The organism is Levilactobacillus sp. LN180102, assembly GCF_050106635.1.
Taxonomy (GTDB): domain Bacteria; phylum Bacillota; class Bacilli; order Lactobacillales; family Lactobacillaceae; genus Levilactobacillus; species Levilactobacillus brevis.
In genome coordinates this window covers 1-51,626 of the sequence record NZ_JBNIIX010000018.1, presented here as the reverse complement: position 1 = coordinate 51,626, position 51,626 = coordinate 1, and the positions used below count along the sequence as shown (strand labels likewise).

Below are 51,626 nucleotides of genomic sequence, written 5' to 3'. Positions count from 1 at the left end.
GTAGTTGGGGGATCGCCCCCTGCGAGGATAGGACGTTGCCACGCGATTATTCCGGCATAGCTCAGTTGGTAGAGCACCTGACTGTTAATCAGGTTGTCGACGGTTCGAGCCCGCCTGCCGGAGTCGGGTTAACCAGGTTAACCGGAGGGCATATGCCGGCTTAGCTCAGCTGGTAGAGCATCGGTATCGTAAACCGAGGGTCGGGGATTCGAATTCCTCAGCCGGCATCAGATAATCATCAGTCATTTGGCTGGTGATTTTTTTGTGTCTAGTTATAAAAGCGCTTTCACGAAGCTATCTAATTGGTATAGCTTGATTATAAAAAATGGTATAGTCCTTAGAATGCCTATATGGCGGCATAAAAGGCGCGTAAAATAATATTGATAAATTCAAAATTAGTATTGTGGTCTATGACTTAAAGTGCTATTCTATATCTATCGAATGAAGAACGAAAAGGGAGAAATCGATCATGAAAAATGTTCTATTACTATCTGGAAATGAAAACTCAAGTCACTTGTTTTTAGGCGAAGCTAAGCGGACTGCTGAAACTCGGCACATGCCACTTAATTTCAGTGCTGCCAGTATTCAGGATTTAACACCGGATATGTTAGCAGAGCAGGATCTTGTATTGCTAGCGCCACGAGCAGTCAACCAAGCTGAAGTGACGACGCTTAAGGCACAAGTTCCGACGATGACGATCCCTAATGATATTTACGGTTGGTTGAACGGTCAGGCATTGGTAAAGTTTGCTTGTGAGAAATTGCAATTATTACCAGTAGCAGCCGTTTAAGGGCATCTATGCAAATTTGAAAGCCGATTTGTGAGCATTCACAAATCGGCTTTTTTATTGATTTTTATTCATTAACTCGGTAACTAGCCGAATGAATAAAAAATAAGAGGATTGCATGAGATGACTAATAATTTCATCATTGTTTTTTGTTGATTTTACGGTCAATGAAGACGTTTTTATCAGGAAAACCGTTGCGTAACAGGACTTCGTGCAGTATAATAACTACTATGTTTTATTAGAGGTCTATGAGACACCGGCGCCATCGATTTTAACGATGGATGGTGCAGAAAATAAAATTATTCATTTTCAGAAATGCAATGGAGGTATTATCGTTTTGAATAACAAACCGGAAGCAACCAGCGAAGACCGAACTTTCTTCGGTCAACCGCGTGGGTTATCAACCCTGTTCTTCACAGAAATGTGGGAACGGTTCAGTTACTACGGCATGCGAGCTATCTTAATCTACTACATGTACTACTCAGTTACTAAGGGTGGTCTTGGGTTTGATCAAGGAACGGCAGCATCTGTAATGTCGATTTACGGATCTATGGTTTACCTATCCTCTGTCTTAGGTGGTTACTTGAGTGACCGTGTCTGGGGGAGTCGGCGGACTGTGTTTATTGGTGGGGTGCTCATCATGTTTGGGCATATTGCCTTGTCAGTTCCCGCTGGTAAAATGGCTTTGTTTGTCTCGATCCTATTAATTGTGTTAGGTACTGGGTTATTGAAGCCAAATGTTTCTGAAATGGTTGGTGGCCTATATAACGAAGGCGACACGCGTCGTGATTCCGGGTTTACCATCTTTGTGTTCGGGATTAATGTTGGTTCTTTAGTTGCCCCTTACTTAGTTGGCTGGTTAGGGTTAAGTTATAACTTTCACTTAGGGTTCTCCTTAGCTGCTATTGGGATGTTCTTAGGGCTAGTCCAATACTGGATTGGTGGTAAGAAGTACTTGAGCAAAGATAGCCTTTATCCAACCGATCCATTGGAACCAGGCGACATGAAGAAGTTAGTCGTTCGGAGCACAATTGGATTAGTGGCCTTTGTCTTAGTCTTGTTGTTGATGGCTCTCTTGGGTTCATTGAACTTAACCAACTTCGTGCTCTTATTGACCATCATTGCGTTGGCAACTCCCGTAATCTACTTTACAATTTTCTTAACGAGCAAAAAGGTTACGGCCACGGAACGCAAACACGTGTGGGCTTACTTGGGATTGTTTATCGCCGCAATGATTTTCTGGGCAATTGAAGAACAAGGCTCATCTGTTCTAGCCTTATTTGCTGCTAATCAAACCAATAATATGGTGTTAGGTTTCCACATTCCACCTGCATGGTATCAATCACTGAACCCACTGTTCATCTTGCTCTATACACCATTCTTTGCGATGATGTGGAACCGTTGGGGGAAGAAGCAACCAAGTTCACCAGCGAAGTTCGCTACTGGGATGTTGTTTGCCGGTGCTTCATACTTAATTATGGTGATTCCAGTCGCCTTATTCGGTTCTAGCGCTAAAGTTAGTCCTTTATGGTTAGTCGGTAGCTGGGCAGTTATTGAAATTGCCGAATTGCTGATTTCGCCAATTGGATTGTCGGTAACGACTAAGTTAGCACCAAAGGCTTTCCAATCACAAATGATGAGTATGTGGTTCTTAGCAGATTCTGCTGGGCAAGCCGTTAACGCTCAGATTGTTAAGCTATATACACCAGGAAATGAAGCTAATTACTTCTTAGGCGTCGCGATTGTTGCCATTGTCGCTGGTATTATTATGGTTGCCCTAGTTAAACCAATTAAGAATTTAATGGCTGGAATTAAATAAGTTTAATTCACTGCTAAAAGTGCTACTCTATTATCGGAGTAGCACTTTTTTAATCGAGGAGATGGGCCTATCGTTCGAGTAGCTTTAACCAGTGATCTTCACTTCGATGTGAATCAGCAAGATACCGCTAAGATCTTACCGCAGATGGCAGCTTATTTAATTGCGCAGCGGGTTGGTGTGTATTTAATCGCTGGTGATTTAACCAACCATTTTGCCCAATCGTTGGCGGCAGTCGAGCAACTGCAGCGGCTAATTGCACCAGCCCAGGTTCGATTTATTGCTGGCAACCATGATATGCTTCATGATGTCACGTATGCGGGCCTAGAATCGCCGCTAGCGCCCACTTACTTGCATCGTGGGTATTTAGATGTGGCGGGGACTAACTGGCAAATAATCGGCAATAACGGCTGGTATGACTATCAATTTGCCCACAATCTGTGGGGCCGTGATTTTGCGACGTGGAAACGGGCCTTTTGGGTGGATGGCAGTATCGATCAGCCACAGGGCGATGTTGCCCGTATGGATCGGGTATTAGCCCAAGTAACGGTACAACTCCAACAGGCGCAATTGGTTCACAAGCGGGTCTTATTCATGACACATTTTGTGCCACGGCAAGCGTATATCCGCTATACAACGGATGACCGATTTTGGAATATGGCCAATGCCATGCTGGGGAGCCCCCGCTTGGGACGCTTATTAGAAAGCTATCACGTTCCGGTGGTCCAGTTCGGTCACGTCCATCGGCATTTTAGGCCGCAGACTTTTGGCAATACCACGTATTATAATCAGTCAGTGGGTTATTATAACCGCCGCATTAATGAGTGGACCCAGACGGATTTTATGACCGAATGGCGGCAACGATTACACTTTTTGACGCTAAAATGAAAAAAGTCGCAAAAAGTGCTTGACGGTTTATGCATATTTTTGTATGATAGTGAAGTTGATTCGTTACGACGATTCATCTTTTGGTGGGGTAGCGAAGTCTGGCTAAACGCGGCGGACTGTAAATCCGCTCCTTCGGGTTCGGTGGTTCGAATCCACTCCCCACCATTTTATTATTGGGCTATAGCCAAGTGGTAAGGCAACGGGTTTTGATCCCGTGATGCGCTGGTTCGAACCCAGCTAGCCCAACTAAGAACCAGTCACGGTGTGTGACTGGTTTTTTTATGCGCTTTTTTCCACCCGCAAGCCATTAAAAATTGACAATTTCGACAATTTTCGCTAAAGTCAAACTAACAATTGCTCCAGACCATTTGTGTCTTTACTAGCGATCTCGTTAGTTTATTAGGTTCATCATTGCTAGACCAGTTATGAGGACCTTAGTTAGCGATAGAATGTTTATTGATCAAGGAGGAAGCGGCATGAAGATTGGATTTATTGGCGTTGGCGGGATGGCTCAAGCCATTATTGGTGGCTTATTGCAGGCTAAGACGTTTGCGCCAACGGAAATTGTGGTGCACAGTCATCGTAAAGAAAGCTACGAATCCTACGCCCAAGCTCATGGATTACAGACGGCGGAACAAAATAGCGATGTTGTTGGTCAAAGCGACTTAGTCGTGGTTGCAGTGACACCGAACGTTGCGGCGAGTGTGTTACAAGAAATCAAGCCGCAAGTCGCTGATGGGCAGACCACAGTGATTTCCATTGTGGCTGGATTATCTTTAGCTGAAATGGCTGACATTTTGGGAGATAACGTTCCGATTTTACGGACACTCCCAAATGTTAACGTTGAAGTGGGGGCCGGAATGACCGCTGTGGCAGCAAATGTTCGCTTGACCGGTACTGATTTAGATGCTGCTTTACGGGTGTTCAATACAATTGGGTCAACGACGACTTTGGCAGAAGACCAATTTGGTGTCTTTAGTGCCTTAGCAGGGAGTTCACCGGCATACATCGACTTCTTTATTGATAGTCTCAGCCGAGCAGGTGTCAAGCACGGTTTAAACAAGGCACAGGCTACCCAAATTGCAGCACAAGCCACTTTGGGGTCCGCCAAAATGGTTTTGGAAAGTGACAAAATTCCGTTTGCCTTGATTGATCAAGTCGCTTCACCCGGAGGCAGTACCGTTGCGGGATTGCTAGCGATGGAAGAAGCGGGGTTGATGACGGCCGTTGTTAAGGGCATTGATGCGACCATTAAGCGTGATGCCGGCGATCCAGCCTAAAAGAATAACATGAGTTGTCTTTCTGGTCTATACCGATTATAATGAGTGTATTGACCACTTCTGGTAAATATTGAGGAGGAGACTCATGAGTATTGTTTTAAAGCACGCGCAGATTTATACGGGTGAAACCGTAATTGACGATGGTTATATTCGGTTTGATCAACAGGTAGAAGCCGTTGGCCCAGTGGCTGATTTTCGGCCACTTCCTGCTGATGAGATTCACGTGGTAACCGGGCAAGTCATTGTTCCTGGCTTTATTGATGTTCATAGCCATGGGGGCTACGGGTATGATAGTATGGATGGGGACCCCGATCAAATTGATAAGATGGTTAATCTGATGTCCTTAGAGGGGATTACGTCCGTATTTCCAACGACGATGACCCAATCTAACGACGCCATTGACCATGCCATGCAGGGCATTGCTATTGCAGCTGAGCGGAATCCGTTAATTCAGGGTGTCCACCTAGAGGGACCATTTATTGCGGCTATTTTCAAGGGCGCACAACCAGAAAAGTACATTAAGGATCCAGACGTGACTTTGCTAGACCGTTGGAACAAGTTATCGGGTAATCGAGTTAAGCTCATTACTTATGCGCCAGAAGATGCTGGTGCCGAGAAATTTGAAAGCTACTGTTTAGCTAATGGAATTGTGCCCTCAGTGGGACATTCAAACGCAACGCGTGAACAATTATTAGCGAGTCGGGCGACTCATGTAACCCACCTCTATAATGCGCAACGGGGGCTGCGGCACCGTGAACCAGGGGTGACCGGCCACGCGATGCTGGAAGATAATCTATACTGCGAAATTATCTGTGACGGGTTCCATATTGTGCCAGATATGATTAAACTCGCTTATGAGCAAAAGGGTGCGCAACGCCTAGAGTTAGTGACCGATTCGATGCGAGCTAAAGGGATGCCTGAAGGGGTCAGTGAATTGGGTGGTCAAAAGGTCATTGTTAAGGATCGACAGGCCCGCCTAGAAAGTGGCAATTTAGCCGGTTCTGTTCTGCGTTATGATGAAGCCTTTCGCAATGTCATGGCCTTCACGGGCTGCTCGGTAGCGGAAGCGGTTCAAATGAGTTCCGTTAATCAGGCAGCTGAATTTGGGTTGACCCAAAAGGGCAAGTTAGTTCCTGGTCGGGATGCTGATTTGAATCTGTTAGACCGGAGCTTAAACGTCAAAACGACTTATAGTTTGGGACGTAATATGCAAAATTTAATTAAGTAATTTAAAGTGTGATTTTAGAAGGGACGTTGGTTGCTGTGAGTTCACCGATTTATATTCAAATTCATAATGACATTAAACGGGCAATTGAAGCCGGAAAGTGGGCAGTGGGCGACCGAATTCCATCTGAACGGGAGCTGTCGCGGAATTTTGATGTGAGTCGGATGACGTTACGGCAAGCCATTCAAACCTTAGTGGATGAAGGTATTTTGGAGCGCCAGGTTGGTTCTGGAACCTACGTTGCGAATCAAAAGGTTCAAGAAAAGATGTCCGGTGTGACCAGTTTTACGGATTTGATGCTGACCCAAGGGAAGCAACCAACCAGTAAGACCATTTCCTACCATGTGATGAATCCTTCGCTGAGTGAAGCGGAAAAGCTGAAACTAAATGAAGACGATCAAGTCTTGCGGATGGAACGAATTCGTTATGGTGATGATGTGCCAATCTGTTTTGAAGTGGCAACTGTGCCAGAGAAGCTAGTCGATGGGTTGAGTAAAAAAGAAGTGACGAGTTCTTTGTACCGAGCCTTGGAAGATAAAAAGCAATTGAGTCCAGGGAAGGCCCAACAAACGGTTTCAGCGATGTCTGCTTCCGAACGCATTGCGGAATACCTGAGTATTAAACGGGGCGACGCTATTTTACGGCTCCGTCAGGTCACGTACCTACAAGACGGAACGCCGTTTGAATATGTGCGGACCCAATACGTTGGCGAACGATTTGAGTTTTATTTGGAAAAATAAATAAAAGTGCCTCACAAGCGTTAAATTAACGCGATTGTGAGGCACTTTGTGTAAAAGCAGGTGAAGCGATGATCACGATCAGACCAGCGCGGGCCGATGATGATTTTTCGGCACTCGCACAACTCTATCTAACTGCGTGGCAGACGAGTTACCAAGACATGTTACCAGCAGGCTTTTTGAACCAATTAACCGTTGCTCAATGGCACCCGGAACAGCATTGGCAGCACCTGTTCGTGGCTGTGAATGAGCAGGATCAGTTTGTCGGTGTCTGTTCATACGGCCCTTCCAGGCGACAACGATTTGCGAGTTACGGCGAAATCAATTCCATTTACTTGTTGCCGACACAGCAGCGTCAGGGAATCGGGCAGCGCTTAATGCATGCAGCCTTGGGTACCTTACGTGCCAACGGTTTTAACCGAGTCGTCTTGTGGGTGTTGACGGATAATCAGGCGGCTCAACAATTTTATTGGCACGTCGGGTTTCGACCGACAACGGTGACGATGCCCCAGGGACCGCTTAACGAGACGGCTTTTGTTTGGCTTGCTGACGAACCAAGCGGAGATAATGGGGAATAACGGCGATTCGTTTGAGACGCTTGGGCTCTTTCAATGTTCGGTATAGCCACTCGATGTGATGGTCTTGCCAGAATTTTGGTGCACGCACAACGACACCAGCCAGAACATCGAAGCTACCACCGACGCCCATCCACAAACCGTGAGTCACGTGACGATGGTCGGCAATGAATTGTTCCTGTTTAGGAAAGCCTAGAGCTGCGAAGACCATGTCTGGTTGTTGCGCCTGAATATCGGCGACAATCGGTGTGGCGTCTTTAAAGTAACCGTCGTGAAGGCCCACAACCTGTAAGCCGGGGTAATCGCGGGCAAGCACTTCTTTTAATTGCGCAATTACCGTGGGCTTGGCCCCTAGAAAATAGGCGGACCGATGTTGGTCGCTGCCCCATTTCAGAAGAGCTTGTAAGGTATCAAAACCGGTAATTCGTTCTGGGAGCGGTTGGTTGAGGATTTGAGCCCCATTTAAGATACCAATGCCATCTGGGGTAATAAAATCGGCCGTGAGTAGTAATTGTTGGTAGTCGGGATGATCGTGACCGTACATCACAATTTCTGGATTGGCAGTAACGACAAAGGTGTTTTGTTGCTGGATAATCCGGTGCTGTACTTCGGTGAGAAATTCCGCCGCAGTTGTCTTCACAAAGGGAATATCTAAAACGGTGACGGTTGGAAAGGTCGATTGCATGAGGTGACTCCTTTCAAGGATTGATTCGCCAATGACCTAAGTCATCGGATCCACATTAAATTTTATGACGCTCTGTTTGTTTCATGCTAAAATAGGGCTATTAGTACGAGAACTAAAAGAGAAGAGTCCGGCTTGAAAACCAGCTAAGGGAGTAGCTTATTATGACGAATTTGTATCCTGACGACAGTTATACTCTGCATACGGATGCCTATCAGATCAACATGATTCAGACGTATTACGAACAAGGAATTGCCGACAAACACGCTGTTTTTGAAGTGTTCTTTCGCGATATGCCCTTTCAAAATGGGTACGCGGTGTTTGCTGGCTTAGAGCACATTGTTCATTATATCCAAAATCTCCATTTTTCCCAAACAGATATTGATTACTTACGGGAAGCTGAAGATTATTCAGCTGAATTTTTAGATTACTTAGCTAATTTTAAATTTCGCGGGTCCATTCGGTCTGCGGTTGAAGGCGAGTTGGTGTATGCCCATGAACCGCTGCTGCAGGTTGAAGGACCGCTGGCCGACTGCCAATTAGTCGAAACGGCTATTTTGAATATTATTAACTACCAAACTTTAATTGCCACTAAAGCCGCTCGGATTCGTTCGGTAGCCGGGGATGACGCCCTTATGGAATTTGGGACACGACGCGCCCAAGAATTTGATGCGGCTATTTGGGGCACCCGGGCCGCTTACATTGGTGGCTTTGATGCAACTTCAAATGTGCGCGCTGGAAAGATTTTTGGGATTCCGATTAGTGGCACGCATGCCCATGCGTTGGTTCAGACTTACGGCAATGATTATGATGCCTTCATGGCTTATGCGCAGACCCATCATGACTGTGTCTTTTTAGTGGATACCTATGATACATTGCGTAGCGGCGTGCCCAATGCCATCAAGGTGGCCCAAGAACTGGGTGATCGAATTAATTTCCAAGGGGTGCGGATTGATTCCGGCGATATGGCCTACTTGTCTAAACGGGTGCGTCAAAAGCTGGATGAAGCAGGCTTCCCTAATGCTAAAATTTTTGCATCTAATGATCTAGATGAAAAAACAATTCAAAGCTTGAAGATGCAGGACGCTAAGATTGACGTTTGGGGAATTGGAACCAAGTTGATCACCGCCTTTGATCAACCAGCTTTAGGTGCCGTTTATAAGATGGTGGCCATTGAAAATGATGCCGGGCAGATGCAAGGAACGATTAAGCTATCCAATAACGCTGAAAAGGTCACAACACCCGGTAAAAAACAGGTTTGGCGGATTACGAAGAAGGCCGATGGCAAGACTGAGGGGGATTATGTGGCTTTGATTGACGAAGATCCACGGAATGAAGACTCTCTCTTCATGTTCCACCCCAGCTTCACGTATATCAATAAGACCGTTAACGACTTCAACGCGCGTCCCATTTTACAACCAATTTTTGAAGATGGTGAATTGGTGTATAAGTTACCAACACTATCAGCGGTTCGGGATCGGTGTCGTGGTGCCCTAGCCAATCTATGGCCAGAATACAAGCGAGACTTGAATCCTCAAAAGTATCCGGTCGACTTGTCACAAGACTGTTGGGATCATAAAATGGCGATTATCAAAGAGATTCATAGTTACGTTCAAAAAATGCCTGAATAAATAGGTAAATGAGTGAAGGGGGTTGTCTGAAATGCGGGCAAAACAACGAGAAATTATTGATGCCTTGAAGGTTAAGCCAACGATTGATCCGGCAACGGAGATTCGCCGGAGTGTTGATTTTTTGAAGGCTTATTTGCAACGATATGACTTTATGAAAACGTTGGTGCTAGGAATTTCTGGTGGGCAAGATTCAACCTTAACCGGCCTGCTTTGCGAACAAGCTGTGACGGAATTACGCCAGGAGACCGGCGATAATGACTATCGATTTATCGCGGTTCGCTTACCCTATGGCGAACAGGCCGATGAGGATGATGCCATGATGGCGATTGACTTCATGGATGCCGATGAGGTCCAGCGAGTTAATATTAAGCCGGCGACTGACGCGATGATTCAGGCGGTTGAAGCAAGTGGTAAGCCGATTAGTGATTTTAACAAAGGCAATGTTAAAGCGCGTCAACGGATGATTGCCCAGTATGCCATTGCCGGTGCTCGGTCCGGTGCGGTCGTGGGTACAGACCATGCCGCGGAGGCTGTGACGGGATTTTACACCAAGTATGGCGATGGGGCGACCGATATTTGTCCGATTTGGCGGTTGGATAAGCGTCAAGGAGCTGCGATGCTGGCCCAACTAGGTGCTCCAGAGCACCTATACAAGAAGGTACCGACGGCTGATTTGGAGGATGACCGACCAGCATTACCTGACGAGGCTGCCTTGGGCGTTCGCTATGAGGATATCGACGACTATTTGGAAGGGCGGTCTGTTAGCGAGGCAGCGGCGAGTCGAATTGAAGACTGGTACGCCAAGACCGCTCATAAGCGGCATTTGCCGGTAAATGTTTATGACACGTTTTGGCAAGAATAGCAGACGGGGAATTAACTGATGCGAAAAAATGATATGAATGGTTATATTCAAGCACTATCGCGCGTTTTACAAGGCACTGAAGATGCCGCTGGCGAAATGAATACCGACTTCGAAACGATGCGTGGGGCGATTGACCACCAAACAGTTGGTGAATTATCGCAAGTTGAGCTGCAAAAGATCGTTGATAACTTCCAACGGGGGACTGATGGTTATGAAGCTAATTTAAATAAATTGGAACAGACTAGTGTGCCCGTCCGTGTATTGGGCAAGCACAAGTCCTTAGTAGCTGCTTATCGGACTTACGTGGAGGCTTGTCAGGCAATGACTGATAGCATTGATGTTGAACATCAAACAGCTGATCAAGCTGCCTTTGACGCAGCTGAAGCTACGCAAGAAAATGCGATGGAAAAGGTTACCGCGGCAACGCAACGGATTATGACCAGCCCAATGTAAGCTGTTAAAAAGCCCGAGGCTATCTCGGGCTTTTTTGGTATTAGAATTGCTGGCCTTCTGGCCGTGCTAGTTTAGTGCACCTATGTCAACTACTTTTAGGCGTGATTGCCCGCCCTCTGGTCGCGGCAAATGGGCTGGAACGTACCGGACACGATTTACGAAGAGGTTGAGCTTCGAGACTTGTGGGTTTGCAAGGTGCCCATTTGGCAACCGAAACGATAACGCCTAACGACCAAAGCGGGTTAGGTTCCCAGAACATGGTATAATGCGAGTATGAAGAAATAACGGAGGGGTTGCATGGCAACGAAACAAGAAACAGCTTTAAGTGAATTAGCTCAGCCAATTCATCAAACGTTGAGCCAATATCGTGTGCGGCAGATTCAAGCCGTCTTGACCCTATTGGATGAAGGCAATACGGTGCCATTTATCGCGCGGTACCGAAAAGAACGGACGGGATCGCTGGATGAAGTCGCCATTCGCGATATTGAAGACGAAGCCCATCGGCTGACCAAATTGAATCAACGGCGCGACGATGTGTTAAAGCTGATTGCAGAGCAAGGTAAATTAACGCCGGCACTCAAAGAAAACTTGATGCACGCAACTGTGCTACAACAGGTGGAAGATCTTTATTTGCCATACAAGCAAAAGCGGCGCACCAAAGCAACGATTGCTCGGGAAGCCGGGTTGGCACCGCTGGCTAATTGGTTATTAACGTTCCCAACGGGTGGCTTAGATGAACGGGCAGCTGCTCTAGTGGCCGCAGATAAGGGATTGCCTGATGTGGCGAGTGTCTGGGCTGGTGTCCACGAAATCTTGGCAGAAACATTTAGTGAACAGGCTGCCTTTCGTGAATGGATTCGACGTTATACGTGGCAGCATGGAGAGTTAACCAGTAAGCTTAAGCGCGGGGCCGCTACGGAGGATGAACAACAAGTTTACGCGACGTACTATGAATTTACGCAGAGCTTAAAGCAGGTGCCGCCGTATCGGGTGTTAGCGATTAATCGGGGTGAACGAGAAAAGATCCTATCTGTGGGAATTAATGTTGATGCGACGTCCATTCTGCAATATGGTCACTTTCGGTTAGTGGGTCAGCATCGTGGACCGGCTGTGGAAAAAGTCACAGCGGCATTTGCGGATGCTTATAAGCGCTTTTTAGGCCCGGCAATTGAACGGGAATTACGCCGACAATTAACGGATCAGGCCGATGAACATGCCATTCAAGTGTTTGGCAATAACCTGTATCACTTGTTGATGCAGGCACCCCTCAAAGGGAAAATTGTGATGGGGTTTGATCCGGCGTATCGAACCGGTTGTAAGCTAGCAATTATGGATGCTAATGGTCGCTTCTTAGCTAAACAAGTCATTTATCCACATAAGCCAGCCGATGCTAAGAAACGGGCGGCGGCAACACCAGCATTTAAAAAATTGCTTGAGGACTATCACGTTGAAATGATTGCCATTGGTAATGGGACTGCTAGTCGTGAATCCGAAGAATTTGTGAGTCAAATACTGAAGACATTGAACCGACCAGTGTATTATGTGTTGGTCAATGAAGCCGGTGCCTCAGTATACTCGGCTAGTGCCAATGCGCGGGCTGAATTTGCTGATTTTCACGTTGAAGAGCGGTCAGCGGTCAGTATTGGTCGACGGTTGCAAGATCCTTTAGCTGAATTAATTAAGATTGATCCGAAAGCTGTCGGGGTCGGGCAGTACCAACACGACGTTCCCAAAAAAGCGTTGGATGAACAACTTGATCGAGTCGTTGAAACGGCGGTTAACCAAGTTGGGGTTAATGTTAATACGGCAAGTCCCGAATTGCTCACCCATATTTCGGGCCTAACAACGACGACTGCTAAGAACATTGTCGCTTACCGTAACGATCATGGCGCCTTTAACAGTCGGCAGGCCCTGCAACAGGTGCCGCGTTTAGGGCCGAAAGCTTACCAACAAGCGGTGGGCTTCTTACGAATTATTGAGGGCAGTGACCCGCTGGATAACACGGATATCCATCCGGAAAGTTATTCAGCCGCCCGTCAGCTATTAACCGGGTTGAACCTCACAACCACGAGCGTTGGCACCCCGCAATTGCAACAGCAATTAGCCAAACTCAATCAGCAACAGTGGGCGAACCAGTTGGGGATTGGACCAGCAACCTTGGCGGATATTGTGACCGGGTTAAGCAAACCCGGTCGTGACTTACGGGATAGTATGCCAGCCCCGCTGTTACGGCAGGATGTGTTGACGATGGCCGACTTGCAACCGGGAATGGAATTGCAAGGCACCGTCCGGAACGTCGTTGATTTTGGTGCGTTTGTGGATATTGGGGTTAAGCAGGATGGCTTGGTCCACATTTCCCAGTTAGCTGATCACTACGTCAGTGATCCTAGCACGGTAGTCACAATTGGTGATGTGGTGACAGTTTGGGTGTTGAGTGTTGATGAGAATCGCCAACGCATTCAGTTGACGATGAAGCAGGCTGCTCGTGACTGATGCAGAACTTCAGCGGCTGGTCGAGCACATTTCTCAAGTCAGCTTTGGTCGTCCGTTTCGCCACCAAGCCACGTTTAACGCACGACTGCGGACGACGGGTGGGCGATACCGACTGACCGATCACAACATTGAATTGAATCCCAAAATGTTAACTGAGCATGATTTAGCTACGCTAATTGGCGTGATTAAGCATGAATTGTGTCACTACCATTTACATTTAGCCGGGCAGTCGGGACAACATCGCACGGCGGCCTTCAAACAGCTATTAAAGCAAGTCGGCGGTTTACGATTTGCACCAGCACCGGCCCCGGTCATCAAGCCCCGCCATTGGCAAATGTATCAGTGTACCCGGTGTCAGCAGGTCTATTACCGGGCGCGAAAAATTAATGTGAATAAGCTCGTGTGTGGTCGGTGTCGGGGACGACTAAAGTGGCGGCAAACCATCTTAGCAACGACTCGGCCGCATGCATAAGGAGGTCAAAATCATGGGAAAGACAATTATTCGGGTACCAGCGACAGCGGCAAACCTCGGTCCTGGTATTGATTCAATTGGAGCAGCGTTACATTTATACTTGACGGTGATTATTGAAGAAAAGACAGAAAAGTGGCGGGTTAATCATGCCTTAGGGACAGAAATTCCTCGGGATGAAAACAACTTGATGGTCAAGACGGCCTTACAGGTTAACCCCAAGTTGACGCCCCATCAATTGACAGTTATGTCGGATATTCCGGTATCTCGCGGATTAGGTAGTTCAACGAGTGCCATTATCGCTGGGATTAAGATTGCCAATGAGTTGGGTGAAATGGACTTAACAATTCCGGAACAGTTAAACTGGGCCGTTAAATTGGGCGGTGAGTTGGATAATGTCGCACCAGCGTTGTTGGGACAGGCGGCGGTCGCCACGGTAAATGAAGATGAGGCTACGGCAATCAAGTTACCCTTGCCTGAGCTGCGGGTTTTAGTCTTTATCCCAGGCCAAAAGTTACTAGCACGCAAGAGTCGTGAGGCTTTGCCAAAGGACTTGCCATTTGCGACAGCGGTTCATGCCAGTGGTGTGGCGAATGTCTTAGTGGCGGCATTGCTGACCAAGGATTGGGAATTAGCAGCGAAAATGATTGAACGCGATGAATTTCACGAACAAGCGCGTTCACAGTTGGTGCCTGAATTGAAACAAATCCGGGATGCAGCCCATGAGTTGGGGATCACAGGAACGTACCTAAGTGGGGCTGGTCCAACAGTTGTGACCTTTGGTACATCGGCGCAAGTGACGCTATTGCGGACAAAACTGGCGAAGCTTGATTTGGCCGGTAGTCTGCGTATCTTGGATTTGGACCCTGATGGTGCTACGGTTTTGACGGACGCTTAGACGTTGGCCTAAGCGGTTAACGACTAAATAACCAATTATTTTGAATTAACTTACAAAAAATATTGTCAGGATGAAAATCATTTGGTATACTATTTCTTGTGAGTTAATGCGGCCATGGCGGAATTGGCAGACGCGCAAGATTAAGGATCTTGTCCGGGTAATCCGGGTGGAAGTTCGAATCTTCTTGGCCGCATCTATAACGAAAAAGAGTGAGGATCAGCGGTAAAACGTTGATTCTCACTCTTTTTATTTTACTGAATGAGGACGCAAGGCGCAGATCGTCCTCACAAAAAAGGTACTTAGAACAACACAGTCAGTGTCTGCCAAGTACCTTTTAGTATATCTAGCGTTAGAAATCTTGCGTTAAGTTACAGCTTGAATAATCGCTGGGCATTTTGACGAAACATCTTGGTCTTAAGGGACGGGGATAGTAAATCAGTGGTTTCCAATTTATTTGCTAAGCCAATCACTGCTGGTGTTGGTGTGTAAGGTGTGTCGGATGCGTATAATAATTTGTCGGGGTCAATCAATTCAAGGAGTGCCGGTAATTGCTGCGATAATACCATACCAGCAACGTCAAAGTATTGGCTACTCATGACACTTTGAATATCCAATTGTTCGGAGGTTAACTTAGGGTTTAATCCCCTAGCAAAAGGAATCCGATTAGCCACTAGGGGTAAGACGGCACTTTTACACGGTGGGGTATTATTTTTAACGCAAACACAGATGGGAATTAGTTTTGCCGACATGGTTGCCGGAATTGTCGAGTTTGGGGAGAACCAACAAGTCCGAGCCGCACTTAATGATTTAAGGGACATGTTTGGTCAGTACATCGAACAGGTGACGACTGACCCTAGCCAGTTGGAGATAAACAAACGCCTTTATTTTGAGATGTGTATCGGGAACATTGCGCTATTTAATACCAGCACATTTCCGGTTGACAAGGGCGTCCAGATTTTACAACAGAATCTAAAGCGGGTCTTGGAGTTGTTTTAATAACTGACAAAAAGAATCAGTCTGGCTGGGAAGTGTGCTGAGCGGACTGATTCTTTTGGTTTGAATGGCAGGATTAAGCTTGAATCCAAGTGACTAATTGCGGCCACCATCGGGTATAAGCGCTGACGAGTCGGCCAGTGATTAAGGCCGATAGTATGGTTCCCTCCCGGACGCCGACTAGCCCGTGAAGGCCGAATAAGGCCAAGATGATCGCGACAACAACCATTGCGCCATCACACCAGACCTTGGCTCGGGGGAATTCTCGGTGGGTAGCGACGGCAACGGCACCTGCTATGCCTTCGCCAGCCATCACGATTGTTTTCGAATTAACCTCAAAGAAAACGCCCCAAGCGAGAATGACAATACTGAGTAAGGTGGCTAGTAGCTGGGCCCCGTAGTGCTGTAGTGGCAGCCAGCTTAACCAGTGAGTAAAAGCATCAATTAAGACACCGAAAATAACGGAAGGAATTAGCTGCAACCAGGCCCAAGGGGAAAACTCATGGCGCAGAAAGGCCGCTTCTAATAAGATGAGCACGATCATGAAGAGAATCGTGACTTGCCCAATTGTGAGTGGGGTCATGAGACTTACAACATTAGGAATGCTAGAAATTGGCGAGGTTCCCAAGCTGGCAAGTTTGGCGAGAGCCACAGCAATGGCCATGAGGATTAGGCCAAATGTGAGACAACTATAGTGTTTTAAAAAAGAGATAAATGCTGTCGTGAGTTTTCAGTTCCTTTCTTGTCGCTGTTGGAGGGTCTGGTAAATGGCCGCAAGTTGTTGACCAGTCACCTGAGCATTAGCCTGTGGGGTTGCCGCAAATAAGGCCTGCCACCACGCGCCCATCACTTGACGAATCTGGTCGGCCTGCTGGTAGCCAGTTGGTGTTAGGGTAATGCGTTGGGCACGGCCGTCTTGTGGATCGGGGGTCCGCTCAACCAATTGTTTAGTGGTTAAGGCGCGTAAGTCACGAGCGACCAGACTGGGGTCCAGTACCATTTGATGGGCAATTTCCCGTTGTGTGAGTCCGGGATGATCGGCAACAAATAAGAGCAGGTCGCCTGTCGTTGCTCGCAAGTCGAGGGCTGCAATTTGCTCATTGAAGTCATGCTTAGATTGGCGGTAAATACTGGCAATATATTTATTAAAGGTAATGGGTTGAGTCATGAGTAACCTCTTTTATAAAAAAATAGTGGATAAGTCCATTAAATTCTTAAATTGGAGACTTGTCAACCAGTGAGTTAAATGACAAACAGATAACAATTGCTTGCCGCAATCGTTTTCAACGCAAATGGGTCTTCAAAAAATCTTAAGAAGCGTGTAAGATTATTTCTTAATGGCAAAGACTTCAAGCAAAAAGACTGACATTCGTCTGGTTAGGCGTTATGATAGTTTTCTTGCGTCAATTTGATTGACAAAAAATTCAAAGGAGGTCCGCACATGAGCGACTTGACCAAGGGTAATTCCCTGAAACTAATTTTCTTCTTTACGATTCCACTGTTGATTGGTAATCTATTCCAACAGTTATACAATGTCTCTGATACAGTGGTGGTTGGCCAAACCCTTGGTGTTAAGGCGCTTGCCGCTGTGGGGGCCACTGGTTCAATTAACTTCTTAATTATTGGGTTTGCCCAAGGGTTGACGGCGGGGTTAGCGATTATTACGGCCACACGGTTTGGTGCCCGAGATTATAAGGGTGTCCGGCAATCTTTTGCGGCGAGCATCATTATTTCAATTTTGATGACGATTGTTTTGACGGTTCTGTCACTAACATTTGTTGACCCGATTTTAAAATTAATGCAGACACCAGCTAGTATTTTTGCCAATGCGCGGATCTTTATCAGCACCATCTTTGCCGGAATCTTTGCATCGATGGCGTTTAACTTGTTATCTAATATTATTCGTGCACTGGGGGATTCCCGAACGCCATTAATCTTTTTGGTCATTGGGACCGTTGTTAACGTTGTTTTAGAGTTATTATTTATTTTAGTCTTTCACATGGGGGTTGCCGGTGCCGGTTGGGCGACGGTCATTTCCCAAGTGGTTGCTTCCTTGTTGTGTGTGGTGTACATCATTCGCTCAATTCCGTTGCTGCACATTACGCGGGATGATTTCAAAGTGAGTGCTAATGAATTGTGGCAGCATTTTTCAACAGGGATGCCCATGGGCTTTCAGCTATCGATCATTGCGATTGGGACGATGGTGATGCAGGCCGCCCTGAACTCGTTAGGGACCGACTCTGTGGCTGCTTCTACGGCTGCTTCTAAGGTCGATCAATTGTGTTCTCTACCAATGTCCTCATTTGGGGTAACCATGGCTACTTTTGCCGCACAGAACTTTGGTGCTGGTAAGTATGGGCGGATCATGGAAGGGGTTAAGAAAACTCTCTGGCTGTCTGGTAGCTTTGCCGTCTTTGCCGGAGCCTTGGTGATCTTCTTTGGGAAACCCATTGTGACGTTGATTATTGGAACGGCAGACGAACATGTTATCCAATTATCCCAGACCTACTTCAATATTATCGGGAGTACTTACCTGCTATTGAGCGTGCTCTTCATTATTCGCAATACGCTACAAGGACTGGGACGGCGGGTCTTGCCGACGCTTGCCGGTGTTGGTGAACTAACCATGCGGGTCTTTGCCGCTTTGGTCATGGTTAAAGCATTTGGTTATGCTGGGGCTGTTTCCGCAGAACCGTTGGCTTGGTTAGGTTCCTGTGCGATTTTGATTCCATCATGGATTCGAGCGGTTCGGCAACTTCGTAACCTGCAACGTTCGGTGGAAGTGGTCGAAGGGGAGCCGGCGACACCGGCATTACCTAAAAAAGCTGTGTCAGCAGATTCCCATTAGGCAATAAAGCATGATAAACTAAGGTGTGGCCTTCGGGTCAGACCTTTTTCTTTTATACGATCTTAAATTTTTAATGAACGAGGAGTGCTGACCAAATGAAGACGTTTATTTTTGATGTTGATGGCACCTTATTAGATACGGAAGCCATGTATATGAAATCGTTACAAGCAATCTTACATGAACGCGGGATTGAGCGATCTTATGCGGAACTCGCCACGACCTTTGGCATTCCTAGTAAAGACGCGTTGATTCGTCTGAATGTCTCCGATATTGAGGGGGTATTAGCCGAATGGGGCCCACGAACCCAAGATTATCGGGATACGGTTGCCATTTATGATGGGATTCCGGTTGCCTTGGAGCAATTACGGTCAGCGGGGGCCCAACTGGCCATTATGACCTCTAAGCGTCGATTTGAATATGATCGAGATGTTGTCAGCTTAGGATTGGACCAATATTTTGACCAGGCAGTGGTTGCTGAAGATATTGCGCATGGTAAGCCCGCACCTGACGGGATTTTATTGGCGATGCAGCGATTAGCCGCCCAACCAAGTGACACCATCTATTTAGGCGACACGGTGTATGACGCTGAGGCCTCCGCGGCAGCTCGCGTCACCTTTGGCTTTGCCGCTTGGAATGGACGAACACCACGGGATTTTACGCCAGATGTTAGCCTAACGACTCCGCAGGCCATGCTTGATCTGTTGTAAAAATACCGGAGTGGTAGATGGAAACGCTTTTTTATGCTATATTAAATGCAGACGCCATTTACAGAAAACGGCTAATTTAGCGGAACGAATAAAGGGGTGGCAGAATGCTCGCCATAATCGTCACAAGTCACGGAGAATTTGCCCGTGGAATTTTGCAAAGTGCAGAAATGATTTTTGGAAAAGCCCAAAAGGTTGTTGCGGTGACATTAGCGGCTAATGAAAGTGTTGAGGATTTGGCAAATCATTACCAAGCAGCCATCGCAGATATGCAACCCGTTTCGGAGTTGCTGTTTTTAGTTGATCTGTGGGGTGGCTCACCATTTAACGCTGCGAGTCGGGTGGTGGCCCAACAGCCAGATAAATATGGCCTCGTGGCTGGTCTGAATTTGCCAATGCTAATTGAAGCATTGTCCATTCAGAATCAAACGTTAGCGGAAGTGATTCCCCATCTTGAGCGAGCGGCTCAGGGCGGAATTCGCCATTTGGATTTACAAGCAGGTGCAGGAGAGGACGATTTATTATGACCATGACAATTAAATTAGCGCGGGTTGATAACCGCTTATTACATGGTCAGGTCGCTACGGTCTGGACCAAGACGGTTAAACCTAATCGTATCTTAGTGGTATCGGATGCGGTTGCGCAGGATCAGTTACGTAAGGTCTTGATTACCCAAGCGGCGCCTGCTGAAGCTAAAGCTAACGTGATATCGGTGGCTAAAATGACCCAAATCTATCAGGATAGTCGGTTTGATGGGTTTCAACCGATTATCTTAACCGAAAGCCTAGCTGAGATGGCCCAACTAGCAGCCGCTGGCATTAATTTGACCGCTACAGGGGTTAATGTGGGTAATCTGCCATATACGGCAGGAAAAACGATGTTGACCAACAGTGTGTCGGCCGATGCAGCCGACGTTGCAGCGGTCCGACAGTTGGTGGCGGCCGGGGTACCTGTCTATACACAGACGGTGCCAACCGATCGACAACAGGATTTCTTGACATTGGCAACTAAAAAAGGCTTGTCTTAATACCTCACTCGGTGGGTTACTCTCATCGAGCGGGGTGTTTTTGCGAGTAAACAGATTTAAGATGATATGAAGGGAGTCAAGCAGCTAGTGAATGTTTGGGGTGTATTACTTATTGCCTTTTTGGCCGGAGTTGAAGGGGTGATTGACGAATGGGAATTCCATCAGCCCATTGTTGCCTGTACCCTTGTGGGATTGGCAACGGGGAATTTAGTAACGGGGATTGCGCTGGGAGCTTCACTTCAGTTGGTCACGTTAGGGTGGATGAACATTGGTGCGGCGGTGGCACCAGATCCAGCATTGGCTGCTGTGGTGGCTGCTTGGTGGGTGAGTGGCCCAGCACATTTGCCGGTCGCCATGGGAGTCATTGTGGCGATCCCATTAGCACTGATTGGTCAGGGGCTGACTCGCGGATTACGTCAACTGATCGTACCACTGGTTCGGCAAGCTGATGTGGCAGCTGCTAATGGTAATTTACGACAAATTGACTGGCTGCAGCGTGGTGCCGTGGTCTTACAAGGACTACGGGTGTTAGTACCGACGGCCCTATTAATGATGGTCCCAATGCAGTGGTTGCAAATAGGCTATCAGGCAATTCCAGCGGTACTACAAGGTGGATTGCGAGTGACCGCCGGTTTATTGGTCATTGTCAGTTTTGCCGTTGTGATTAATATGATGGCAACGCGGCAATTGTGGCCGTTTTTCTTCATTGGATTTGCCCTGGCCACGGATAGCCACCTTAGTCTGGTCGCCTTAGGGCTGATTGGAATTGGCTTAGCCATTATTTACTTACGATTGGACCATCCGCATGGTGGTGGCACCGGCCCAACTTCTACGGATGAAGATGAATTGGATCGTGAACTAGATGACTTGTAAGGAGACAGCAAACATGACAGATTCGGGAGCACCAAAAACATTAACCTTAGGTGACCAGCTTTTGATTTTTGGCCGCTCTGGATGGGAACAGGCTGCTTGGAATTATCCGCGGTTACAAAATCTGGGCTTCTGCTATATTATGATTCCGGCAATTCGACGGCTCTATGCGACTGATCAGGCTGAAATGCGGGCTGCGGCTCAGCGACACCTAGAACTCTTTAATACCATGCCCTATATGCAGTCCTTAATTACGGGAGTGACATTATCTTTAGAAGAGGATCGAGCGAATGGAAAACCTGTGAGTGCTACCGACATCAATGCGGTTAAGGTTGGGATGATGGGTTCCCTGGCCGGTGTGGCTGATCCGGTTTGGTGGGGCACCTGGCGGCCAATCCTGAGTGCCTTTGCCGCTAGTTTAGCTCTGAGTGGGTTCGGTATCGTTGGCCCACTGGTTTTCTTCTTAGGTTGGAATTTAGTGCGACTTGGGTTTCGATGGGGCGCGCAGCGTTGGGGATATCGGCAAGGCCTGAAAGTGGTGACGAGCCTCAGTAGTGGGGTCTTACAACAATTGACGTTGGGAGCTTCAATTGTGGGGATGTTTGTGATGGGGGCCATCATTCCCCGATGGACCCACGTTAGATTGGCCCCAATTATTGCAACGAGCCACCGGACAACCTTATCGCTGCAAGCAATGATGGATCAGTTACTGCCGGGACTCATTCCCCTCGTCTTAACGGTGGGCTGTGTGTGGTTGCTGCGGCGCCATGTCAAACCGTTGTGGTTATTAGCGGGCATTTTTGTATTGGGCATTGGCGGCTACTGGTTAGGTATTTTCTATTGAAAAAAGGTGGTCACTGGTCTGTACTCAGTGATCACCTTTTTTGATTGGCAACGTTATCAATGATGATTTGACTCTATGGTCGTTGGTCGATGGGGCTTGAGTTGCACGTCGAAGACTTCTAAGAAGAAGGCAACCAGTGGCACGCCGACGATTAATCCCCAAGCGCCGAAGAGTCTTTCACTAACAATTAAGGTAATAAAGGTCACGAAAATAGGCAAGTTAGTCGCATTGGTCATGAGACGGGGATGAAGAAAGTAAGATTCAAACAAGTGAATTAAAATCACGAGAACTAACACCGCAGCCAAGCGCAGAATGCCACCACTGATAAAGGCGATAATGGTCAGTGGAATGAGCGAGATTAACACACCAGCAACCGGAATCAAGCCGAGAAAGAAAACCATAATTCCGAGAATTAAGAGGCTTGGCATGCCGACTAACCAAAGGCCAATCACCATCAACACTGTATTGATGGAACAGATCATCAATTGGGTTTCGATAACCGTACCGAAAATAGTCACAAATTTCAGAATCAGCTCACCCATGGGGACAAACAAACGGGAAAAACGGCTTTTGGTAAATGCATGAACGAAGTGGCGTAACTGGGTCTTCGTGAGATTGAAAATAAAGCTAAAGAAGAAGGCCAAAATAACGGTTTCCACACCAGAACTAAAGCGGGACAACTTAACAATGCCACTTGTAAATAAGGTTTTACCGTTGTTGATCACTGAGGCATTTTGAGTCAGATTTTTAATCCATCTGGTCAGGGTGGTTTCTAATTGGGGATAGGTAGTGACCAGTTCCTTGAGCGTGTTTGGTAGTCGGGAAACTTCCGTGACCAGTGGCGGGATGATTTGTGCAAATGCAGCTACTAGAATCCCTAAAAAGATCAGATACACTAATAAAGTCGCAATTAAATGGTGAACGTGAAGCCGATGTTCAAGTCCCATAGTAGCCGCATTACCAAGATAGATGAAGATGATCGTGAACAGCGCTAAGGATAAGAAGGCCCGGGCGTTCCAGGCAAGGATGATGAGTAAGATTAGTGCAAAGTAATAAGCGGTTAATGGACTTTGCCAAAATCGTTTCAGAGCAGATACCATGTTGTTATTCCCCCTCGAGATAAGTACTTTAAGCCTACACGCCACCAATGGGGAATGCAACCAGCTACTGATGAGCAATACCAAACACCCCCTCGCCAGTTAATTTGTCGAGGGGGTGCAATGCGTTGGTAGTTATTGGATCGTGACGCGATCCCGGCCAGTTTGTTTGGAGTGGTATAAGTTACGATCTGCGCGATGGAAGATATCGACTCGCTGGTCATCGTCAGTATGAAGTTGGGTCACCCCAGCTGAAATACTAATCGAAATTTGATGACCATCATGAGAGAAGTGTGCCTCGCGAACGCGCTGTGCGATAGAATGAACTAAGGGAGCCGCCTGTTCAGTGGTATAGCCAGTAAATAGAATCGTAAATTCTTCGCCACCAGTGCAATAGAGGTGAAGGGTGTCATCGAGTTCCCCAAGTTGCTTGGTCACTAATTGGGCAGTGTGGCTGAGAACGTAGTCACCGGCTAGATGCCCATAGGTATCATTTACCTGTTTGAAGTGGTCAATATCAAATAACATGAGCGTTAGCGGCTGATCGGTTGTACGACTGTGGGCAAATTGTTCTTCGAAATCATTTTTAAAAGCGAAGTAGTTATTAACGTGTGTCAGTTCGTCAAAGTTGGTGGTATAGGTTAACCGGGCTAAAGTTGCGGCGCCGGTCATGAGTGAATCAACGTAGAGGTACATCATACTTAACAATAGGAAGATGAATAGCATTTCCCACAGAATATTAGTCGTCGTAAGGTGAAAGCGAGAGCCGATAAGGGCCCACAAAATTGCTGATAAGATCAGTGATGGGATGATGAAGCGGAAATAGTCTGTCCAATGATCTTGTTTACGGGTGCGCATGGCCTTCATGACGTAAAATAAGGCGACGTAGACACCGGCATAAATCCAGGAGAGAGGGACCCCTAGCGTCCCATTAATACCCATGTAGATGAGAATCGTACCAAGCGTCTCCCACCAATGAATATCCATTAACAAGAAATAACTGACAAAGACGACCGCGAAAATTTTAAAGTTACTAAAGACCCAACTGTTAGCTGAGTCACGAACCGAGAGTTGGAGGCCAAAGATGATCACAATCATATAGAGGAGGCCAAAGATATTCCGAACAGCTTCGGGGTCGGGATGGTAACCGAATTTTTGTAATAGACGGACGATCCGATTGGTTAAAAACCAATATAAGGTTAAGACTCCCAGTAAGAAAAAGAAACTCGTAATTGCGGGCGCCACGAACCAGTGTGACCAGGTCATGGTTAGTTGTCCTCCAATCTGTAAGTGTCAGTGTTAATCAGTCCACTAGTTATACATTAATTCAATTATTTAATGACTGCTGTTAATATCATATCATAACCTTAAATGTTAAAAAAATGTCCAAAAATAAGACAACGGCCACTGTCGTTGTCTTATTTTTGAATGAGTATTTAGACCAAGCTAGGTTTACCATAAAGGTAACCTTGATGGAGTGTAATGTGATTTTTCTTGGCTAAAGCTTGATCTTTTTCATCTTCGACACCTTCGAGAATTAAGCGTAGCCGGTAATCACGGGCAACCTGGGCCCAGAAAGCTAGGCTTGAGGGGATTAGGGCTTCTTCGCCGGTTTGCCGGAGATTTTGCATCGCGAATTTGATTTCATCGACGAATGGCAACAGGTCGCGAATATTTTGATAAGTGTTTGATCCAGTGCCGACATCATCGAAAACGAGATCAATTCCGTACTGATGCACCGCGAGACTGAAGGCCTTTATCTCTTCAAGCGAAGGTGCTTCGGTCAACTCAATGGTTAGAGCGGCTGGGGCAATCCGCTTTTTTAAAGCGATAATCGACCCTAGTGTCAGTGGATTTCGTAGTTGCTGATTGTCAATGTTGAACGCTAAAACCTGATGGTTGACAGCTGTATGCAATGAATTAGCGGTTTTCTCCAATAGTTTCGTTTGTTCTGGGATAGAGATATCTGTGAAGTGTTTAGGTAATACCCAGCAATCATGCTGTTGTTTGCGTAAAAGTACTTCATAGCCAAAGACTCGGTGATTATCTTGATTAATTTGTGGTTGAACAAAAAAACGATACATAACCGTGTGCTCCTTTTAGTAGCTTTTTTGCTGGTAAATGGCTTGTTAGTTTACATCCATTTTAACGCATTTTCAAAAAAGAACAATGCCTATATCGTTTATTCTGATGACAGACGCTAACTTTTAAGAAATCCATGAAGTCCGGTGAGATTTAAGGCCACTATTTTTTGTTTCAACTCAGCAGACGACATCTCAATTTGACCCGTAATACGCAACCGGAACAGGGTTAAGGTGCCGTCGATAAGAAAATTAGCGCAAATCTTAGCATCGGCTTCGCTGAGACCATAACCGAGTTGAAAGTTTTGAGTTAAACCGATGGCGACTTGGCGCTTAACCCGCCGCGAGGCAAAGCTATAGTCATCAGAGGTGAGGATAAAGGTGTAGAAGTCTGGGGCTTCTTCAAAAAAAGCCGACAGACGATCGTACCAGAAGCCGGGTTCGACGGTTGAATATGTCGTTCCTGGGGTAGGGAGCAATAGTTTTAAGAGTTTATCGGCAATTTCGTCAGCGAAACTGTAGGCCAAGTCGTCGATAGAGTCATAGTGCAAATAGAATGTCTTGCGATTGATATTAGCTTCATCGGTGAGTTGCTTAACGGTAATGTCATGGTAAGGGTATTGTCGGGCAATTTTACGATAGGCCTGACGTAAGGCTGTTTTGGTACGTTGAACACGTCGATCGGTCATCAGTTCCTCCTAGTTAAACCCCAAATGAGGCGAAAGTGTGGCTTAATCCTCAGGTTGGGTCTTTTTGTTGTGGAAGTTCTCCGCCAAAATACGTATGCGGTATGACCGAATGAGGTTAAGTTGTTCACACTATAGCATAAACAAGGGGGGAAGTGCGATGATTAAAGCAGAATGGCGGTATTTAAAACAGCATAAGCTACTAATGATTGTTTTATTTGTGATTATGTTGATCCCGTCGATATATGCAGTAACCTTTTTAAAGTCGATGTGGGACCCCTATGGGAAACTATCAGATCTGCCGGTGGCTGTGGTGAACCATGACCACGCTGTAGATTATCAGGGGCAACACCTGGCAGCCGGGCAGACGCTGGCAACCAATTTGCGACACTCTCATGGGATGGATTTCAAAATTGTTGGTGCCCAAAGTGCCGCTCGGGGCCTCAAGGCGGGAAAATACTATATGATTGTGACGATTCCACAAAACTTTTCGCACAACGCGACGACATTAATGACCAAACGGCCAAGTAAGATGGTATTACATTATGAAACGAGCGCCGGGCACAATTTTACTGCGGCTAAGATGACGGCAAGTGCCGCCAAGGCGGCCGCACAAAGCGTGGGTGAGCAGGTGACGAAGAGCTATGCACAAACGATGTTTACGTCAATCAAAAAGTTGGGAACGGGATTGACGACGGCAGCAAAGGGCAACCACCAGTTAGTACAGGGGAGCCGTCAACTGACGGTGGCGGATCAAAAGGTCGCCGATGGTTTAAAGACGTTAGCAGCTAGTTCTGTCAAATTAACTAATGGTGAACAGACACTTACCGAGCACCTGCAAACGTATGTTACTGGCGTCAACCAAGCTCAAGCGGGAAGTCAGCAACTAACAACGGGGTTGGACCAACTGTTACAGAAGTCTCAGCAATTAATTGTGGGCAGCCAAAGACTGGCAACGGGGAGTCAACGGGTCAGCAAAGGTGTGGACGCCTATACGCAGGGAGCAGACAACGTGAATATGGCTGCTGGTCAATTAGCCAGTGGGTCACAAACGATCAGTACTGGTGCCCAGGAGTACGTTGCTGGTGTGACGAATGCCAATGCTGGTGCCCAGACGTTAAGTCAGCAGTTAGTTACACTGAATCAAAAGACGACGCAGTTAAATACCAATTTGACCCAGGTGGCTGACCATAGTCAGTCGTTAAGTTCGGGTGTCGGACAATTGACGACCGGTAGCGCGGCACTGGCAGCGGGGTTGAAGAAGGTACAAACGACCCTTGGTGGCTCGGCCACGCAACAGGCGGCCTTAAAACAGGCGGTTAGTCGCTTGGCAGAGAGTACGACAACCCAAGCCGCAGTTAAGCAGGATGCAGAAAAGTTAGAGACGACCTTAACGACAATGACTAACGCTAAGACAACAGCTGAGTCGAGCTTGCACAGTCAACTAGCAGCGACTGCGGATAAGGCTGGATTAACGGCTAGTCAAAAGGCGGCAATGCTAAAGACGGCCGACACAGCCAGTAGCCAGAACGATCAATCCCTAAATGCGGTCCAACGCGCGGCCCAACAATTAAGCCAAGATCTGAGTGAACTGCCAGATAGTGCGAATGTTGCGGCGCTTTCAACTCAACTCACGACGGCCGCAAGTAAGCAGAATGAATTGGCGACGGCAATTGATACTTTGACGATTAATGCGGACACGCTCAGCCAGCATTTAGCGACAGCCAATTCGGGGTTATCAGCACTGAACACGGGGTTGCAAACATTGGCGTCTAAGTCCACTCAGTTAACTAGTGGTGTCAGTCAATTAGCTGATGGGGCAGGAACTTTGGCCGTTGGAACGCAAGCGTTGCACACTAAGGGGAATTCTCTAACAGCTGGGACGACAAAGCTGGCTTCAGGAAGTAGCCAGTTAGCGACGGGCACTCAACAGTTAACGGCTAAAAATCAGCAGTTAACTAGTGGGACAGCCCAAGTGACTTCGGGTTTGACGACGTTAGCGCAACAGACGCCAGCGTTAAAACAAGGGGTTACAAAGCTGGATACCGGGGCAACTAAGCTGACAAGTGGCTTAACGACCTTGGCGACTAATGGGCCAAGGTTAACGTCGGGGATGCAAACCATTCTTGCTGGTAATCAGCAGGCAACGGCTGGCACACGGAAACTAGCAACTGGGGCCGAGTCAGTGACGACTGGCACAGCCAAAGTACAAACGGGTAATCAAAAATTAGCTACCTCACTTAAAAAGGCGGGGGATCGTGCGACGGTACATCCGTCTCAGCTAACTTACCGGCAGTTTGCTAAACCAACGACCACTAGCCATACGGAGCGTGACGAAGCACCCAATAATGGCACGGGAATGGCACCATACATGGTGTCTGTCTCCCTCTTTGTGGGGGCTTTGGCCTTCAATATGATGTTTGATATGTATACGCCACGGAAATATCCGCGAAGTGTGGTGGCTTGGTGGACAGGTAAGGCATCAATTATGGGGGCATTTGTTCTAGGCGAAGCGATACTGATTATCAGCCTTTTGGAATTAATTGATGGTCTGGCACCCGTTCATGCATGGGCAACTTTCGTGATGATTTTGTGCACAGGAGCGGCCTTCATGGCAATTGTGTATTGGCTGAATTTGGTGTTAGGACGACCGGGGGCCTTTTTCGCCATGATCTTGATGGTGTTACAGTTGGGTGGCTCAGCCGGTACTTACCCAATTCAACTATCGAATGGCTTTTTTAACGCCATTCATCCCTGGTTGCCGATGACCTATTCTGTCAATGGATTACGGGAGACGCTGATGATTGGAAATACAGCGCTTCCTGAGATGGGCATGTTGTTGGGGGTTACGGTGGCCTTTTCTGGATTGGCAGTTTTGTTTTATGCACGACGTCATGGTCGGATATCGGCGATGGATTTTACGGATAAGGTGCCGGGTACGCAGACTAAATCCTAATTTAAGGGACCAGTAGACTGAATGGCACGGAAATAATTTGCAATAGTAAATAGGGTTTCCAAGAAGTTACCTAGCTCTTGGAAACCCTATTTATGGTATTAACCGATGTGGCAATAAGTCAGCGAGGCTTTTCGCTAGGTTAGTGTGCCGCTTCTTGCTGAATCTTGGCAAGCTGGCGGTATTGAGATTGCATCCAACTCAAGTAGGTCTTACCTTTAGGTAGTGTTTCAGTAACGTTTAGGACGGGGACGTGATGTTGCTTGGCTAATTTGACCATGGTTGCGACAGTTTTGTCACTAGCTTGGGAGTTGTTTACGAAAAAGGCAATTCGGTGATTGATGATATCTTGGCGCATAGCTTTGATGGATTTAGGCGAAGGATCGGTGCCATTTTCAACGGCCATTTCAAAGCTAGAATTATTACGCCGATAGCCGAGGGCCGTTAAGGCGTAGTCAAAAACAGGTTCGCTAACGTCAACTCGTTGTTGATGGCTTCGCTGCTTGAGCGTCTTTATCTGTTGCTGTAAGGGGGCTAGGTGGCGAATATAAGCGGCAGCGTTTTTTTGATAAACCTGTTTGTACTTGGGGGCCTGTTTACCGAACTGAGTGGCAAGGGCATTAGCTAGGGCCGCCATTGTCTGTGGATCATACCAGAGATGCTCGTTGTCCCCAACTTTTTTCTTCATAACATCTTCACCGACACGCAAATTGGTGACGCCCTTACGTCCAGAGCTCTTCACGAGCTTTTGCATCCAGGCATCATAACCGATGCCGTTGGAAAGAACCACATTGGCCGTGGTGACGGCCTGTGCGTCTTTGGGGGTGGGGTCAAAGTCATGCGGATCGATGCTAGGACTCTTAATGATTGTCGTGACAGTACCGTGATCCCCGAGGACGGCTTGTGCCACTTCACCATAAAAGTCGAGACTGGCAACGACGTGGATTGGCTTTGCCTGACTAGTGGTAGCTTTCTTTTGGGACGAACAAGCGGCTAAGGTGCCACCGAGTGTGAACAAAACGATTAACAAGGATAGCTTTTTCCAAAAAGATGACATGATTTCTCTCCTCAATCTAAATAGTAATTATTACTATTTAAATATTATAGAAAAATTGTCAAATTGGCAAGGGGAATTTTTAATTTCGTGTAAATAAAAACCAACCATTCGCAAAGAAATGGTTGGTTTTTATAGTTTATTAGTAGCCGTAACCACTGTTATCACTGCTACCGTATGCGGTAGAACCAGTCGTGTCAGTATCGGCATCCGTTGTAAATTTAGTCGTATTGGCTAATTCCAATGTTTTACGAATATGATTGGACACTTTTTTAAGCTCGCTAGTTGTTGGGACTTGGTAAGATAAGCCATCAATCATGGCATCTTGTCCTTGTAGTGTTTCTGACTTGATATGATGAGAAGCGTCCCCATATTTAGCCCGAATCTGCATCAGATCATCGAAGGTCAAATCAGTCTTCAAGTTACCATTGAGTGATTTGAGGATGGTTTGATAGCGTGTAATTGATGATAAGCCAGCGGCCTTAACGACCATTTTCTGAAGGACCTGCCGTTGTCGCTTTTGCCGGCCATAATCACCTAACGGATCTTCGTGGCGCATCCGGGAGTAGGCGAGGGCTTGCTTGCCATTCAAGTGAATCTTCTTACCCTTGGTAACATTAGCGGCACCATAATGGAAAGTCAGTGGTGGTGTAACATCGACACCACCAACAGCATCTACCATTTTTTCCAAGCCACCCATATTCACGATGGCATAAAAGTCGATGGGAATATCTAGCAGATTCTCAACGGTCTTTACAGCCGTTTTCGAACCGCCAATGGTGTAAGCCGCATTAATCTTTTGAACCGAAGCGTTGACACCAGAGCCAACCGTTACCCGTGTGTCCCGAGGGATACTAGTGAGATAGGCCGTTTCCTTTGTCGGATTGATGGTGGCAACCATCAAGGTGTCGGTTCGGCCGACATCAGAACGTCCTAAGGCCCCCGTATCAGTCCCCATTAACAGAATCGAGAAGGGTTTATTCTTCTTTAAGACCGCTGAGACATTACGACTTTTAGCTGCGTTAGAAGATTCATAGGTTTGACTGAACGTTTTTTTGGCCGAGTTCCATGCTTGATACCCGTAAGCTAGGCCCCCGCCTAGCAATACGAGTAGGGCAATTACGATAGTCCACATCACGGGGCGATGGGGATGTACCTGTGGTGCTTTATAGTGAGAGTTACGGTCGGCACGGCTGCTATAGACCTGTTCGAAATCTTCCGGTCGATGTTGCCGTCTTGTTTCGTTATCATTTGGCATAGTTATTTCCTCATCCTCATCAAAATCTTTACCCATTATAAATCGGAACGGGGCCTTATAAGGTAAAAAGGCCCGTTGACTTTACCAGATCTTAAAATTCCCCTGGAATTAATCTGTAGACTCAATTAATTTATTAGACCATAAAAACGGCGATTCGTAAACGTTCGGACCGGATAAATTCGTGAAAAACTGGGCCAATTAGTCCAAATTTCAAAAAATCTTAGTCATTGTCAAGGTAAGGGTAAGGCTGATAAATGTGGAATTGTAACCGGTTGCGTCAAGGATAGATAGCAGGGGCGTGCTATAATTAAAAGCGTTGCTTAAGAAACTCTAATTTTTTTACAATCTTTAACAGGGAGGTCCCGGAATGGCCGTCTTTATTCGTAGTGTTTCCGGTGTTTTAATTATCTTAGTGATGATTGGCCTCGGGTACGTTCTATCGCGGCGAGGGTGGTTTGATGAACAAGCCCCTAAGCTGATCGCACGGTTGGTTACCCAAATTGCGTTGCCGGCTTACATGATTAGTACGATTACAGCGAAATTCTCGGCAGAGACCTTGAAAAGGACTTTACCGGATCTCCGTTTTCCAGTGGTGTCGATGCTAATTATGTTTGGTCTGTCGATCCTAGCCTTTCATATTTTCCGAATTCATCCCAATCGGCGGGGGTTATTTGAGTCCATGTTTTTGAATTCAAATACGGTTTTTGTGGGTCTACCCGTCAATCAAGCCTTATTTGGTGAAAAAAGTTTGCCATTTGTATTGGTCTATTATATGGCCAATACCACGTTTTTCTGGACACTGGGTGTGTACCTGATTCAACGCGATGGGCAAGCTGGGTCAAAATTTGACCTTAAGCAGACTTTAGGTAAAATCTTTTCGCCACCATTATTAGGTTTTATGGTGGGGGTCTTGCTGGTCTTATTAAATATTCAATTACCTAATTGGATTATGCAGGACTTTCAATACGTCGGAGGACTGACCATTCCCTTATCGATGATCTTTATTGGCACGGCGATTGCCGGGGCCGGGTTGCAAAACGTTCGGTTAGACCGTGATAGCTTGGGGATTTTACTAGGTCGGTTCATTATTGCGCCGGTGTTAATGGCCTTGTTGGTATTGCCAACTGGTATGCCAATATTAATGAAACAAGTCTTTATTTTACAGGCAGCGATGCCCGTCATGACGAATGCCCCGGTCGTGGCTAAGTTGTACCACGCTGACGCTGATTATGCCGCCATTATGGTAACCGAAACGACCCTCCTAAGTTTAGTGGTGATTCCGATTCTCATGGTCATTGTGCAGCACGTGGCTTAAGTTACGGGGTGTCTTTTAAGGAGGAACGAGTTCTAGTTTTGAGAAAAACACTGTTATACATCGCGTTTTCAACGTTAATGTTTAGTTCGATGGAAATTGCTTTGAAGTCGGCGGGTGGGGCCTTTAATCCCATCCAATTGAACCTGATTCGGTTCTTTATTGGTGGGGTAGTCCTCTTGCCAATCGCGTTACGGGCACTACATAAGCAACATCACCGTTTGACCAAGTCCGATTGGGGCTTGTTTTTTCTAACGGGGTTCGTGTGTGTCATTATTAGTATGACCCTTTATCAACTGGCAATTTCTGTTGACGAGGCCTCAACGGTAGCTGTTTTATTCAGCTGTAACCCAGTCTTTGCTTTAATCTTCTCTTACCTGATCTTGCATGAACGACTCGGCCGTGCAAACTTGATAGCCGTGATTGTTTCAATCGTTGGGCTAGTGGTGATTGTTAATCCCGCACATTTGACGAATCCAGTCGGACTGATTTTGGCAATTGGCTCAGCGTTAACTTTTGGGTTGTATAGCATCGTTTCACGATGGGGATCTGTACGGCACCAGTTTAATGGCATTATTATGACCTGTTTCACATTCTTTGCGGGGGCCTTGGAGCTCTTGGTGGTGATGTTAGTTACGCATATTCCAGTTGTTGCCGGTGGCATGCGACAAGTTGGCTGGTTACACCAGTTTGCGGCACTGCCAATATTGCAAAATGTCAGTTTGCAATATTTCTGGATTTTGTTCTTTATCGGTGTTTGTGTGACCGGTGGTGGTTTCGCCTTTTACTTTTTGGCAATGGAACGCTCCGACGTGTCGACAGCGTCACTGGTGTTCTTCATCAAGCCGGGGTTGGCGCCCATCTTAGCAGCCGTTTTAATTCATGAGAAGATCTTGACCAATACCATTGTTGGAATTGTCATTATCCTAATTGGGTCCGTGATTACCTTTATGGGTAACCGGGTTAAGGCTCGTGAATCGGCTCTGGCTGAGGAAGATGCTCGTGAATTTCAAGAAGCGGATGATGAGGTTCCAGCGAAATTGGCGGCACATTCAGAGTCACCAATTGATTAACACAATAAGGCTGAACGGGGGCGAACTGCCAGCCGTTCAGTTTTTTATGAGTAGAATTACGCGTGAAAGTTTACACAAGTTGTAGATGGCTATGTTATGATTAGCGGTGAGAATTGAGATAGAAAGGAAGCGTGATTAATGGCAACACTGGTCATATTACGGCATGGAGAGAGTGTCGCCAATCGCGACAATATTTTTACCGGATGGAGCGATGTCCCCTTGACTGATCGGGGACGAGAACAAGCTCAAGCGGCGGGACAGTTAGTTGCACAGACCGGGATTCAGTTTTCAGCGTTGCATACGTCAATGCTCCAACGTGCAATCGTGACGTCACATATTGTGCTGGCTGCGATTGATCAGCTGTATATTCCAGAGTATAAGTCTTGGCGGCTGAATGAACGGCATTATGGCGCCTTGCGAGGAAAAAATAAGGCCGCCGTCCAACAGCAGGTAGGTGAACAGCAGGTTAAGATTTGGCGACGAAGCTTTTCCGCCGTTCCCCCACTGTTAGATCATGTGAGTCAAGATCGACGCTACGATGCATTTGGATCGCACGTTGAGCCCCGGGGCGAAAGCTTAGAAATGGCGTATCACCGCTTAATGCCGTATTGGGAAGACCAAGTGGCCCCCCGATTACTCGATGGTCAAAACCAACTCATTGTGGCCCACGGGAGTACGTTACGAGCGTTGATTAAGTATCTTGATCGGGTGGCGGATGCCGATATTAGCCAGGTAGAAGTGGCTAATGGCGAACCGATTCGTTATGAATTTGATTCGCGGCTTAATGTATTGGACAAACAAGTACTTTAAATTGTTTAAAGAAATAATAAGTTCGGCTAGTCGGCGAAAATAATCAGGTGATCTGATTGTTTTTGGCCGGCTTTTTCGTATAATCAGGTTAAAGGTTAGATTGACTCTAATTGGGGGATTGAGGAAATTGAATAAACGAAACTTACGCCATTGGGCGGTTTTGCTTGCTGTCATCGTGGGGATTGGCGGCGTGGTGTTGGGGATGCACCAAATCGATCAACAAGACAAGCAGGAAGTTGCGGCGACTAATCATCGGCATGCGCGGCAAACCCATGCGGTGATTGCTAAAGCGGCGGCGATTAGTCGGCAACAGCGCAATCATCAGAAAACGGCGTTTGATAAAGCTAACTCTGGTAAGTCGGCCCCGAAGTTCAGTGCACACTTGCGGCAAGAACTGAAGAATCGCAAGTTCGTGGGCACAGCTTTAGTGGTTAAAAAGGGTCATGTGGTGTATCAACAGGCGTTTGGGATGGCTAATGCCCAACACCATAAGAAAAATACGGTTCGATCACAATTTATGATCAATTCTGTTCAAAAGTCGATGACGGGGATGCTGGTGATGAAGGCTGCTCAGACTGGTCAATTGCAATTGACCGATAAGTTAAGTCAATATTACCCATCAATTTCTGGGAGCCAGCGAGTTACTATTCGGCAAATGCTGAATATGGAAGCCGGAATTGTTGGCCAGCTGCGGCCTGCTACAACCTTGACTGAAAACGAAGTGTACAAGTATGCCAGTCAAAATGCCAAAGTGGATGCAAAAAAGATTGGGAAATTTGACTACCAACCGATTTGTTATGCGCTACTAGCGGGGATCTTGCATCAAGTTACCCATGATTCTTACTACGAGTTATTTTATCAGCAACTGGTGACACCACTGAATTTGAACCACACGAGTTTTGCCCAACTTCGGACGACAACTAAGGGGATGACGGTGGGATATGCGGGTGCCGTTCCGCGAGACTACAGTCAGCCACATAAACCAGCGGCGGCTAACTTAGCAAGCCAGTTAGCGACGGGAAATGCGACCATGAGTGCGGGGGATGTCTTCCGCGCAGAGCGGGCGATCATTTCAGGTAGCTTGCTCACCACCAAGGCAGGCGCGGATGTGCTTCATGAACGTCAGCAATCGATTCACTATGCCGGTGGCATGTATCATTTGGATAATCAGCGTGGTTATTACGGCCATGGCATGGGTGATGATTATGAGAGTACCTTTGTGATGAGTCATGATGGTCAGACTGGGGTAGTATTCCTATCGAATAATTTTGAGAAGAAAACAATGTATCCGGAATGGTCAACAGAAAAATTGGCGATGGCGACCTTTGATCATATTATGAAACCAATGAAATTGAAATAACCAGGTGTCAGCGGTGAACGTGTGCCGCTGACTTTTTTATTGACGTATTGGTACACGTATAGGTGCGCGATACTATCGTGACAATATAAAAAACGCCCGAGAAAAATTCTCGGACGTTTTTTCGAGTAGCCAATTAAGCTAAAGCACCCATTGGGTCCCATGGTGCTAGGACAGTTGGTTCTTCAGTTTCTTGGGTGGTCTTCAAGTCAGCTGGCAAGAATTGTTTGTTAACCACAACTTGGTAACAATACTTGTCTAACCAAGCATCACTCATGACGAAGTAACCCTTAGTTCCGACCTTTTCACCCCAAGAGTTTTCAACCTTCCACTTGGTTGGTTGACCATCGACTAAGTCAACGCCAGTTAAGACCATGGCATGGGTCATCAGGCTTTCGCCGTAGTCCAACTTTTCAGCTTTAGTCATGGAGAAGTCAACGTTAAAGAGGGCATCTTTATCGTAGTACTTAGTGTCCATGATTCCTTTTTGCCGTTCGGATTCTTGACCAACATCACAACCGAACCAAACAGATTGGCCAGCTTGGAGTTGCTTGATGGCTAATTGCTTAAAGTCTTCGATGGAGACGTTCAAGTGCTTAACCGCGCGTCCGCCAACGACGTTACCCAACATTTCCACCGTGTAGGTGTGATTGTATGGCTTGTCAGCTGTTGGGGCGTTAATAATGGAAACGTAATCGTTGAGATCCCAACCGACGTACTTATCGAAGAAGGTCTTAGGTGTCAGACCTTTATCAATGTGGTAGTTTTTATCGTCATCACGATATTCGAAATCAAATTCGCTTACGGGTTCGCCCAACGTAAAGGCTAAGATCCGGTAGTCTTCTTGAAGCATCTTGTCTTTAGCAGCTGCGATTTCATCGTCGCTCGCTTTGTCGGCAACCAATTGACGTAGGATAGTGGCATCCTTACGTAGCTTTAAGTTCAGCGTGCTGTTGAGCTCGTTAGACTTGGAACTGTTGTAAGTTTCGGGCATCACAGACTTAGGGACGATTCCGTACTTTTCAATGATGGCACAGAGCATATCCCATTGACCACCATCTTGTTGTGGGGTCGTCATGAGAAAGGCCACTTTACGGCTAGACGTTGGTTGATCTGCCGTTGCCAAAACATTTTCGTAGAAATAGTTGGCCTTTTCAAACTTATCCCAGAAGTACGTGTAGTTCTGGGATAGTTCAAAGTCGCTTAACTTAAAGAGATCAGCTAAATGATGCCGCATGGTATTTAATGCAGCAAACATCCAGCAACGACCACTTTGCTTTTGGTTGGCCACTTTACCCGTGTCCAAGTCGATGGAAAATACTGGGCTCATGTCGGCTTCAGAAGCATAGTCGGCTGCTGTGGCTAAGATTCCTTGATGCGTCACGGCACGTTCGATCACCTTGGCACTAGCATCGCTGGCTAAGGCTTGTTGATAACGAGCGGTTTGATCCGCTGTGATTTCTTTACTCACTATCTTCACTCTCCTAACTATTCTCTCATTGTACGCCAATCTTCTCATTTTTTGTATAGCTTTAGAGAAGTTGGCGAAGATTCGCTAGTAAATCACGGTAGTATAGGGGATAATTGACAGAAATGACTTCTAAAAATGAGCGGTTATGTGGGTCATTGGTTCGGGGACAGACGGTAGCTTCTCATTATTGAATGGGGGTGGGAAAGTGGTTAATTTAGGCGATTCAATTTACTACCTGGTCTGTTTTGTGGTGCTCTTTGCCTTAATTGGCGGGATCGTTTTTGGGATTTATTGGGTGATTCGGCATTTTAAATGATACTGGACAGGGGCGTTAACCTGGTCCGGTGAGTCGTTAGCTAAAAAAAGCCCATTTGACGGCGAGAAACCGGCAAATGGGCAATCAGTTATTAACTATTTAATTAGTCGCGAGCATTCAAAACTTCGGGACCGTCCTGCCGACCAACGATGACGGTGTTGACCGTGTCTAAGAACAGACCGTGTTCAACAACACCCACAATGCCATTGAGTGTATTCGCTAAGTCGTGGGGGTGATCAATCCGGCCGAGGTGTAAGTCAATGATGTAGTTTTTGGAATCGGTCAAGACATGTTCACCAGTATCTGTCATCCGGAAGCTGGGGTTGAAGCCCATCTTGTTTAGCTTTTCTAGAACGTGGCTGGAACCAAATGGAATCACTTCTAAGGGGAGTGGGAAGGCACCTAAATGGTGGACCATTTTGCTTTCGTCAACGATCCACATGTTTTTAGTGGAGTTGATAGCGACAATTTTTTCCCAGAGATGCGCGGCACCGCCACCCTTGATTCCTTGGAAGTTGTCATCAATTTCATCGGCCCCGTCGATGGTTAAATCGAGGTGATCGACTTCGTCAAGTTCCTTGATGGTAATCCCAAGGGATTCAGCTTGCTTGGCAGAACGGTCTGACGTGGCAACACCGATGATGTGTAGGCCTTCATTTTTAACCCGTTCCCCAAGGGCATCAATCATGTAACGGACGGTTGAGCCAGTCCCGATACCTAAGATCATGCCATCTTCAACGTATTTAACTGCTTCTTGACCAACGAGGGCCTTTAATGCGTTTTGATCCATTAGTAAATTACTCCTCTTCTACGTGTTCTAAGTGTAAAGCGACTGGTTGAATTGCCGCCTCACCGGTCACTGGCAACTGATTGGCTGCCAATAATTGTGGTGCTGGATGCTGGACGAAGTACCGTTTGGCATAGGGGTCCAACACATTGACTGTGACGTTAGCGGCCGTTGCAAGCTTAGTAAAACGATTTATCAGTTGCTCAGCTAGTTCAGCCGCAGGTTGGTTGGGGCGCACAAATAATTGTTCCAAAACCCAACGTGAATCGCTTAACGGTAGATAGTGTAAGCGCGCCAACAGCTGTTCATCAACCGTGATACTCAGTTGACCAGGTTGTTCCGTGATTGTCATACGGGCACTCCTTTCATGACCAGTCTTACTCTTTGATTCTGGTCTATCAGGCGACACTTGTCAACTCCTTTTATGGATGGAAAAAACTTCTTAAGAGCGAAGAATTTTACTGGTAATCTACGGGCAGGTTGCTTATTCTGGTAACAGAACGAAAAAGATTAAGGGAGTGCTGTTAACCATGCAACGAGGATTTGAAATTGTGAGTAAGTACGCGGATCAGGGATTAACACTGCCTTACCGAACGACTAAACAATCGGCGGGTTATGATTTTGAGTGTGCCACTGATTTTACCTTACCGTCCATTTGGCGACATGATGTGTTGCATGCCTTTAAGCAATTACGTCACCGTGAGGCGTTGACAACTGATGAACTGACGGCGGGGCAGCATGATTTAAAACCATACCTGGTCCCAACGGGGATTAAGGCCTACATGCAGCCGGGGGAAGTCTTGATTTTAGCCAATCGATCGAGCAATCCATTGAAGCATCAATTAGTATTGCCCAACGGTGTCGGCGTGATTGACGCAGATTATTATAATAACGAGAAAAACGAGGGTGAAATTTTTGTGCAACTCCTGAATTTTGGCCTCCGCGATGTTGTCATCAAGAAAGGCCAGCGAATCGCGCAAGGTATTTTCATGCCATATTTACGGGTCGATGATGAACAGGCACCGCAACAGGAACGTATCGGTGGCTTTGGCTCATCTGATCGGACTTAATTGATTCGTAAATTCCCTGATAGACTAGTGGGGATTTATCGGTTAGATATGCTAAAATATACACAGTAGACCAATTTGAAAAAGAGGGATGAATGTGGCGAAACCAAGAACAACGTATGTGTGTCAAAATTGTGATTATAGCTCACCCCGTTATTTGGGGCGTTGTCCCAATTGTGGTGAGTGGAACACGATGGTGGAAGAAGTCGTCACACCGGCTGCCGCCAAGCCACAATCAACCCGGACCACTGCTTCTGGAGAACGGTCACACCCCCAACTCATGAGTGAGATTAAACACTCAACGGAAAGCCGAACGAAGACGCAAATGGAAGAACTGAACCGAGTGCTGGGTGGGGGGATTGTGCCGGGATCTTTGATCCTAATCGGTGGTGATCCTGGAATTGGAAAATCAACCCTCTTGCTTCAAGTATCGGGGCAACTCAGCCAAACAGGCGGTAAAGTGTTGTATGTTTCTGGAGAAGAAAGTGCGTCACAGATTAAAATGCGGGCGGATCGGTTAGTCGTCAATAGCGACCACTTGTATCTTTATCCAGAAACTGATATGGCCAGTATTCGCGCGAACATTGAACAGATGAAACCTGATTACGTGGTCATTGATTCCGTTCAGACCATGCAGGCGCCGGGAATCGAGTCGGCGATTGGCTCGGTCTCACAAATTCGTGCGGTCACGGGTGAGCTGATGCAAATTGCCAAAACCAATGGCATCACTATTTTTGTGGTGGGGCATGTGACGAAGGGCGGCGCAATTGCTGGTCCTAAGATTCTGGAACACATGGTGGATACGGTTCTTTACTTTGAAGGTGACCTCCATCATACGTACCGAATTCTCCGAGCGGTCAAGAACCGATTTGGGTCAACGAATGAATTGGGTATCTTTGAAATGCGTGAAGGTGGCTTGTATGAAGTTGCTAATCCGTCAGAAATTTTCTTGGAAGAACGATTGAAGGACGCAACCGGCTCGGCCATTGTGGTATCAATGGAAGGTACGCGGCCAATTTTGGTAGAAGTTCAGGCGTTAATTACACCATCGGTCTTTGGTAATGCGCAACGCACATCCAGCGGCTTGGATCGTAATCGGGTGTCGTTGTTGATGGCTGTGCTAGAAAAACGGGCCAATCTAATGCTCCAAAATCAAGATGCATTCTTAAAAGCCGCGGGAGGCGTTAAGTTAGATGAACCGGCGATTGACTTGGCGATCGCCCTGTCAATTGTCTCAAGTTATCGTGATACCGCTACGCAACCCACGGATTGTTTTGTCGGTGAAGTTGGCCTGACTGGTGAAATCCGTCGGGTTAATCGAATTGAACAACGGGTTGCGGAAGCGAAAAAGCTGGGCTTTAAGCGGATCTTCATTCCCAAGAATAACCTTCAAGGGTGGACGCCCGATCCCGGAATTGATGTGGTCGGCGTGTCAACGTTACGACAAACGTTAAAACTGGCTTTGGACGTGTAAGGCCAAAGTAACTTTGAAGGGAGGTGAATGTAAACATGCATAAGAAGACAGTTATTTTGATTATTTTCGCTATCTTAGGTGGCGTGATGGGTGCCGCATATTTCACCCGGGCTTGGTTAGTGATGGGCATTACCAGCCGATTGGTCAACAACATCATTGTTAATATCTTGCTTGGTGCTATTATTTTCCTTATTTTGGGATCGCTTTTTGCGGGTGTGCTGGTTCGATTGATCAATCGAATCGAAGCGTACCTGAATCGACAGAACCCGATGACGTTGATCTTCGGTAGCTTGCTAACGATTGTTGGTCTAGCCCTCGCCTTATTGATTTCACAATTCTTGTTCCGAGTACCGTCATTTTTCATCGGCACGGTTATTCCGTGGATTTTGATGATTTTATTTGGGTACTTTGGTTACCGGATTGGGGCGCGGCTGAGCAAGATTCGACTTGAAGAATGGCGTAAGCTGTTCCAGTCGCGAAGCAAGAAAGCTGAAGAAGAGACCGATAAGCAGGTCTTGGATAAGGAAACGGAACCAAACTTCCATCACTATAAGATTTTGGATACCAATATCCTGATTGACGGTCGGATTTATGATCTGGCTAAGACGGGATTTCTAGAAGGAACCTTACTAGTCCCCAACTTCGTGCTCTATGAATTACAGTACATTGCAGATTCTAGCGACTCAGTCAAACGGGTCCGGGGTCGACGCGGATTGGACATTTTAAACAAGTTGCAAAATGAACATATTATGCCCATCGAGATGTATGAGGGGGACTTCGAAGATATTCCAGAAGTTGATAGCAAACTGATCGCACTGGCCAAGCAAAATGGTGGTGTGATTGTGACTAACGATTACAATCTCAATAAAGTGATCCAGTTCCAAAATGTTCAGGTCTTGAATATTAATTCTTTGGCTAATGCGTTGAAGCCCCGAGTGATTCCGGGAGAAAACCTGCACGTGATGGTTGTAAAGAATGGGACTGAACGACAACAAGGGGTTGCTTATCTTGATGATGGAACGATGGTTGTCGTGGAAGATGGCCGTTACTTTATCAATAAGCAGTTAGACGTTGTGGTGACGAGTGCTATTCAAACGGATGCGGGTCGAATGATTTTTGCCAAACCATTGCATTCTAACAAGAATATTGAAGAACAGGCCAACGCTGGCAAAGAAGGTAAAGGAAGTAATTCCGCAAAGCCAACTAAGCGGTCTCGGTAGAATGGAGGTCTCACGGCAATGGCCGTGGGGCTTTTATTTTGAAAATTTTAGCATGGGGCCCTTTCGGCTTCATGTGAGTTCTATGGGCGTTTAGGATAAGATCAGTCTGGACCGCCTTTCAAGAATTTCTGAAAGCCATTTAGGTGCCATACCTTTATTTTTCAGGCCAGTCATTGTACACTTAACTTAAACCGTCATAATTTTATGACGGTACAGCTTTAACGCTATGAAAAAAACTAGAAAGAGGCGTAACGGTTTGGCGAAAAATTCAATTCGGGTTCGGTATGCTCCGAGCCCAACCGGTCATTTGCACATTGGTAATGCCCGGACGGCCATTTTTAATTATTTATTTGCCCGTCACAATAAGGGTAAGTTCATCATCCGGATCGAGGATACGGATACGAAACGCAATATCGAAGACGGTGAACGGAGCCAATTGGAAAACTTAAAGTGGCTCGGTTTGGATTGGGATGAGGGTCCTGATGTTGGTGGTGACTATGGTCCTTACCGGCAGTCTGAACGTCGCGATATTTATACGCCATTGATTCAACAATTGTTGGACGAAGGCAAGGCTTATGAATCTTACCGGACGGAAGAAGAACTTCAAGCCGACCGGGAAGCCCAAAAGGCGCGCAAGGAAATGCCCCATTACGAGTATGAATATGCCGGGATGTCGGAAGAAGAAAAGCAAGCTGCCATTGACGAAGCAAAGGCTAAGGGCTTAAAGCCAGTTATTCGATTCCGCGTTCCTAAGGATGAAGTCTTTGCCTGGGACGATATGGTTAAGGGTCACGTGTCCTTTAATTCGGATACCATTGGTGGTGACTTTGTCATTGCTAAACGTGATGGTATGCCAACTTATAACTTTGCCGTAGTTGTGGACGATCACAAGATGGCCATCAGTCATGTTTTCCGGGGCGACGATCACGTTGCCAACACGCCTAAGCAATTGATGATTTATCAAGCGTTTGGTTGGGAAGCACCAAAGTTTGGTCACATGAGTCTGATTATTAGCAAGGACACCGGTAAGAAGTTGTCTAAGCGGGATGAATCTGTTCTCCAATTCATCGAACAGTATCGTAGCTTGGGTTACTTGCCAGAAGCGATGTTTAACTTCATCTTGTTGTTAGGTTGGTCACCAGTTGGTGAAGAGGAAATCTTCAACAAGAAACAATTTATCAAGATGTACGATGAAACGCGTCTGAGCTCGTCACCAGCCACTTTTGACAGTGACAAGTTGGAATGGTTAAACAACCGTTACGTTAAGGATGCCGATGACAGTACCATTATGGATCTGGCTTTGAAGCAATTGATTAAGGCTGGGAACATGCCTGCTAATCCAGATGCCAAGACCATCGAATGGGCCCGCCAATTAATCAATCTGTACAAGCGTCAAATGAGCTACATGGCCCAGATCAATGACATGGCTTCGGTCTTCTTTGAAGAACCAGAGCAGGTGTCCGGTGAGGCGTTTGATGAAATCAATAACGACACCGCACCAGTTGTCTTAAAAGAATTTGCTGCTCAGATCGAAGCGTTGGATCTCTTTGATTCCGTGGAAATTTTCAAGGTAATCAAGTCAGTTCAAGCTAAGACGGGCATCAAAGGTCGTCAGTTGTGGATGCCAATTCGGATTGCTGTGACGCACGAAATGCACGGTCCAGAATTACCAGAATCAATCGAGTTAGTTGGGCGGGAGACTGCCCTAGAACACATTCACCAAACGCTGGCCCAATTAAAAGGCTAATATTTGGTAAAGAAGCCGTGTGAGGGCTAGTTAGCCTTCATTCGGCTTCTTTGTTTTTGGTCGGATTATGCTACAATGGAGCTAATACTTTGTCAGTTGACCAATGACTTAACCAAAATGATTGTAAACTATGTGACACGAGAGGAGCTTCGGGATGCTGAAAGTTTTTAATACGATGACGCGTCAAAAGGAAACATTTGAACCGATTACCCCCGGAGTGGTCAACATGTACGTGTGTGGCCCGACGGTGTATAACTATATTCACATTGGAAATGCGCGAAGTGCCATTGCCTTTGATACCATTCGCCGCTACTTTGAGTACCGCGGCTATCAGGTGAAGTATGTCTCAAACTTCACGGATGTTGATGACAAGATGATTAATGAAGCCAACAAAGAGGGCATTACGGTTCCTGAATTAGGTGATCGATTTATCGCGGCCTTTAAAGAAGATACCGCCGCGTTGAATATTGAACCAGCAACCGTGAACCCCCGCGCAACTGAGCATATTAATGAAATTATTGAATTTGTCCAAGACCTGATTGATAAGGATTATGCTTATCCGGTTGATGGGGACGTTTACTACCGAGCCCACAAGTTCAGTCATTATGGGGAATTGGCCCATTTGAACTTGGATGATCTCGAAGAAGGGGCTTCTCAGCACACCAACGACGAAGAAACTGCCCGCAAAGAAGATCCCGTCGATTTTGCCCTGTGGAAGGGCGCAAAGCCGGGTGAAATTTCATGGCCATCTCCTTGGGGCGCTGGCCGTCCAGGTTGGCACATCGAATGTTCCGTCATGTCGACGCACTATTTGGGCGAAACGTTTGATATTCATGGCGGCGGTGAGGACTTGATTTTCCCACATCACCAAAACGAAATTGCGCAAAGCGAAGCCAAAACAGGGAAAACCTTTGTTCATTACTGGTTGCATAATGGTTTTGTGACGATCGGTGATGACAATGAAAAGATGAGTAAGTCACTTGGTAACTTTGTGACGGTTCACGATATTTTGAAGACGGTGGATCCGCAAACGTTGCGTTTCTTTATGTCGACAACACAGTACCGGCGGCCAATCCAATATACCCAGCAGAATTTGGATACAGCAGAACGGAACCTGGAACGATTGCAGACGGCCTACGATAACATGGGCTATCGACTGAAGGACGCTGAGGCTGGTAATGATCCTAAGGTGGAACAAGAAACGCGGCAAATTGTCGCCGATTATATTGATGCGATGGATGATGACTTTAACGTGCAAAATGGGATTGCTAAAGTCCATGAATTAGCACGATTAGGGAATGTTTATGCTGAACGGCCAGTGGTGTTTGCCGGGACACTGGACTTTATTCGTCAAACGCTGAGTGATTTGTTAAGCGTCTTTGGCATTAAATTTGCCGCTGCAGCCACCCTAGATGATGACCGCATTCAAGCCCTCATTGATGAGCGCTTGGCCGCTCGGAAATCACGGGACTTCTTGCGAAGTGATGAGATTCGTGAGCAATTGAAGAGTCAAGGAATTATTTTGGAAGACACGCCCCAAGGGACGCGTTGGCGAAAGGAAAATTAATGAGTGAAGTAGATTATCGACAACTAAACGGGGTCGCATTGGCCTATATGGGGGATGCGGCTTATGAAGTCATCATTCGTCGGCATTTAATTGCCGAGGGATTGGCTAAACCGAACCACCTCCAAAAAACAGCAACTCACTATGTTTCGGCAAAGGCGCAAGCAGCCTTGATTAACTTAATGGAACAAGACGAGGTGTTAAGTGAAGCCGAGTGGACGATGTTCAAACGTGGGCGGAATGCCAAGAGCTACACGCATGCTAAGAATACAGACGTGGTCACTTATCGGATTTCAACTGGATTTGAAGCGTTGATGGGATATCTGGCGTTGAGTGACCAGCAAAAACGGGTTGCCGAACTGGGTCAGTGGTGCATTGAACAAGTAGAAGCGGGGCGGACTGAAAAATGAAACCAGTTGAGAATAATGAAGAAAATAATGATTTTGTCATCGGTCGGCATCCGGCAGTAGCAGCACTACGGAGTCAGCAGACCATCAACAAAGTCTTCTTGCAAAGTGGGCTCAAGGCAGAAGCACTGGATGAAATTCGTCAATTGGCTAAGAAACGGCATTTAGTCATTTCCGAAGTACCCAAGCAGAAACTAGATTTGTTAACGGATCATCAGAACCACCAAGGTGTGGCCTTAGGCGTATCGGCGTTTGCTTATGCGACAATTGATGATCTCTTTGACCGTGCGGCTGCGGCCGGTGAAGCCCCATTCTTCTTGGTTTTAGACGGGGTAGAAGATCCACATAATTTAGGATCGATTCTCCGGACAGCTGATGCCAGTGGTGTTCATGGCATTATTATTCCTAAGCGACGAGCGGTAGGATTGACGTCGGTGGTGGCTAAGACTTCGACTGGGGCGATTGAACGGGTCCCCGTTGCGCGCGTGACCAACTTGGTCAATACCGTTCGTGAATTAAAGGATCGTGGTGTCTGGGTCTTTGGTACCGATATGGCAGGGACTGATTATCGTGATTGGGATGCTAAGGGCGCTAGTGCGCTGATTATTGGCAATGAAGGTAAGGGGATTTCACGATTGCTCAAGGAAACCGTCGACCAAATGTTGACGATTCCCATGGTGGGGGAAGTTCAAAGCCTTAATGCCAGTGTTGCTGCTGGCTTGCTGATGTATCAGGGATTTAGCTCTCGGCATCCAGTCCAGCATTAATTGCGGCAGTGAGTGAGGGAGAACGTCAATGAAAGAAGACATTTTAATTGTGGATGCCTATAACATGATTGGCAACTGGCCCAAGCTCAATCGGTTAAAGTTAACGGACCGGTTACCGGAGGCCCGTGATGAGCTGCTGAACATGTTGGCAAATTACAAGAAGTTGCGAGATACCAGTATCACAGTGGTATTTGATGCCATGTATGTTCCGGGCATTTCCAAGAGCTATCGTCAGTTCGATCTCGAAGTGGTGTGGACTAACCGGGACGAAACGGCTGACAGTTATATCGAGCGACTGGCCAAGGAACGCCAAACACGGTTTACTCAAGTGACGGTTGCAACTAGTGACCAGGCTGAACAGTGGACGATCTTCTCTGAAGGTGCGTTGCGGATTCCGGCTGGAGAGCTGTTACGTGACATTGAACGGGCCCAAAATGAGGTTAAACAAACAGCTCGTGAGTTTGCCGATCGGGGACTTGTCCGTAAATCACCGTGGAATGATCAGCAACTGTATAAGTTAGAAAAACTGCGGGATCAAATGATGGCGCGGCCACCCAAAAAGAAAAAAGATTAAAACACGTGTTCTCTGGGGACACGCCCAGTCTTCCTTTAGACTAGAGTTACTAGCTAAAGGAGGACTTTTTCTTTGACTGAATTAACGGACCGCACATTAATTTGCCAACTGCAGCAATCGATGGATTCTTCGGGATTAGCAACCTTATTTGACCGCTATCGGCCAGTCTTATATCGTTTACAGCAGACTTACTATATTCCGGGATTTGAACAAGATGATTGGATTCAAGAAGCCCGGTTAGTTTTGTATACCGCCGTTCAGAAATTCCAGTTGGAGCGGACAACCAGTTTTGGGGCCTTCTATCGGCTAAATCTAACGCACCGAATTTTTGACCTTATTCGGCAGACACAAGCTCTGAAGCGGCAGATGAATCATACAGCGGTTTCTATTGAAGCCCAGTCGAGTTATTTTGCGGATACGTTACCTGATTTTCGATGGGCCTTGCGGGAGCAATTAGAAGTAAAAGAGGCCATTTGGCAATTGCTGCCACGATTGTCGGTAGTAGAACGAACGGTTTTTGTGGGCATTCTTCGTGGGGACTCTTTAGAATTGATTAGTCAACATCAGGCACTAACGTACAAGCAGGCCCGTTCGGCTGCCCAGCGAAGTCAAGCTAAGTTACGCCGACTCCTCGCCGAATGATTGACGTCACGAGCAAACGATGGTAAGCTACTACGGTATGAGTTAAAGTGGATTTGATCAAAGGTGGTGGCAAGATGGCTCAACGAAAGATCGCTCTGGCTTGTTCAGTTTGCGGGTCGCGGAATTACACCATCACTGCGAGTGCGACGCGCACGAAACGTCTAGAGGTTATGAAATTCTGTAAATTTTGTGGTAAGCACACATTACATCGAGAAACCCGTTAAATTGACTATTCACGACAAACATTAATTTTAGGGAGGCAACACCATGCATTTAATCCGTTTCTTCAAATCAGTCGGTGCCGAAATGAAGCAAGTTTCTTGGCCCGGTGTTAAGCAGACACGGCACGATACTGGAACAGTGGTTGGGATTTCCATTCTGTTCTCCATTTTCTTTGCGGTTGTGGACTGGATCGTGCAATTTGGCTTAAAGTTCCTTTCCTAATGGAATTGTCGGTAGTCAAATAACACTAAATATGCTATATTAATTGGTAACAGGGAACTTCGTGGATTGCGGAGTTTTTTTATTTTGCTCGAAAAGTCAATAAAGCTAAAGGAGTGCACCAAACATGGTTGAGTCAGCTGAAAAGCAATGGTACGTGCTGCATACTTACGCAGGGTACGAAAATAAGGTAATGGCAAACTTGGAGTCACGGGCCGAATCAATGGGAATGCAAGACAACATTTTCCGCGTGGTTGTCCCCGAAGAAGAGGAACACGAAGTTAAGAATGGTAAGGATAAGGTCACGATGGAAAAGACCTTCCCGGGCTACGTCTTAGTGGAAATGGTCATGAGTGATCAATCTTGGTATATCGTGCGGAACACACCGGGTGTCACTGGATTCTTAGGGTCCCATGGTCAAGGTAGTAAGCCAACGCCACTGTTGCCTGATGAAGTAGAACGGATTTTGCGTCGTGTTGGTATTTCTGCGCGCCATGCTGAACTGGATGTTGCACCTGGCGATTCAGTAACGATCGTCGATGGTGCCTTCAGTGGCTTAGTTGGTAAGATTACTGAAGTTGACAACGAAAAGATGAAGCTGAAGGTTAATATCGACATGTTTGGTCGAGAAACCAGTACCGAATTAAACTTCGATCAAGTTGATCCAATCGTTTAAAACTAAGCAGTGGCTTAACAGTTTCAAACAAGTTCCTGGATAATGCCGACGTTGGTTGGTGTTGATTTAGAAAAGAACTTGTGACAGTAGGTAAAGTGTGGTATGATTCTCAGGTATGCGTGACGCATATTGTTAACGTGGGAGGAGCAAACTAACAGCTCCACTTACCACATCACGGACTCAAGGAGGTATTGTCTCGTGGCTAAAAAAGTAGCTAATGTCGTTAAATTACAGATTCCCGCGGGTAAAGCAACACCAGCTCCCCCAGTTGGACCAGCATTGGGCCAAGCAGGGATCAACATCATGGGCTTCACTAAGGAATTCAACGCTCGTACCGCTGACCAAGCTGGTATGATTATTCCTGTTGTGATTAGTGTCTATGAAGATCGTTCCTTTGATTTCATCACCAAGACTCCTCCAGCAGCAACGCTGTTGAAGAAGGCTGCTGGTGTTGAACATGGTTCCGGCGAACCTAACACGAACAAGGTTGCAACTGTAACCAAGGATCAAGTTAAGCAAATCGCTGAAACGAAAATGCAAGATCTAAACGCAGCTGACGTTGAAGCAGCTATGCGCATGATTGAAGGTACTGCCCGGAGCATGGGCTTCACGGTCGAAGGTTAAGCTCAGTTTCGGATAGTCGGACACTTCACGAAAATGAAATGTGTCAAGTGGGAGGTTTATCCGTTACAACCACATTTGCAAGGAGGAATACACAAAAATGGCTCACAAACGAGGTAAAAAGTATCAAGACGCTGCCAAGCAGGTCGAGGCTGACAAGGTCTACGGCATGGGCGACGCCATTGATTTAGTAAAGAAGATTGATTTCGCTAAGTTTGATGCGACGGTTGAAGTTGCTTTCAAGCTTAACGTTGACACGAAGCAAGCGGACCAACAACTCCGTGGCGCATTAGTATTACCAAATGGTACCGGTAAGGAAACCACGGTAATCGTATTCGCTAAGGGTGACCAAGCTAAGGCTGCTGAAGCAGCTGGTGCTGACGTTGTTGGCGAACAAGACTTAGTAGAACGCATCCAAGACGGCTGGTTGGACTTTGACGTTGCAATTGCAACGCCAGATATGATGGCCCAAGTTGGTCGTTTGGGTCGGGTCTTAGGACCTAAGGGCTTAATGCCTAACCCTAAGACGGGTACGGTTACCATGAACGTGGAAAAGGCCGTTTCCGATGCTAAGAATGGTCAAGTTACTTACCGGACTGACCGGGATGGTAACGTGGCTGTACCATTTGGTAAGGTTTCTTTTGATGCTGACAAGCTTGCCGGCAACTTAAAGAGCATTGCTGAAACGATTGTTCGTATTCGTCCTGCTGCTGTACGTGGCACTTACGTTCAACACGTTTCAATTTCTTCAACGTTTGGCCCTAGCGTCGACGTTGACTTGGCTTCTTTATTAGCCTAAGTTAAAGCGTGAAATAAAAAAATCCCTAACATACCGTTGACACTCAATGTTCGGTGATGTATTCTTATTAAGTTATGAATTGATCTACCTAAGACTCAGGTGACCAAATTGGTCTTAATCACCGCCTGCCGAGGCAGAAGTTTACTTAAACTTTTGACTCCTTATGTCTTGGTGGCATAGGGATTTTTTTATCCCACCAAACTATTCTGGGAGGTGAACAATGTGAGTGAAAAAGCTATTGCAGTTAAAGCACAACACGTCGAAGACGTCGTTGAAAAGTTTAACAATGCAACCAGTGCAATCGTTGTTGATTACCGTGGGTTAACGGTGGAACAAGTAACCGACCTACGTAAGCAATTGCGTGAAGCAGGCGTTCAAATGAACGTCATCAAGAACAAGATCTTGACTCGGGCTGCTGAAAAGGCGGGTTACGGCGATTTGAATGATGTATTCGCTGGCCCAACGGCCGTTGCTTTCTCTAACGAGGATCCAATTGCCCCAGCTAAGGTTTTGAAGAAGTTTGCTGATAGCGTAGATGCTCTTGAAATCAAGGGTGGTTACATCGAAGGAAACATCGTTTCAATCGATGAAATCAACGTATACGCTACCTTGCCTAGTCGTGAAGAATTACTCGCTACTTTGGCAAGTCAACTTCAAGCACCCGTTCGGAACGTGGCCTACGCAATCAAGGCTATCGTGGACAAGGGCGACGAAGGCGACGCAGCTTAAAGTTTCGTTACGTAACATCAAAAAAACAATTATTGGAGGAAATCTATCATGGCTTTTGATAAAGACACGATCATCGCTTCTCTTAAAGAAGCATCAATTACTGACCTTAGCGACTTAGTTAAGGCAATCGAAGACGAATTTGGCGTTTCAGCTGCTGCTCCTGTAGCCGCAGCCGGTGCTGCTGGTGGCGACGCTGCTGGTGCCAAGGACTCATTCGACGTTGAAATGACTGAATCTGGTGATGCTAAGGTTAAGGCCATCAAGGCTGTCCGTGAAATCACTGGTCTTGGTTTGAAGGACGCTAAGGGTCTTGTTGACAACGTACCATCTGTCATCAAGGAAGGCGTTTCTGAAGACGAAGCTAACGACATCAAGGAAAAGCTTGAAGCCGTTGGTGCCGTGGTTACTTTGAAGTAATCATCTTCACTTACGAAATAATGGCTCTTTGTCAACGGGTGTTGATGGAGGGTTTATGTGGAACTTCGTTCACTTGCGAACGGGGTTCCTTTTCTTTACTCTGATTTTAAATTCAATTTGAATACGAAAAACAAAGTTTTTCCA

At 46.6% G+C, this 51,626-nt stretch carries 54 protein-coding genes, 5 tRNA genes and 1 other annotated feature; of the genes, 46 read left to right on the top strand and 13 right to left on the bottom strand.

Annotation, left to right across the window (positions count from 1 at the left end; genetic code table 11):
* The first annotated feature begins 50 nt into the window (after window positions 1–50).
* The 11 genes from ACP4IT_RS10460 to ACP4IT_RS10410 all read left to right on the top strand — a co-directional run bounded on the left by ACP4IT_RS10460 (window position 51) and on the right by ACP4IT_RS10410 (window position 7,311).
* Window positions 51–123, top strand: a tRNA-Asn gene (locus tag ACP4IT_RS10460).
* 31 nt (window positions 124–154) lie between these two features.
* Window positions 155–227, top strand: a tRNA-Thr gene (locus ACP4IT_RS10455).
* Window positions 228–469: 242 nt separating this feature from the next.
* Window positions 470–790 (top strand): cellobiose-specific PTS system IIC component, encoded by a 321-nt coding sequence (locus ACP4IT_RS10450; protein ID WP_024525672.1) that lies wholly within the window; start codon window positions 470–472, stop codon window positions 788–790.
* 334 nt (window positions 791–1,124) lie between these two features.
* Window positions 1,125–2,606 (top strand): peptide MFS transporter, encoded by a 1,482-nt coding sequence (locus ACP4IT_RS10445; RefSeq protein ID WP_087613007.1) that lies wholly within the window; start codon window positions 1,125–1,127, stop codon window positions 2,604–2,606.
* 69 nt (window positions 2,607–2,675) lie between these two features.
* The gene (locus tag ACP4IT_RS10440) at window positions 2,676–3,491 is read left to right on the top strand and encodes a metallophosphoesterase (RefSeq protein WP_087612693.1); all 816 of its coding nucleotides are present in this window, start codon (window positions 2,676–2,678) and stop codon (window positions 3,489–3,491) included.
* An 82-nt stretch (window positions 3,492–3,573) separates the two neighbouring features.
* A tRNA-Tyr gene (locus ACP4IT_RS10435) sits at window positions 3,574–3,656 on the top strand.
* A 9-nt stretch (window positions 3,657–3,665) separates the two neighbouring features.
* Window positions 3,666–3,737, top strand: a tRNA-Gln gene (locus tag ACP4IT_RS10430).
* A gap of 230 nt (window positions 3,738–3,967) precedes the next feature.
* Window positions 3,968–4,771, top strand: coding sequence for a pyrroline-5-carboxylate reductase (gene proC, locus ACP4IT_RS10425; RefSeq protein ID WP_087612694.1), 804 nt, complete (start codon window positions 3,968–3,970; stop codon window positions 4,769–4,771).
* Window positions 4,772–4,856: 85 nt separating this feature from the next.
* Complete coding sequence (gene nagA / locus ACP4IT_RS10420; RefSeq protein ID WP_021741503.1) at window positions 4,857–5,999, top strand: N-acetylglucosamine-6-phosphate deacetylase; 1,143 nt, start codon at window positions 4,857–4,859, stop codon at window positions 5,997–5,999.
* 35 nt (window positions 6,000–6,034) lie between these two features.
* Window positions 6,035–6,736: a GntR family transcriptional regulator gene (locus ACP4IT_RS10415; protein WP_011667315.1), complete on the top strand. Its 702-nt coding sequence runs from the start codon at window positions 6,035–6,037 to the stop codon at window positions 6,734–6,736.
* A gap of 68 nt (window positions 6,737–6,804) precedes the next feature.
* Complete coding sequence (locus tag ACP4IT_RS10410; protein WP_087612695.1) at window positions 6,805–7,311, top strand: GNAT family N-acetyltransferase; 507 nt, start codon at window positions 6,805–6,807, stop codon at window positions 7,309–7,311.
* On the opposite strand, the gene ACP4IT_RS10405 is transcribed toward ACP4IT_RS10410, so the two are convergent.
* Window positions 7,253–7,993 carry a WecB/TagA/CpsF family glycosyltransferase gene (locus ACP4IT_RS10405; protein WP_011667317.1) on the bottom strand — a complete coding sequence of 247 codons (741 nt, stop codon included), beginning with the start codon at window positions 7,991–7,993 and terminating at the stop codon, window positions 7,253–7,255. The two genes, ACP4IT_RS10410 and ACP4IT_RS10405, sit on opposite strands and share 59 nt — an antisense overlap.
* Window positions 7,994–8,154: 161 nt before the next feature.
* Here ACP4IT_RS10405 and ACP4IT_RS10400 point away from each other — a divergent pair, with 161 nt between their 5' ends.
* The 7 genes from ACP4IT_RS10400 (at window position 8,155) to ACP4IT_RS10370 (ending at window position 14,989) form a co-directional block, all read left to right on the top strand.
* Window positions 8,155–9,621, top strand: a complete 1,467-nt coding sequence (locus ACP4IT_RS10400; RefSeq protein WP_011667318.1) for a nicotinate phosphoribosyltransferase — start codon at window positions 8,155–8,157, stop codon at window positions 9,619–9,621.
* Window positions 9,622–9,652: 31 nt separating this feature from the next.
* The gene (nadE, locus tag ACP4IT_RS10395; protein ID WP_015473364.1) at window positions 9,653–10,483 is read left to right on the top strand and encodes an ammonia-dependent NAD(+) synthetase; all 831 of its coding nucleotides are present in this window, start codon (window positions 9,653–9,655) and stop codon (window positions 10,481–10,483) included.
* A gap of 18 nt (window positions 10,484–10,501) precedes the next feature.
* On the top strand, window positions 10,502–10,936 hold the full coding sequence (locus ACP4IT_RS10390; RefSeq protein WP_011667320.1) for a hypothetical protein: 435 nt from the start codon (window positions 10,502–10,504) through the stop codon (window positions 10,934–10,936).
* A gap of 297 nt (window positions 10,937–11,233) precedes the next feature.
* Window positions 11,234–13,429, top strand: a complete 2,196-nt coding sequence (locus ACP4IT_RS10385) for a Tex family protein (RefSeq protein ID WP_011667321.1) — start codon at window positions 11,234–11,236, stop codon at window positions 13,427–13,429.
* Window positions 13,422–13,901 (top strand): SprT family protein, encoded by a 480-nt coding sequence (locus ACP4IT_RS10380; protein WP_011667322.1) that lies wholly within the window; start codon window positions 13,422–13,424, stop codon window positions 13,899–13,901. Before ACP4IT_RS10385 ends, ACP4IT_RS10380 begins: the two co-directional genes overlap by 8 nt.
* A gap of 13 nt (window positions 13,902–13,914) precedes the next feature.
* A complete protein-coding gene (gene thrB, locus ACP4IT_RS10375) occupies window positions 13,915–14,796 on the top strand; it encodes a homoserine kinase (RefSeq protein ID WP_011667323.1) in 882 nt (293 codons plus the stop codon).
* A gap of 108 nt (window positions 14,797–14,904) precedes the next feature.
* Window positions 14,905–14,989: transfer RNA gene (locus ACP4IT_RS10370), tRNA-Leu, on the top strand.
* 175 nt (window positions 14,990–15,164) lie between these two features.
* On the opposite strand, the gene ACP4IT_RS10365 is transcribed toward ACP4IT_RS10370, so the two are convergent.
* Complete coding sequence (locus tag ACP4IT_RS10365) at window positions 15,165–15,467, bottom strand: amidohydrolase family protein (protein WP_011667324.1); 303 nt, start codon at window positions 15,465–15,467, stop codon at window positions 15,165–15,167.
* Between the two features lie 55 nt (window positions 15,468–15,522).
* On the opposite strand from ACP4IT_RS10365, the gene ACP4IT_RS10360 reads away from it, so the two are divergent.
* The gene (locus tag ACP4IT_RS10360) at window positions 15,523–15,792 is read left to right on the top strand and encodes a hypothetical protein (protein WP_024855151.1); all 270 of its coding nucleotides are present in this window, start codon (window positions 15,523–15,525) and stop codon (window positions 15,790–15,792) included.
* 73 nt (window positions 15,793–15,865) lie between these two features.
* Here ACP4IT_RS10360 and ACP4IT_RS10355 read toward each other — a convergent pair whose 3' ends face one another.
* Window positions 15,866–16,501, bottom strand: coding sequence for a YczE/YyaS/YitT family protein (locus ACP4IT_RS10355; protein WP_258421238.1), 636 nt, complete (start codon window positions 16,499–16,501; stop codon window positions 15,866–15,868).
* A gap of 18 nt (window positions 16,502–16,519) precedes the next feature.
* Complete coding sequence (locus ACP4IT_RS10350; RefSeq protein WP_011667327.1) at window positions 16,520–16,957, bottom strand: MarR family winged helix-turn-helix transcriptional regulator; 438 nt, start codon at window positions 16,955–16,957, stop codon at window positions 16,520–16,522.
* A gap of 273 nt (window positions 16,958–17,230) precedes the next feature.
* Between ACP4IT_RS10350 and ACP4IT_RS10345 the strand changes: the two genes are divergently transcribed.
* From ACP4IT_RS10345 to ACP4IT_RS10320, 6 genes are all read left to right on the top strand, one after another.
* Window positions 17,231–18,637 (top strand): MATE family efflux transporter, encoded by a 1,407-nt coding sequence (locus tag ACP4IT_RS10345; protein ID WP_011667328.1) that lies wholly within the window; start codon window positions 17,231–17,233, stop codon window positions 18,635–18,637.
* A 95-nt stretch (window positions 18,638–18,732) separates the two neighbouring features.
* Window positions 18,733–19,344 carry an HAD family hydrolase gene (locus ACP4IT_RS10340; RefSeq protein ID WP_011667329.1) on the top strand — a complete coding sequence of 204 codons (612 nt, stop codon included), beginning with the start codon at window positions 18,733–18,735 and terminating at the stop codon, window positions 19,342–19,344.
* 104 nt (window positions 19,345–19,448) lie between these two features.
* The gene (locus tag ACP4IT_RS10335) at window positions 19,449–19,868 is read left to right on the top strand and encodes a PTS sugar transporter subunit IIA (protein ID WP_024855150.1); all 420 of its coding nucleotides are present in this window, start codon (window positions 19,449–19,451) and stop codon (window positions 19,866–19,868) included.
* Window positions 19,865–20,368, top strand: a complete 504-nt coding sequence (locus tag ACP4IT_RS10330; protein WP_024855149.1) for a PTS system mannose/fructose/N-acetylgalactosamine-transporter subunit IIB — start codon at window positions 19,865–19,867, stop codon at window positions 20,366–20,368. The genes ACP4IT_RS10335 and ACP4IT_RS10330 overlap by 4 nt, the downstream gene beginning before the upstream one ends.
* An 87-nt stretch (window positions 20,369–20,455) precedes the next feature.
* Window positions 20,456–21,241, top strand: a complete 786-nt coding sequence (locus ACP4IT_RS10325) for a PTS mannose/fructose/sorbose transporter subunit IIC (protein ID WP_011667330.1) — start codon at window positions 20,456–20,458, stop codon at window positions 21,239–21,241.
* 13 nt (window positions 21,242–21,254) lie between these two features.
* Window positions 21,255–22,082 carry a PTS system mannose/fructose/sorbose family transporter subunit IID gene (locus ACP4IT_RS10320; protein ID WP_156646641.1) on the top strand — a complete coding sequence of 276 codons (828 nt, stop codon included), beginning with the start codon at window positions 21,255–21,257 and terminating at the stop codon, window positions 22,080–22,082.
* 56 nt (window positions 22,083–22,138) lie between these two features.
* Here ACP4IT_RS10320 and ACP4IT_RS10315 read toward each other — a convergent pair whose 3' ends face one another.
* From ACP4IT_RS10315 to ACP4IT_RS10300, 4 genes are all read right to left on the bottom strand, one after another.
* Complete coding sequence (locus tag ACP4IT_RS10315) at window positions 22,139–23,182, bottom strand: AI-2E family transporter (protein ID WP_156646643.1); 1,044 nt, start codon at window positions 23,180–23,182, stop codon at window positions 22,139–22,141.
* A gap of 132 nt (window positions 23,183–23,314) precedes the next feature.
* Window positions 23,315–24,445, bottom strand: coding sequence for a GGDEF domain-containing protein (locus ACP4IT_RS10310; RefSeq protein WP_426855631.1), 1,131 nt, complete (start codon window positions 24,443–24,445; stop codon window positions 23,315–23,317).
* A 170-nt stretch (window positions 24,446–24,615) separates the two neighbouring features.
* Window positions 24,616–25,263, bottom strand: a complete 648-nt coding sequence (locus ACP4IT_RS10305) for an EAL domain-containing protein (protein WP_426855629.1) — start codon at window positions 25,261–25,263, stop codon at window positions 24,616–24,618.
* A 116-nt stretch (window positions 25,264–25,379) separates the two neighbouring features.
* Window positions 25,380–25,949 carry a TetR/AcrR family transcriptional regulator gene (locus ACP4IT_RS10300; RefSeq protein ID WP_011667335.1) on the bottom strand — a complete coding sequence of 190 codons (570 nt, stop codon included), beginning with the start codon at window positions 25,947–25,949 and terminating at the stop codon, window positions 25,380–25,382.
* Between the two features lie 157 nt (window positions 25,950–26,106).
* Between ACP4IT_RS10300 and ACP4IT_RS10295 the strand changes: the two genes are divergently transcribed.
* On the top strand, window positions 26,107–28,902 hold the full coding sequence (locus ACP4IT_RS10295) for a YhgE/Pip domain-containing protein (protein WP_156646648.1): 2,796 nt from the start codon (window positions 26,107–26,109) through the stop codon (window positions 28,900–28,902).
* 139 nt (window positions 28,903–29,041) lie between these two features.
* Here the strand turns inward: ACP4IT_RS10295 and ACP4IT_RS10290 are convergent, their stop codons facing one another.
* Together ACP4IT_RS10290 and ACP4IT_RS10285 are read right to left on the bottom strand one after the other, a co-directional pair.
* Window positions 29,042–29,956 (bottom strand): metal ABC transporter solute-binding protein, encoded by a 915-nt coding sequence (locus tag ACP4IT_RS10290; protein WP_024525652.1) that lies wholly within the window; start codon window positions 29,954–29,956, stop codon window positions 29,042–29,044.
* 139 nt (window positions 29,957–30,095) lie between these two features.
* A complete protein-coding gene (locus ACP4IT_RS10285; protein WP_024525651.1) occupies window positions 30,096–31,211 on the bottom strand; it encodes an LCP family protein in 1,116 nt (371 codons plus the stop codon).
* A gap of 367 nt (window positions 31,212–31,578) precedes the next feature.
* On the opposite strand from ACP4IT_RS10285, the gene ACP4IT_RS10280 reads away from it, so the two are divergent.
* From ACP4IT_RS10280 to ACP4IT_RS10265, 4 genes are all read left to right on the top strand, one after another.
* On the top strand, window positions 31,579–32,526 hold the full coding sequence (locus ACP4IT_RS10280) for an AEC family transporter (RefSeq protein ID WP_011667339.1): 948 nt from the start codon (window positions 31,579–31,581) through the stop codon (window positions 32,524–32,526).
* A 38-nt stretch (window positions 32,527–32,564) separates the two neighbouring features.
* On the top strand, window positions 32,565–33,596 hold the full coding sequence (locus ACP4IT_RS10275; protein WP_024855145.1) for a DMT family transporter: 1,032 nt from the start codon (window positions 32,565–32,567) through the stop codon (window positions 33,594–33,596).
* A 138-nt stretch (window positions 33,597–33,734) separates the two neighbouring features.
* The gene (locus ACP4IT_RS10270) at window positions 33,735–34,406 is read left to right on the top strand and encodes a 2,3-bisphosphoglycerate-dependent phosphoglycerate mutase (protein WP_011667341.1); all 672 of its coding nucleotides are present in this window, start codon (window positions 33,735–33,737) and stop codon (window positions 34,404–34,406) included.
* Between the two features lie 127 nt (window positions 34,407–34,533).
* Complete coding sequence (locus ACP4IT_RS10265; RefSeq protein ID WP_011667342.1) at window positions 34,534–35,766, top strand: serine hydrolase domain-containing protein; 1,233 nt, start codon at window positions 34,534–34,536, stop codon at window positions 35,764–35,766.
* Window positions 35,767–35,899: 133 nt separating this feature from the next.
* Here the strand turns inward: ACP4IT_RS10265 and ACP4IT_RS10260 are convergent, their stop codons facing one another.
* The 3 genes from ACP4IT_RS10260 to ACP4IT_RS10250 form a co-directional block, all read right to left on the bottom strand.
* Entirely contained in the window at window positions 35,900–37,234 is a 1,335-nt protein-coding gene (locus tag ACP4IT_RS10260; protein WP_011667343.1) for an aminopeptidase C, read from the bottom strand.
* A gap of 419 nt (window positions 37,235–37,653) precedes the next feature.
* The gene (gene rpiA / locus ACP4IT_RS10255; RefSeq protein WP_011667345.1) at window positions 37,654–38,340 is read right to left on the bottom strand and encodes a ribose-5-phosphate isomerase RpiA; all 687 of its coding nucleotides are present in this window, start codon (window positions 38,338–38,340) and stop codon (window positions 37,654–37,656) included.
* Between the two features lie 7 nt (window positions 38,341–38,347).
* Entirely contained in the window at window positions 38,348–38,689 is a 342-nt protein-coding gene (locus ACP4IT_RS10250; RefSeq protein ID WP_011667346.1) for a hypothetical protein, read from the bottom strand.
* A gap of 178 nt (window positions 38,690–38,867) precedes the next feature.
* Between ACP4IT_RS10250 and ACP4IT_RS10245 the strand changes: the two genes are divergently transcribed.
* The 16 genes from ACP4IT_RS10245 (at window position 38,868) to rplL (ending at window position 51,482) form a co-directional block, all read left to right on the top strand.
* Window positions 38,868–39,407 (top strand): dUTP diphosphatase, encoded by a 540-nt coding sequence (locus tag ACP4IT_RS10245; protein ID WP_011667347.1) that lies wholly within the window; start codon window positions 38,868–38,870, stop codon window positions 39,405–39,407.
* A gap of 94 nt (window positions 39,408–39,501) precedes the next feature.
* Complete coding sequence (gene radA / locus ACP4IT_RS10240; protein ID WP_024855144.1) at window positions 39,502–40,878, top strand: DNA repair protein RadA; 1,377 nt, start codon at window positions 39,502–39,504, stop codon at window positions 40,876–40,878.
* Between the two features lie 35 nt (window positions 40,879–40,913).
* Window positions 40,914–42,098 (top strand): PIN/TRAM domain-containing protein, encoded by a 1,185-nt coding sequence (locus tag ACP4IT_RS10235; RefSeq protein WP_011667349.1) that lies wholly within the window; start codon window positions 40,914–40,916, stop codon window positions 42,096–42,098.
* Window positions 42,099–42,354: 256 nt separating this feature from the next.
* A complete protein-coding gene (gltX, locus tag ACP4IT_RS10230) occupies window positions 42,355–43,845 on the top strand; it encodes a glutamate--tRNA ligase (protein WP_011667350.1) in 1,491 nt (496 codons plus the stop codon).
* Between the two features lie 154 nt (window positions 43,846–43,999).
* On the top strand, window positions 44,000–45,412 hold the full coding sequence (gene cysS / locus ACP4IT_RS10225; protein ID WP_011667351.1) for a cysteine--tRNA ligase: 1,413 nt from the start codon (window positions 44,000–44,002) through the stop codon (window positions 45,410–45,412).
* Complete coding sequence (locus ACP4IT_RS10220) at window positions 45,412–45,819, top strand: Mini-ribonuclease 3 (RefSeq protein WP_011667352.1); 408 nt, start codon at window positions 45,412–45,414, stop codon at window positions 45,817–45,819. Before cysS ends, ACP4IT_RS10220 begins: the two co-directional genes overlap by 1 nt.
* Window positions 45,816–46,583: a 23S rRNA (guanosine(2251)-2'-O)-methyltransferase RlmB gene (rlmB, locus tag ACP4IT_RS10215; RefSeq protein WP_011667353.1), complete on the top strand. Its 768-nt coding sequence runs from the start codon at window positions 45,816–45,818 to the stop codon at window positions 46,581–46,583. The genes ACP4IT_RS10220 and rlmB overlap by 4 nt, the downstream gene beginning before the upstream one ends.
* A 28-nt stretch (window positions 46,584–46,611) precedes the next feature.
* Window positions 46,612–47,157, top strand: coding sequence for an NYN domain-containing protein (locus ACP4IT_RS10210; protein WP_015473395.1), 546 nt, complete (start codon window positions 46,612–46,614; stop codon window positions 47,155–47,157).
* Between the two features lie 72 nt (window positions 47,158–47,229).
* Window positions 47,230–47,799: a sigma-70 family RNA polymerase sigma factor gene (locus ACP4IT_RS10205; RefSeq protein WP_011667354.1), complete on the top strand. Its 570-nt coding sequence runs from the start codon at window positions 47,230–47,232 to the stop codon at window positions 47,797–47,799.
* Between the two features lie 74 nt (window positions 47,800–47,873).
* Entirely contained in the window at window positions 47,874–48,023 is a 150-nt protein-coding gene (gene rpmG, locus ACP4IT_RS10200) for a 50S ribosomal protein L33 (protein WP_011667355.1), read from the top strand.
* A 43-nt stretch (window positions 48,024–48,066) separates the two neighbouring features.
* A complete protein-coding gene (gene secE / locus ACP4IT_RS10195) occupies window positions 48,067–48,243 on the top strand; it encodes a preprotein translocase subunit SecE (protein ID WP_011667356.1) in 177 nt (58 codons plus the stop codon).
* A gap of 124 nt (window positions 48,244–48,367) precedes the next feature.
* The gene (nusG, locus tag ACP4IT_RS10190) at window positions 48,368–48,916 is read left to right on the top strand and encodes a transcription termination/antitermination protein NusG (protein ID WP_015473396.1); all 549 of its coding nucleotides are present in this window, start codon (window positions 48,368–48,370) and stop codon (window positions 48,914–48,916) included.
* 198 nt (window positions 48,917–49,114) lie between these two features.
* A complete protein-coding gene (rplK, locus tag ACP4IT_RS10185) occupies window positions 49,115–49,540 on the top strand; it encodes a 50S ribosomal protein L11 (RefSeq protein ID WP_011667358.1) in 426 nt (141 codons plus the stop codon).
* A gap of 97 nt (window positions 49,541–49,637) precedes the next feature.
* Entirely contained in the window at window positions 49,638–50,336 is a 699-nt protein-coding gene (gene rplA, locus ACP4IT_RS10180; protein WP_011667359.1) for a 50S ribosomal protein L1, read from the top strand.
* A 69-nt stretch (window positions 50,337–50,405) separates the two neighbouring features.
* Window positions 50,406–50,534, top strand: a sequence feature (ribosomal protein L10 leader region).
* Window positions 50,535–50,558: 24 nt separating this feature from the next.
* Window positions 50,559–51,065, top strand: coding sequence for a 50S ribosomal protein L10 (gene rplJ, locus ACP4IT_RS10175; RefSeq protein ID WP_011667360.1), 507 nt, complete (start codon window positions 50,559–50,561; stop codon window positions 51,063–51,065).
* Between the two features lie 48 nt (window positions 51,066–51,113).
* Window positions 51,114–51,482 carry a 50S ribosomal protein L7/L12 gene (rplL, locus tag ACP4IT_RS10170; protein WP_011667361.1) on the top strand — a complete coding sequence of 123 codons (369 nt, stop codon included), beginning with the start codon at window positions 51,114–51,116 and terminating at the stop codon, window positions 51,480–51,482.
* The last annotated feature ends 144 nt before the right edge of the window (window positions 51,483–51,626 follow it).

What these genes read in the sequence shown, in the direction of transcription:
- ACP4IT_RS10450 (WP_024525672.1), top strand. Translation starts at nt 470, where the DNA reads ATGAAAAATGTTCTATTACTATCTGGAAATGAAAACTCAAGTCACTTG.
- proC (WP_087612694.1), top strand. Translation starts at nt 3,968, where the DNA reads ATGAAGATTGGATTTATTGGCGTTGGCGGGATGGCTCAAGCCATTATT.
- nagA (WP_021741503.1), top strand. Translation starts at nt 4,857, where the DNA reads ATGAGTATTGTTTTAAAGCACGCGCAGATTTATACGGGTGAAACCGTA.
- ACP4IT_RS10410 (WP_087612695.1), top strand. Translation starts at nt 6,805, where the DNA reads ATGATCACGATCAGACCAGCGCGGGCCGATGATGATTTTTCGGCACTC.
- ACP4IT_RS10405 (WP_011667317.1), bottom strand. Translation starts at nt 7,993, where the DNA reads ATGCAATCGACCTTTCCAACCGTCACCGTTTTAGATATTCCCTTTGTG.
- ACP4IT_RS10400 (WP_011667318.1), top strand. Translation starts at nt 8,155, where the DNA reads ATGACGAATTTGTATCCTGACGACAGTTATACTCTGCATACGGATGCC.
- nadE (WP_015473364.1), top strand. Translation starts at nt 9,653, where the DNA reads ATGCGGGCAAAACAACGAGAAATTATTGATGCCTTGAAGGTTAAGCCA.
- ACP4IT_RS10390 (WP_011667320.1), top strand. Translation starts at nt 10,502, where the DNA reads ATGCGAAAAAATGATATGAATGGTTATATTCAAGCACTATCGCGCGTT.
- ACP4IT_RS10385 (WP_011667321.1), top strand. Translation starts at nt 11,234, where the DNA reads ATGGCAACGAAACAAGAAACAGCTTTAAGTGAATTAGCTCAGCCAATT.
- thrB (WP_011667323.1), top strand. Translation starts at nt 13,915, where the DNA reads ATGGGAAAGACAATTATTCGGGTACCAGCGACAGCGGCAAACCTCGGT.
- ACP4IT_RS10360 (WP_024855151.1), top strand. Translation starts at nt 15,523, where the DNA reads ATGGGAATTAGTTTTGCCGACATGGTTGCCGGAATTGTCGAGTTTGGG.
- ACP4IT_RS10350 (WP_011667327.1), bottom strand. Translation starts at nt 16,957, where the DNA reads ATGACTCAACCCATTACCTTTAATAAATATATTGCCAGTATTTACCGC.
- ACP4IT_RS10345 (WP_011667328.1), top strand. Translation starts at nt 17,231, where the DNA reads ATGAGCGACTTGACCAAGGGTAATTCCCTGAAACTAATTTTCTTCTTT.
- ACP4IT_RS10340 (WP_011667329.1), top strand. Translation starts at nt 18,733, where the DNA reads ATGAAGACGTTTATTTTTGATGTTGATGGCACCTTATTAGATACGGAA.
- ACP4IT_RS10335 (WP_024855150.1), top strand. Translation starts at nt 19,449, where the DNA reads ATGCTCGCCATAATCGTCACAAGTCACGGAGAATTTGCCCGTGGAATT.
- ACP4IT_RS10330 (WP_024855149.1), top strand. Translation starts at nt 19,865, where the DNA reads ATGACCATGACAATTAAATTAGCGCGGGTTGATAACCGCTTATTACAT.
- ACP4IT_RS10320 (WP_156646641.1), top strand. Translation starts at nt 21,255, where the DNA reads ATGACAGATTCGGGAGCACCAAAAACATTAACCTTAGGTGACCAGCTT.
- ACP4IT_RS10315 (WP_156646643.1), bottom strand. Translation starts at nt 23,182, where the DNA reads ATGGTATCTGCTCTGAAACGATTTTGGCAAAGTCCATTAACCGCTTAT.
- ACP4IT_RS10310 (WP_426855631.1), bottom strand. Translation starts at nt 24,445, where the DNA reads ATGACCTGGTCACACTGGTTCGTGGCGCCCGCAATTACGAGTTTCTTT.
- ACP4IT_RS10305 (WP_426855629.1), bottom strand. Translation starts at nt 25,263, where the DNA reads ATGTATCGTTTTTTTGTTCAACCACAAATTAATCAAGATAATCACCGA.
- ACP4IT_RS10300 (WP_011667335.1), bottom strand. Translation starts at nt 25,949, where the DNA reads ATGACCGATCGACGTGTTCAACGTACCAAAACAGCCTTACGTCAGGCC.
- ACP4IT_RS10295 (WP_156646648.1), top strand. Translation starts at nt 26,107, where the DNA reads ATGATTAAAGCAGAATGGCGGTATTTAAAACAGCATAAGCTACTAATG.
- ACP4IT_RS10290 (WP_024525652.1), bottom strand. Translation starts at nt 29,956, where the DNA reads ATGTCATCTTTTTGGAAAAAGCTATCCTTGTTAATCGTTTTGTTCACA.
- ACP4IT_RS10285 (WP_024525651.1), bottom strand. Translation starts at nt 31,211, where the DNA reads ATGCCAAATGATAACGAAACAAGACGGCAACATCGACCGGAAGATTTC.
- ACP4IT_RS10280 (WP_011667339.1), top strand. Translation starts at nt 31,579, where the DNA reads ATGGCCGTCTTTATTCGTAGTGTTTCCGGTGTTTTAATTATCTTAGTG.
- ACP4IT_RS10270 (WP_011667341.1), top strand. Translation starts at nt 33,735, where the DNA reads ATGGCAACACTGGTCATATTACGGCATGGAGAGAGTGTCGCCAATCGC.
- rpiA (WP_011667345.1), bottom strand. Translation starts at nt 38,340, where the DNA reads ATGGATCAAAACGCATTAAAGGCCCTCGTTGGTCAAGAAGCAGTTAAA.
- ACP4IT_RS10250 (WP_011667346.1), bottom strand. Translation starts at nt 38,689, where the DNA reads ATGACAATCACGGAACAACCTGGTCAACTGAGTATCACGGTTGATGAA.
- ACP4IT_RS10245 (WP_011667347.1), top strand. Translation starts at nt 38,868, where the DNA reads ATGCAACGAGGATTTGAAATTGTGAGTAAGTACGCGGATCAGGGATTA.
- ACP4IT_RS10235 (WP_011667349.1), top strand. Translation starts at nt 40,914, where the DNA reads ATGCATAAGAAGACAGTTATTTTGATTATTTTCGCTATCTTAGGTGGC.
- cysS (WP_011667351.1), top strand. Translation starts at nt 44,000, where the DNA reads ATGCTGAAAGTTTTTAATACGATGACGCGTCAAAAGGAAACATTTGAA.
- ACP4IT_RS10220 (WP_011667352.1), top strand. Translation starts at nt 45,412, where the DNA reads ATGAGTGAAGTAGATTATCGACAACTAAACGGGGTCGCATTGGCCTAT.
- rlmB (WP_011667353.1), top strand. Translation starts at nt 45,816, where the DNA reads ATGAAACCAGTTGAGAATAATGAAGAAAATAATGATTTTGTCATCGGT.
- ACP4IT_RS10210 (WP_015473395.1), top strand. Translation starts at nt 46,612, where the DNA reads ATGAAAGAAGACATTTTAATTGTGGATGCCTATAACATGATTGGCAAC.
- rpmG (WP_011667355.1), top strand. Translation starts at nt 47,874, where the DNA reads ATGGCTCAACGAAAGATCGCTCTGGCTTGTTCAGTTTGCGGGTCGCGG.
- secE (WP_011667356.1), top strand. Translation starts at nt 48,067, where the DNA reads ATGCATTTAATCCGTTTCTTCAAATCAGTCGGTGCCGAAATGAAGCAA.
- nusG (WP_015473396.1), top strand. Translation starts at nt 48,368, where the DNA reads ATGGTTGAGTCAGCTGAAAAGCAATGGTACGTGCTGCATACTTACGCA.
- rplA (WP_011667359.1), top strand. Translation starts at nt 49,638, where the DNA reads ATGGCTCACAAACGAGGTAAAAAGTATCAAGACGCTGCCAAGCAGGTC.
- rplL (WP_011667361.1), top strand. Translation starts at nt 51,114, where the DNA reads ATGGCTTTTGATAAAGACACGATCATCGCTTCTCTTAAAGAAGCATCA.